The organism is Longispora urticae, from assembly GCF_053902585.1.
The window spans coordinates 1-56,647 of sequence record NZ_JAQZSH010000039.1; the positions used below are offsets into that span (position 1 = coordinate 1).

A 56,647-nucleotide genomic window follows, 5' to 3' on the forward strand; every position below is an offset into this window, starting at 1 on the left:
CCGGCCCCGCGACGGGTGGCTCCCGTCGCGGGCCGGTCCATCGAGGACGGTCAGCTCCAGCGGATGGAGCGGGCGTTGTCGTTCATGTTGGTGCCGCCGATGACCGGCATGGTCGCCGACGAGCCGAGGTACCCGGTGTGCACGCCGGCGAAGTTGGCCAGGTAGTAGTGGTCGGCGATGCAGTTGTTGTAGGTCCGGAACGAGGACACCTTGTCGTTCCAGCCGATCACGTCGAGGTCGGCGATCTGCTTGTCGACGTCGTTGGTGGGCCCGGTGCAGGCGGCGGTGCGGAACACCGAGAAGGTGTTGCCGCCGAAGTTCGTCGCGTCGTACTCGATCCCGATCAGCACGTTCGCCGCGCGGGTCGCCGGGTGTTCCACCTCCGCCTGGAACCCCGGGTCGGTCGCGGCGGCCGTGGCGTCGGGCGCGCTGGTGATCGCCCCGTCGGTGCCGAACGCGATGGCCTGCCGGAACGTGCCGAAGCACTGGTGCCGCGGTCCGTCCTGGGTGAGCTGCACGGCGCAGTGCCGGCCGGTACCGGGTTCGGCGTGCGCCGTGACCGGAAAGACGGCCAGCGCGGCGAGCGCCGCGCCGATCGCGATGAGGATTCTTCGCATCTCTGCCTCCTGAATCTCGACAGTGGTTCAGGGCAAAGTATTGAATTACTGACATCTCAAAATTGGGGATTTCGCTAAATTGGGACTATTCATTCATGCTGACGGGCGGCGGGTCGGGTTGCCCCAGCCCGTACAGCCGGCGGGCGTTGTCCGCGCCGACCCGGGTGCCGATCGCGGCCGCGTCGGCGGGCGACAGCGCCCCGTCGGCCAGCCAGCCGTCCACCAGGAGCCGCCAGGAGTGCCGGAACTGGGCCGCCCCGACCACGTAGAGCTCCGCGAGCCCGAAGGCGTCCGTGGAGAACAGCAGCCGGTCGAACGGGGCCAGCTCGCAGAACTCGCCCAGCACCGCCGTGGCCCGGGTGCCGAGCTGGCCGACCGTGAGGCCCACGTCCGCGTACACGTTGCCGAACACCTGGGCCAGCCAGCCGGCCTGCCGGTGGAACGGGTAGCAGTGCAGCAGGACCACCGGCACGCCCGAGGGCTCGACCGCCGCGAGCCACGGCTGGAGCAGGGCCGGATCGGCGCGCGCCAGCGGCACGTCGTCGTCCCCGAACCCGGTGTGCAGCTGGATCGGCAGCCCCAGGTCCACGGCCAGCCACAACAGGTGCCGGACCAGAACCGGATCGGTCAGCCGGCCCGCGTGCCCGGCGAGGGCCCGCCGCACGTCACCCGCCGAGGGCCGCCGGGGATCGAGATCGAGCCCGCACCGGTACGCGGCGATGGACTTCACTGCCACCGCGTTCCTCGTCGCGGCGTGCAGGGCCTCGGACCAGTCCCCGGTCGCGCGTTCCGCCACGTGCTCCAGCCGGACCACCTCCCGGACCGGGGCCAGCCGGCCGAACTCCGCGAGCGGCAGCAGCCCCGGGGTGTCCAGCCCGGTGTCCACGAGCAGGGTGTCGAGCCGGGCGGCGGCCAGCATCCGCCGGTTCACCTCGGCGCCGCCCAGCTCCCGGCGCCGGGCGGCGTAGACGGCCAGCGGGGCGTGCGGCTCCAGGTCCAGGACCGGGGCGCACCACCGGCGCAGGGCCAGGCCGAGCTGGCTGTCGAGGGTGCTGTGCGCGGCCTCGGTGGCCCACCGGCCCAGGTCCACGTCGTCGTCGGCGAGGACGGAATGGCAGTGCTGGTCGATCAGTACGTCCACCGGACCGCCTCCGTGATCTCCGCGCGGGTCCGGCCGTCGAACAGTTCCGCCTCGGCGCGGTGCACGGCGACGAACGCCCCGGACAGCTCGGGGCCCAGGGCCGCCGGGAGGACGTCGTCGGCGGCGAGCGCGTCGAGGGCGGCGGCCACGGAGGCGGGCAGCCGGGGCGGGGGCTCGGCCAGGGTCGCCGGGTCGACGGTCACCTCGGGCGGCAGCGTGCCCCAGCCCGCGTCCCCGGCCGCGGCCGCGCCGGCACCCGCCTCGCCCCCGAGCGCCGCCGCGATCACCGCCCCCACCACCAGATACGGATTCGCCGCCCCGTCCACGCACTTCAGCTCCGCGTTCGCGGCCGTCTCCCGCGCGCCCACCGGCCCGGTCACGAACCGCAGCACCGCCTCCCGGTTCTCCCGGCCCCAGCACTGGTACGCGCCGGCCCAGCGCTGCGGGACCAGCCGGAGCTGACTGGCCACCCCGGGCGCGCCGATCGCGACCAGCGCCGGCACCCGGGCCAGGACCGACGCGAGCAGCCCCTCGCCGCGCGCGGTCATCCCGTGCGGCCCCGGGCCCCCGGCGAACAGGTTGCGCCCGTCGGCGTGCGCGGAGAAGTGCAGGTGCGCGCCGTTGCCGACCTGGTCGGGCACCACGACGGGCGCGAACGACGCCCCGAACCCGTGCCGCGCAGACACCGCGCGGATCGTCTGCCGGACGAGCACCGTCAGGTCGGCGGCCGCCACGGGACCGGTCGCGGCCACGGACAGCTCGAACTGGCCGGGGGAGTACTCGGGGTGCAGTTGCTCCACCGGTATCCCCTGGAGGTCGAGGGTTTCGAGCAGGTCGGCGAGGTAGTCGGAAACGGCGATCAGCCGGTTCATCCCGTAGGCCGAGCCCGCGCACGCTGGGGTGCCGTCGGGCGCGCCGACGAACCACTCCACCTCGAACGCCATGCTGAACGTCAGCCCGCGCTCGGCGGCCCGCGCGACCATCCGCCGGGCGAAGCCGCGCTGGCACGACGCGGCCGGCACGCCCTCCTGGGTCCACTTGTCGGCCGGCGCCCACGCCCAGCCGGGCTGCGCGCCGAGCGGGGTGAGCTGGTCGAGGTCGGGGTGCAGCCGCAGGTCCCCGACGGGGCCGCCGATGTGCGCGCTCGTCGTGGTGGCGTCGTCGACTCCGAACACGTCGAACACGGGCGACGCCCCCACCCCCCAGGCGGCCGCGTGCGCGAGCCGGGCGGTCGGCACGCCCTTGACCCGGGTCACGCCGGCATTGTCCACCCAGGTCAGCGCCACGGCGCGGACGTCGCGGGCCGACAGTTCCGCCGCGCACCGCACGCCCCGCAGTCGTTCCTCTTCTCTGTCCACGGTGTCATTATTCAGGACAAAGCGTGATCAGGTACCGTCGGCGGCGCGGCGCACCGACTCCTCGTAGACCGAGTGCGCGACCCCCGCGACCTTCGACTCGACCGCCTCGAGTTCGTCGATCAGCGTCATCTCGCCGGGCCGGACCCCGGGCAGCGCGGCGTGCCAGCGCGGCTGGTTCAGGTACGCCCCCACGGCCAGCGGCAGGTCCACCTGGATCACGGTGTGCGCGGTGAACCAGTTCTCCGGGTTCGCCGCCAGGTCCACGGGTACCTTCAGCAGCGCGTCGAGCATGGCGACGGTGCGGCGGAAGTGTTCCAGGGCGCTGAGCGGCAGCCGCTGCTCGTGCTCCTCGACGGTGGCGGCGAGCCGGGCGAGGCTGGTCCGCAGTTCCTCCGCCGGCTCCGGGGCCAGGGCCACCCGGCGGTCCGGGGGCGTGGCCAGGACCCCGGCGAGGTAGGAGCCGGCGACGACCAGGGGCCAGTACCGGCCGGCGACCGACAGCGCGTGCAGGCCGAGCGCGACCAGCCCGAGGGCCGAGCCGACCAGGTTGCGGGTGGACTGCAGGTACCTACTGATACCCACGGATCTCCTTGAACACCGCCGACAGGGTGCCGGTCCGGCCGTCGAAGGTCCGCCCGCCGGTCAGCGCGGCCAGGGCCCGCATCTCCTCCACGGCGCTCTCCCCGAACAGCACCGGGAACACGGGCACGGCCTTCGTGGCGGCGGGCAGTTTCTGGTACTGCTCCGTGAAGCCCTTCAGGCTCGCCCCCGCCGTGACCTCCCCGTCGGTGAGCAGCACGATCGTGGTGACCCGCCCGGGATCGGCCTCCTGCTGGGCCTGCGCGATCCGGTACGCCTCGCGCATCGCGTCGTAGATCGCCGTGGAACCGTTGGCCTGGAAGCCGTTCACCGCCCCCTTGATCTGGTCGAGGACCGGGCCGGGCGCGTCGGGCGGCACCGTGAACGTGCTCGGCGGCCGCGGCGCGCTGGAGAACGGCAGCAGGGTCACCTGTTCGCGCTGGTGGAAGCCCGAGAACCGGCCGGACAGGCTCGTGTCGGCCCCGGTGAGGCCCAGGAGCGCGGTCTTCGGCCCGGCGAGCCGGTTATCCTCGTTCATGGAGCCCGACAGGTCCAGCACGTAGATCGTGTTCGACGGCCGGCGGGCCACGTTGTTGTAGGCGTCGATCAGCGCGTTCGCGGTGTCCAGCTTCACCGGGAACGGCAGCTCGAACAGCGTGCCGCCGCCGAACCGCTCGGCCAGCGCCACCCCGGGCACCACGGGCCGGCGCGACGTGCGCTCCATCAGGGTCTTCTGGGTCTCCGGCCGGCGCAGGTAGTCCACGACGGCCTGGTAGCGGTCCTTCACCTCGGCGTCGGCCCCGGACAGCAGGGTCAGCGGGTAGTCGGCGGTGACGACCCCGTCCGCCGGGTACACCATGGTGAGGGGTTCGGGCAGTTTGCCGCCCGCGTTGAGGGAGAGCAGCACCGACTCGTAGTTGACGAGGCCGTCCACGCCGCCCTTCCGGGTGAACGTGTCGGCCAGCCAGCCCGAGGAGCCCGAGGTCAGCGCCTGCGCGTCGAAGAACTGCCGCAGCTTCGGCGTGACCGGCCCGACCTGCTCGGCGGTGAGCGCGGTGCCCTTGCCGGACAGGGCGGTGGCGAGCGCGACGAGGGCGGAGAACCCGGAGTTCGACGCGGCCGGGTTGGTCATCCCGTAGCTGAACCTCTTCGCCGCCGCCGCGTCGGCGATCTCCTGCCAGCTGGGCCGCTTGGCGTCCCAGCCCAGGGACTTCGCCACGGACTGCTTGATCCCGAGCACGACGGGGGAGGACATCACCTTGGTCTGGGTACCGATCCGGCCCGGCGCCCCGGACTGCAGCTCCAGGTACCGGTTGGAGGAGAACCACACCGCCTGGTGGTCCTTGCCGGCCGTCCCGGACGTGACCTGTTCGACCCCGTCGAGGGTGCCGGTGTAGTCGAGGGTGACCTTGACCCCGGTGGCCTTGTTCAGGTCCTCCAGGATCGGCTCCAGGTCGGCCAGTTCGCTGCCGGCCAGCACGCGCAGGGTGCCGGCGGCGGCCTTGTGCGTGTCGTCCTTGACGGCGGGCTCGTCGGCCGTGCAGCCGGCGAGCAGCGCCATGGCGGAGAGCAGGGCGAGGGTGCGTCGCATGGTCGGTCCTCAGTGTTGCAGGGCGTCGAGGAGTGCTTCGAGCACGTCGTAGGACGGCGGCGGCACCGTCTGGGTGAGCGCGGGCAGCGCGGCACCGGTGTCGGGGGTGCGGAACCCGTGCCGGGCGGCCAGCTTCCGCAGCTCCGGATCGTTGACGAGCAGGTTGCCGACCTTGTCGCCGCCGTCGGTGCGGGGCACGACCGTGTGCTGGGACAGGATGGTCGGCGACGGGTACATCAGGGCCATCTCGGGCCTCACCTTCGCCCCGACGTACTGCGCCTCGTAGATCCACACCATCGGCGAGTAGCCCATGCCCTGGGAGAGGTAGCTCTCGAACGGGTAGCCGCTCGACGTCTCCAGGTAGCCCTGGTCCCGGAACAGCGGACCGACCCGGTCGAGCACCGCCCTGGCCTCGGCCTCGTCGCCGAGGACCCGTTCGTTGTTGGCGAGGTAGCCGGCGACCGCCGCGTACATGGCCGCCGAGTTCGAGGCGCGCGGCGCGGTGGTCGTGACGAGCACGTGCCGGGACGGCAGCGCGACGGCCGAGCTGTTCGGGATGTCCCCCCAGCGCAGCCCGTCGCGGGCCGCCGCCAGGTACGCCTTCATGTCCAGGGTCCAGTGTCCCGCCGGGTCCTTGGCGGCGAGTTTGCGGCTGGCGAGCAGCTCGGCGACCGGCGCGAACGTGGCCACGGCCATCGGGGACGAGAACGGCGTGTAGTGCCGGCCGGTGCCGATCTGGCGTTCGATCCGCTCGGCGGTGGGGGCGCTGGACGGGAACGCGAAGTCGTACGTCTTCGGGTCGCGGTTCGCCATCTCCCGCGAGCCCAGCGGGTCGACCTTCACGGTCAGGCCGTGCCTCGCGAACGCCACCACCACGTCGGGGTCGGCGAAGAACGGCAGCTTCTCCGAGCCGATCACCCCGTGCACGGTCGTCGTGCCGGACGCCCCGTCACCGTCGCGGCCCAGCAGCACCGCGGTGACCACCCCGCCGATCAGCACCACCGCCAGCAGCACGCTCAGAGCACGCCGCACGCCGCACCCAGCCCCGTAGATGTCATGACGACAGGATGGGACTCCATAGTGGCCGGTTCGTGAACTCGGGGTGAACCGGCCACGGCACGTGCGCTCAGGTCAGGTCGGACGGGTCCGTGTTCGCCCCGCACAGCAGCACCGCGACCCGCTCGCCGTCCGCCGGCACGTACCCGCCCGTGGCCACCGCCGCCAGCGCCGCCGCCGTACCGTGCTCGACCACCACCCGGCAGCGGTCCCACAGCAGCCGGCGCGCGTCGACGATCGCCTGGTCGGACACGAGGATACTGGTCACCTCCGTCCGGGTGGCCACGTCGAACGCGATGTCCCCGATCCGGCGCGCGCCGAGGGAGTCCACCGCGACGCCGCCCACCGCGACGTCGACCGGGCGGCCGGCGGCGAGGGCGTCGTGCAGGGTCGGGATGCCCTCGGGCTCCACCGCCACCACCCGGGCGCGGCCCTCCAGCGCGGCGGCCACCCCGGCGAGCAGCCCGCCGCCGCCGACCGCGACCAGGACGGTGTCCAGTTCGCCGCCGAGCTGGTCGAGGAGTTCCAGGCCGAGGGTGCCCTGGCCGGCGCAGATCTCCGGCTGGTCGTACGCGTGGCAGAACAGCGCGCCGGTGTCCGCCGCGTACCCGACGGCCGCCCCGTAGGCCTCCGCGTACTCCGCGCCGACCTGGCGGACCGTCGCGCCCAGCTTGTGCAGCTTGGCGACCTTGACCTGGGGGGCGGTGGTGGGCACGTACACGACGGCGGGCACGCCCACGGTCGACGCCGCGTAGGCCACGGCCAGCCCCGCGTTGCCCCCGGACGCCGCGACGACCCCCGCGTCCGGCAGGGTGCCCGCCCCGGCGGCCGCCAGGATCCGGTTGAACGCGCCCCGGGCCTTGAACGAGCCGGTGTGCTGGAGGAACTCCAACTTCAGCCACAGCTCGGGTGCCGGCCCGAACGCGCCCGCCCCGACCCGGGCGACGGGGGTGGTGCGGACCCGGCCGGCGATCCGGGTGGCGGCGGCCTCGACGTCGGTACGGCTGATCATGTTGTGGTTCCTCCCGTGATCGTCTGCCGCGAACGCTACGCCCACCGGGCGTGCGGCTCCGGGTCACCCCAGGTGGTCCAGCACCGCCGTGTACACCGCCCGCCGGTCCGGTCGGGCCCGCCCCGCCGCGTACCGGAGCGCGGGCACCGCCGCCGGCCCGACCAGCACCAACGCGGCGGCCGACGCGCGCCGTACCGCCGGATGCGGGTGGGTCAGCAGCTCGACCAGCACCGGGACCGCCGGCCGGTGCCCCGCGTGCCCGAGGGCCGTGACCGCCGAGCGCACGATCGCCGGCTGCGGGTCGCGCAACAACAGCTCGGTGTGCCCGAGGAATGTGTCCCGGTCCAGCAGCCGCCGCGACAACCGGTGCGCGTGCAGCCGGACCCGGGGCTCGCCGTGCCCGAGCAGCCGGGCCAGCAGGTCCGGCAGCCCCTCGCCGCCCCGGCCGTCCTCGTGCGCCTCGCCGAGCAGGGTGAGCGCCCGGCGGACCTCCCCGGGGTCGCCGGTCCCGGCCCGGTCGAGCAGTTCCGCCCAGGTGGGTTCGCGCCGGGTCGCCGGGTGCGGGGGCTCGCGCAACGCCGCGAGCGCCGCCCCGTCGCGCGCGCCGTCCGCCGGGGAGCGCAGCGGCCCCTCCACCAGCGTGAACGTGTCAGCCAACCCCGCCACCCGGCGTCGCAGCGCGGCCCGCTCCGGGGTGTACGGCACCCGCAGGCCGGCGACCGCCGCCGCCAGTCCGACCTCGCCGGCCGAGATCCGGGGGCCGACCAGATCGAAGAGCACCTCGTCGGGTACCTGTCGAAGGTCCGTTCCGGAGATCCGCCCCTGTTCCCACCAGGCGAGCAGCAGCGGGGCGTGCGCCGCCCGGCCCGGACCGTCGAGGCACCGGACGGCGTCGACCACCCGGTCCGGCCGGGCGGCCTCCACCTCGGCCCCGGGCACGGCGCGCAACAGCTCGGCGACCGCCCGGCCGATCGGCACGTCGACCCGCCCGGCCAGGTACTCCCGCAGCACCGCCAGCCGCTCCGCCGGCTCCGGCCAGCCAGCCAACTCCTCGGCGGCCGCCCGCCGCGCACCGGGATCCGCCCCGGTCAACGCCGCCCGCAGCTGCTCCCGCCGCGCCCCGGACCGGCGCGCGACCCGCGGCCCGGCCACTCCCTGTCCGCCGTCGGCCCAGGGCCCGCCGGTCGCTCGACGCCGGCCCTCCCCTCCACGGTCGCCCTCCGACCGGGGCCCGCCGGCTGACGCCGACCCGTCGGACAGCTCGGCCCGCTCGCCCAGGGTCCACGGGGCCGCGCCGAGCGGTTGGAGGTCGAGCATCCAGTCGAGCAACGGCTCCCGCACGGCGCGGTCGGCGGTCGGATACATCCTGATCAGAGCATCGAGCCGGTCCCGTGAACTGGCCCGCCCGTCGCCGGACGGCCGCCGTGCCCCGGGACGGTCGGCCACTGTGGCCTTCGACGTCGCGCCGGGCCGCGGAGAGCCGTCGGTGGCCGCTCCGGAGCCGTGCCGGAACTCCCGGAGCGCCGCCGGAGTCGCAGCGGCCGCCGCCAGTGCGGAGTTCCAGTCGGGGGCGCGACCGGGGATGGGCGGCTGGTCGAAGGCATCGCGCAGGGTGCGCTCGACGCCCCGCCACGGATCGGGCCCGAGGAGGGCATCGGCGAGGGCGCGGTCCAGGTCGGCCCTGGTGAGCACCGCGCCCGCCGCCCGCAGCAGCGTCACCGTGCCCCGCACACCGCCGGCGGTCGGAGGTCGTTCCCGGACCGCGCGGACGAGATCCGTCGCCTCGTCGGGGCGCAGCCGGGGCGCGAGGTCTTCGAGCACCGCGAGCAGCAGGTCCCGGTCGGACCCGTCGATCGTGCCCAGGCACGCCAGCAGCATCGGGAACCCCCGCAGGAGTTCCGCCGACTCCTCCGCCGACCAGGGCCCGGGCGCGGTCCGCAACGCGACCCGTACCACGTCGGAACCTCCGGGCGACCGGCTTCCGCCCGCCTCGCGGCCAGACCGCTCCACTTCCGGGCCCGGTCGGCGCCCGGCCGGATCCACCAGCCGCCGGACCTCCGCCGCCGACCGGCGCCCGGCGAACCGGAGCCAGTCGGGGAGCAGGGGACGGAGCCTCGCCAGCTCCTCCGCTGTCAGCTCGGCGGCCAGGACCAGGTCGGCGGTCGCGTCCCGCCAGCCGTCCCGGAGCAGAGCGTCCACAGCGGACTGTCCCGTCGGGTCCGCCCCGGGCCCGCCGTCGAGCACCGCCCCGAGCAGCTCCCGGGAACGCTCGTCGGCGGCGTGGTCGCGGGCGGCGCGGACCGTCGCGGCGAACGCGGGACCCAGGATCGCCCGCAGCGCCTCCACCAGTGCGGTACGCAGCCCGGGGTTGTCGTGCCGACCCAACCAGAACAGCAGCCGGGGGACGACCTCCGGCGTGCCCGCCACCGCGAGGGTCGCCGCCGCCGTCTTCTTCACGGCCATGGCCGGGTGTTCGAGGCACGCGGCGACGGCGGTGGCCGCCCAGGTGGCCCGGGCGGTGCCGAGCGCGAGGAGCGCCTCGCGGACGGTACCCGGATCGCGGTCCGTGGTCAGGGGTACCAGGCTCGCCGACAGGGTCCGGGCGTCCGCCGCGAGCAGCCCGATCACCCGTTGCCGGACGCGCCGGTCGCGGTCCCGGAGCAGCGGGTACACCCGGCGCCGGGTGTCGGGGTGCGGCGCGTCGGCCAGGACCTCCAGGAGGGTGGCCCGTTCCGCCGCGGCCAGGTCGGGCCGGTCGAGCAGGTCCAGGCACAGTCCGGCGAGGAACGCGTCCCCGGCGGCCCGGGCGTCCCGCGCGCCGAGCAGGCCCACCGGCCGGATCCGGCCCCGGTCGTGCAGCCGCCCGCCGAGCGCCCGCAGCGCGTCGGTCACCTCGACCGGCAGCGCGGGTTCCCGACCTGCCGGAGGTCCGGCTTTGCCCGCCCCGTCGCCTGCGGTGTCGACCCGGGCGGAACCCGTGCCCGCCCGGGTCCCGGTGAGACGCCGTGGGTGGAGGTAGTCGTGGTCGCGCGGGATCGGGACCGGTTCCGCGGACACGACCCGCCGGAGCAGGTCCGTCAGCGCGGGTAAGGCGCGCGCCCCGCCCACCTTCGCCAGCGCGACCAGCGCCTGATCCGGCCGGTCCGGTGCGAAGTCGGCGGCCAGCAGGGCCAGTTCGGACCCGTCCGGGGCGCCGAGGTCGCGGGCGATCTCCCGGGGCAGGTCGCGCGGGTCGAGCCGGCGGACCAGCCCGGCCCGGTCGGCGGGCTCGTCGGTGAGGTGCCAGAGGAGTTCGAGGGCGCGGTACCGGACCGGGCGGAGGTGCGGGGCGACCGTCGGCCCGAGCAGCCCGTCCCGCAGTGCCGCGACGGTACGGGCGCCGGCGATCGGGGCGAGCGCCTCCAGGGCCGGGCCGGCCGCGCGGGGGAGCGCGTCGAGGAGGGCGGGTTCGGCGGGCGGGTGCCGCAGTACCCGGAGAGCGTGCAGGAACGGTGCGGGGTCGGTGACCCCGGGCAGCACGGCCGCGATCGCGTCGCCGACCGCCGGCGTTCCCGCGCCCTGGTCGGCGAGCGCCACCAGCAGGTCGAGGCGGCGCGGCCAGCTCGGATCGTCGGGGGCGACGTCGGCGAGCGCGGCGAGGGCGGCGTGCCGGCACGTGTACAGCACGGCGGCGATCTCCGTGGCGGCCGTCCCGTGGTCGGCCAGCGCCAGGTCCAGGGTCGCGGTGGGGTCGGCGGGGAAGTGTCCGCGCTGGTGGGCCGCGCGCAGGGCGGCCAGGGCCGGGCCGCCGAACAGCAGCGGGTCGGTGGCGGCCACCGCGAGCAGCGCGTCGAGGTCGGAGCGGTCCACGAGCCCGCCGAGCGCCTCCAGTGCCCGGCACCGGGCGTCCTCGGGGGCGGCCTCGTCGGTCGCCACCTCCCACAGCAGGTCGGTGTGACCGTGCCGGGCCGCGACGTCGACGGCCTCCGGGTGGTCGAGGAGGGGACGGAGCGCGGCGGCGGGCAGGCCGACCATCACCGCCCACGGCTGGGCCCACTCCCGCAACACGGCCGCCACCAGCCACGAGTCGGGCTCCCCGGGTGGCACGGTCCGCGGCGGGGCCTGTCCGGGCCCGTCGCTCCCACCCGGGGGAACGGCACACCGACCGAGGAGGCGGGCGAGCAGCGCGCCGGCCCGGTCCGGGGCGAGGGGTCCGGCGTGCAGGGCCTCCCGCGCCAGCCGGACGGCCTCACCCCACAGGACCAGATCCCGACGGGTCCCCGTCAGCTCGGTCAGGAACGCCTCCGGCGCCGGCAGGTCGGCTCCGGTGAGCCCGTGCACCGCCTGGTAGAGCGGTTCGCCGGCCGGTTCGGCGCGCAGGGCGTCCGGCCGGTGCGCGATCTCGGCCCGGAGCCACGCCACCCGGACCGGGACGGGCAGGTCCCCGGCCCGCCAGTCCGGCCAGTGCTCCGCGCCGCGCCGGAGGTAGTGCCCGGCGAGTTCCAGCGCGGCCTCGGGGGAGCCGGGCAGCTCGGTCGGCAACGGGTCCTCGGTGCTCCGGGCTGCCCCCGGCACGGTGATCACGGGTGCAGCCTAGTTCCCCCGTGCCCACCCGGGCCGCCGAGTTTCCGGCGCGCGGCGCCGGGAGCCACGGACCCCGCTGGTCCGGCCGTGGCGGTCACGCGACCCGCAGTGCCCCGTCCAGGTCGGAGGGCGTGATGCCGAACGTCCGCTCGGTCAGGGACGCGTCGAGGACGAAGGGCTTCTCGAACTGGTACAGCGTCGTGCGCAGCTCCCGCGCCATCGTGTTGAACACCCCCATGGTCCACAGCACCGGGTACGGCAGCGCGCTCACCGTCGGCTCCGGCGCCCCGACCACCGTGGCGAACCGGTTCGTCAGGTCGCGGACGGTCATCGGCGGGTTCGAGGGCACGAGCCACGCCCGGCCCCAGCCCCGCTCGTCGCCGGCCGCCGCGATCAGGGTGCGCGCCACGTCGGTGATCGACGTCCAGCTGTGCGGCACGTCGACCGGCACCGGGGACTGGACCCGCTTGCCCGCCCGGACCGGCCCCGCCAGGTACGTGAAGATCGAGTTGGCTTCGAGGTAGTCGCTGCCCCGGACCTCGGTGGCCCGGATCCGGCCGGCCTCGTGCAGGGCGAGCGCGTCGCGCCACATCTGGGCGCGCAGGTGCAGCTTCGGGTGGGTGGCGGCGAGCGGGGTCTCCGGCGTGATCGGGCCGGTCACGGGCCCGTACCCGTAGAGGTTGCCGGTGGTGGCGAGCACGGCCCCGCTGCGCTCGGCGGCGGTGAGCAGCGCGGCGGCGATCGGGGGCCAGTCGGTGAGCCAGCGGTGGTACTCGGGGTTGGCGCAGTTGTAGAGCACGGTCGCGTCCGCGGTGAGCGCGTTGAGCCGGGCGGTGTCGGTGGCGTCGGCCGCGACCCGTTCGACCGCCGGGTGCTCGGGGCCCGCGCCGCGCCGGCTGAGGACCCGGACCTGCTCGCCGCGTGCTGCCAGCTGGGTGGCGACGGCGGTGCCGACGGCGCCGGCGCCGAGGATGACGTGCATCGTGGTGCTCCTTCGGGAGGGTCGTCGAGAGCAGTGCTCTCCAACAAGAGTCATGCTCTCCCGGGCGGGTGCTCGCTGTCAAGAGCAGTGCTCTCGAAACTGTGCGATACTCCTGGCATGGCAGAGCAGAAAGCGGCCTCCATCCGGGCCCGGATCCGCGCCGAGATGGTCGACGAGATCAAACGGGTCGCGCGCCGGCACCTCGCCGTCGACGGGGCGAACCTCTCCCTGCGCGCCGTCGCCCGAGACCTCGGCATGGTCTCCTCGGCCGTCTACCGGTACTTCGCGAGCCGCGACGACCTGCTCACCGCGCTGATCCTCGACGCGTACAACGCGATGGGCGACGCGGCCGAGCGCGCCGAGGCGGCCGTGCCCCGGGGTGACCTGCTCGGCCGGTGGCTCGCCGTGGCGGACGGCCTGCGGGGCTGGGCGCTGGCCCACCCGGAGGAGTACGCGCTGATCTACGGCAGCCCCGTGCCCGGGTACGCGGCCCCGATGGACACCGTCGAGCCGTCCACCCGGCCCGTCGTCCTGCTCGGCGGGATCCTGGCCGACGCCTGGCGCGCGGGCCTGCTGGTCGACCACGGGGACGACCCGCTGCCGCCCGCGCTCGCCGCCGAGGTGCGCCGGATCGCGGAGTTCACCGGGGCCGACGTGCCGGAGTACGCGATGGTCCGGGGGCTGCTCGCCTGGACGGAACTGTTCGGGGCGATCAGCTTCGAACTGTTCGGCCGGATCAACAACACGATCCTCGAACGGGACGCGTGGTTCGCGCACCAGGTGCGGGCGATGGCGGCATACACGGGGCTGCGGTGAACCGGGCCCACCGGTGAACGTCCGGTGAACTCCGCCGCGCACCCCTGGAAGCTTGTATAGCCAAGTGGCAACATGGCTGCCATGTCAGCCAGATTCCGCGACCTCGCGGCCGAACTCCGGGCCGCGATCACCGACGGCACCTACCCGCCCGGCTCCCGCCTGCCCTCCGAGAGCGAACTCGCCGAACGTCACGACGTGTCCCGGGGCACGGTCCGCCAGACGTTCGCCCTGCTGCGCGCCGACGGCCTGATCGCCTCCCACCAGGGCGCCCGGCGCACGGTGCTCGCCGCGCCCCGGGTGCAGAGCTTCGCCGAGCTGCGCAGCTTCTCGCTGTGGGCCCGCTCGCTCGGCGAGACGCCGGCCGGCCGGAAGATCGCGCTGGTCCGCCGCGAGGCCAGCCCGGGGGAGCGCGACGCGCTCGGCGAGGACCGGATCCACCACCTCACCCGGGTCCGGCTGCTGTCCGGCCGGCCCGTGATGATCGAACGCACGGCCTACGTGGACCGGGTCGGCGCGCTGGTCGCCGGGATCGACACCGACACCGAGTCCATCTGCGAGCGGCTCGGCGAACTCGGCATCGTGTTCGCGCACGCCGAACACACCCTCGACGCGGTACCCGCCGACGAGGAGGACGCCGCCCTGCTCGGCTGCGCCCCCGGCACTCCGCTGCTGCGGGAACGCCGCCGCACCACCGATCCCGACGGCCGGCCCCTGGAGTGGTCCGAGGACCGCTACCTGGGCGACGCCGTCGCCGTGACCGTGCACAACTCCGTCGCCGCCAGCGTGCTCGAGAGGCAGAAGTCGTGACCGTGTCCGTGGACCACCTCACCCTCCCCGCCGTCTGGCTCCGCGACAACTGCGGCTGTCCCGAGTGCGCCGACCCGCGCAGCGGCCAGAAACTGTTCGGCATCGCGGACCTGCCCGCCGACCTGGCCGTGGCCGAGGCGCACGACGACGGGACGACGGTGACCGTCACGTTCGCCCCCGACGGGCACGTGTCGACCTTCGCCCGGGACTGGCTGCTCGCCCCGGCCGCCCCCGACGAGCGGACCGAGGACGGCAAGGAGTTCGGCGCGGACCTCGCGTCCGTGTCCTGGCCGGAGTTCCGGGCCGACCGGACCGCCGCCCTCGACGCGCTGCTGCGCCGCGGCGGGGTGCTGCTGCGCGGCGTGCCCACCGCCGACCGGACGGTCCTCGACGTCGCCCGGGGCTTCGGGTACGTCCGGGAGACCAACTACGGCACGCTCTTCGAGGTCAGGGTGGCGGAGAACCCGACCAACCTGGCGTTCACCGGCCGGGAGATCGCCCCGCACACCGACAACCCGTACCGCGACCCGGTGCCGACCGTCCAGCTCCTGCACTGCCTGGTCGCCGCGCCGGAGGGTACCGGGGGCGACTCCGGGCTGGTCGACGGGTTCGCGGCGGCGGCGCTGCTCCGCGCGGAGGACCCGGCGGCGTTCGCGGTGCTGGCCGGCACCCCGGTGACCTTCCGCTACGCCGACCCGGACACCGACCTGTCCGCGAGCCGGCCGCTGATCGGGCTCGACCCGCGCGGCCGGATCCGGGAGGTCCGGTTCAACAACCGCTCGGCCCGGCCGCTGCGCGCCCCGCACGCCGAGCTGGTGGCCTTCTACGCGGCGTACCGGACGTTCGCCGGGATCATCGCCCGGCCGGACCTGAGGCTGGACTTCCGGCTCGTACCGGGCGACTGCCTGGTCTTCGACAACACCCGGATGCTGCACGCCCGCACGGCGTTCACGGAGAGCGCGGCCCGGCACCTGCAGGGCTGCTACGCCGACCTCGACGCCGTGGCCAGCGACCTGGCCGTGCTGCGCCGCCGGTCCCCGGTGGACACGCTCGCGGACCTGTTCGCCGGGGCGGGCGCCGCCGACTACCTGGGTGAGGACGTCACCCAGGCCGTCCACATGCTCCAGGCGGCGACCCTGGCCGAGGCCGCCGGCGCCCCCGACACCCTGGTCGCCGCCGCGCTGCTGCACGACGTCGGGCACTTCACCGGCGAGGTGACCGGGGCCGACCTGATGGCCGGCACCGACAACCGGCACAGCCACGCCGGGGCGGACTGGCTCGCGCGGTGGTTCCCGGTCGCGGTCACCGACCCGGTCCGGCTGCACGTGGCCGCGAAGCGCTACCTGTGCGCCGTCGAGCCCGACTACCACGCCCGGCTGTCGGCCGCCTCGGTGTACACGCTGGGCGTGCAGGGCGGCCCGATGAGCCCCGAGGAGATCGCGTCCTTCGAGGCGGAGCCCCACGCCGGGGCGGCCGTCGCGGTGCGCCGCTGGGACGACGCGGCCAAGGACCCGGCGGCCCCGACCCGGGACTTCGCGCACTTCCGGCCGGTCCTGGAGCGGGTGCTGCGCTTCTAGTACACCTGCATGGTGGTCTTGCAAGATCTGCCGCCACCTGTACGATACAAATCCATGACAGGTCCACGGTTCTCCCGGCTCGCCGCCGAACTGCGCGAACGCATCTCCCTCGGCGACTACGCCACCTCCGGCGCGCTGGAGAGCGAGGCGGAACTCGGCCGCCGGCACGACGTGAGCCGGGTGACCGTGCGCCGGGCCCTCGAACAGCTCCGCGACGAGGGCCTGATCGGCGCGCGCCGGGGCTCCGGCTGGTTCGTCCTGTCGGGGACCTCGTTCGGCCAGTCCATCGCGCTCGGCAGCTTCCAGCACGCCGGCTCCGCCGTGTCGGAGGCCGGCGTGCCGCTGGTCCGCCGGGTCACCGGCTACGAGTACCGGCCGGCCCCGGCCGACGTCGCCCGGCTCCTCGGGCTCGCCGGCGAGGTGGAGACGCTGCGGGTGCAGGCCGTCCGGTTCGCCGGCGCGCACCCGCTCGACGTCGTCACCGAGTGGGTGCCGCTGGAGTTCGCCGCCCCCGTGAGCCGGGCCGACGCGCAGGACCCCGGCGTCTGGGAGACGTTGCGGCGCAACGGGCACGCCGTCGACGTCGTCCGGCAGTCCATCGCCGCCACGGCCGCCAGCACCACGATCGCGCCCCTGCTCGACGTGGCCGAGGGCACCCCGGTGCTCCTGGTCCGCCGGCTGGCGATCCTGGGCGACGCCCGGCCGCTGGCCCTGTCCGAGCACCGCTACCTGGGCCACCGGTTCCGGCTGGACGTGGAGTTCCGCGGCTGGCCCGGCACCGCGGCCACCGAACCGCCCGGCGTGACCCCCATCCCCTGAGGAGTGAGATGAACATCCTGATCACCGGCGCGGCCGGCTTCATCGGCACCAATTTCGTCCGGTACTGGCACCGCGAGCACCCCGCCGACCGGATCGTCGCCCTCGACGCCCTGACCTACGCCGGCACCGCCGCGAACCTCGACGGCCTGCCGGTCACCTTCGCGCACACCGACATCGCGGACCTGCCCGCCGTCGAGGCCCTGCTCCGCGAACACCGGGTGGACGTGGTCGTCAACTTCGCCGCCGAGTCGCACAACAGCCTCGCCGTCCTCGACCCCGAACTGTTCTTCCGCACCAACGTGCTCGGCACCCAGCGCCTGCTGGAGGCCTGCCGGCGTGCGGGCGTGGCCCGGTTCCACCACGTCTCCACCTGCGAGGTGTACGGCGACCTGGCGCTCGACGACCCCGGCGCGTTCACCGAGGACTCGCCCTACCGGCCGCGCACGCCCTACAACGCCAGCAAGGCCGGGGCCGACCACGCGGTGCGCGCCTACCACGAGACGTTCGGGCTGCCCGTGACGATCTCCAACTGCGCCAACAACTACGGCCCGTACCAGTTCCCGGAGAAGGTCATCCCGCTGTTCGTCAGCCGGGCGCTGGCCGGCCTGCCGCTGCCCGTCTACGCGTCCAGCGCGAACCGCCGCGAATGGCTGCACGTGGACGACCACTGCTCCGCCATCGACCGGGTGCTCACCGACGGCCGGGTGGGGGAGACGTACAACATCGGGTCGGGGGTGGAGGCCAGCGTCGCCGAGCTGGCCGACCGGATCCTCGACCAGCTCGGGCTGCCCCGCACCCAGGTCGAGACGGTGCCCGACCGGCCCGGGCACGACCGCCGCTACCTGCTGGACTCCACCCGGTTGCGCACGGAGCTGGGCTGGGCGCCGGCCGTCGGCTTCGACCGGGGCCTGGCGGAGACCGTCACGTGGTACGCCGAGCACCGCGACTGGTGGCAGCCGCTGCTGGAGCGGGCGGCCGTGAACGAGAACGCCTGGGCCTAGCGCCTCGCGGGCGGGGCCGGCACGCGCGGCGGCCCGCTCCGCCCCGGCCCGCCGGCCCGTCCGTCGCCGTTCAGGGCTGGCGGGTCAGCGTCTTCCCGTCCACGTCCAGCCGACGCCGGTCGGGCGCGAGCCGCCCGGTGAACGTCGGGCACGCCGCCGTCGTACTGCGGAACACGAACGCGTTCCCGTCGGTGTCCACCTCGCCGGAGCACTCGACCGTCGTCCCGGACACCCCGACCCCGCCCTGGCCGGTGAGCCCGGCGGACCCGACCGCCGCCCGGTACCGGAACCGGTGGTCGGGGTCCACCGTCAACCGCACCGAGTGCGCCTCGACCCCGATGCCCGTCCCCGCGGTCACCGAGCCGCCGTCGGCCGCCCACGTGCCCTCCAGCGGGCGGAGCGCCGCGGACTTGGCCGTCGTGCCGTACACGATCGCGCCGAGCGCCATCAGCACCACCGCCAGCACGGCGCAGACCATCGTGGCCACGGCACCCCGGGTGACCTGCGGCATCCTGGCCCGCACCCCGTCGACCGGCAGGCCCAGCGCCCGGCGCACGTCGGTGGCGAAGCCGGGGTCGGCCGCCAGCTCGGCCGCGATCGTGGTCCGGGCCAGCGCGCGGATATCGGTGTTGTCGGGGTCGGCGACCAGCGCGGACAGCGCGCCCCGTCCGGTCGCGCCCGCCGTGAGCCGGGTCCGGACGACGACCGCCGGCCAGCTCCGGCCCGTACCGTCCGGGTCGGACAGCACCGCCAGCAGTGCCGCGCCCGCGAGTTCGTCGATGCCCATGCCTCGAAGCTAACCCGGCTGTGCCACAGCTCACAGGTTCCGGCCGTCAGGTACATCGAGCTGTGACTATGTCAGGTTCCCGACGGCGGCGTCGCGCCCTCCGGGGGCTCCACCGCGGCGGGCGGCTCCGTCACCCCGAGATCCGCCGTCGTCCGCTCGGCCCGCGACCGCAGCACGAACGGCACCGCCAGCGCCGACACGACCCCGCCGAGCACGAACGACGTCGGGTACCCCCACACGTCCGCCGCCCGCCCGAGTGCCGGTTGCGCGACGATCCCGCCGGTCGACCCCATCAGCGAGTCGAACGACAGGATCGTGGCCCGCTGCCGCGACGGGATCAGCCCGTTGAGGTACGCCTGCCGGACCGGTGTCGCCGCGGTGAAGACCAGCCCCCAGCACACGATCAACCCGAGTACCACCCAGAAGTTCGCGATCGAGCCGATCAGCACCACGGCCACCGCGCCGACCCCCTCGGCGAGCAGCAGCACCGACGTGCGCAGCCGGAACCGGGTGCGGATCCAGGGCGCGAGCAGGCCGCCGAGGATCTGGGCCCCGGCGACGATCGCGGCGACCAGGCCGGCGACGCCGTACGCGCGCGGGTCGCCGTACAGGTTCAGCAGGTGCGGCTGGAGCGCGTAGAACACGTAGATGGACGCGCCGCCGGTGAAGGGCGCGGCGAGCATCAGGTACTTCACGGCCGGGATCCGCCAGCCGTACCGGGTCGAGTCCGCCACCAGCCGGCGCATCTCCGCGAGCGGCCGGCCGTCGCGGCGGGGCGTGAACCCGATGTCGCGCATCAGCACGGCGGCCAGCACGAACATCACGACCAGCACCCCGGCCCGGACCAGGAAGGGCACGCCGAGGTCGGTGACCTGCGCCAGGTACCCGCCGGCGATCGAGCCGCCCAGCATCCCCACCCCGCCGAGCACCTGGGCCCGGGCGAACACCGCCTCCAGCGCGCCCGTGTAGCCGGTCGCGGTGAGCGCGTCGACCAGCCACGCCTCCGTCGCGCCGGAGAAGAACGTGAACCCGAGGCCGAGGAGGAGCGAGACGACGGCCCACTGCCAGAAGGGGGCGCGCAGCTGCCAGAGGAGCACGTACAGGCCGGTGGTCGCGGCCAGGGTGACCGTGCCCAGCAGGAACGAGATCCGCCGGCCCCACATGTCGGCGACGATGCCGGTCGGCACCTCGAAGAGCACCATGCCGGCGGTGAAGAACGCGTTGGCGGCGAACGCCTCCAGGTTGGACAGCCCCGCGTCGAGCAGGAAGATCGTGTTGATGCCCCAGATCAGGGACGCGGCGAGCGTGGTGCCGAGCGCCAGGACGTAGTAGGTCCGGGTGACCGTGGCGGGGGTGTTGGTCACGGGTCCTCCCTCTCGAACTCCGCGCGCACCCCCAGCAGCCGCACGGGGCGCTGTTCGGTGAACGCGGCCAGGGCGGCCAGGGCCGCGTCCGCGATCGGCGCGGGTTCCCGGGTGGGGGCGGGCAGAGCGTACCCGTGGGTGTGGGTCAGGAACGGCGCGTACCGCACCTTGACGATGACCCGCGCGACCGCCCGCCCGTCGTCGGCGACGTCGTCGGCCACCCGCCGGGCCAGCACCGACACCTCGCGGCGCACCTCGTCCCAGTCGTCGAGGTCCTGCTGGAACGTGGTCTCCCGGCTCCGGGACCGGGGCACGTAGGGCGCGTCGTCCACCGGGGAGTGGTCCTCCCCGCGCCCGAGCCGCACCAGCCACGGCCCCGTCGCCGGCCCGAACCGCGCCGCGAGTTCCGCCGGATCCGCGGCGGCCAGCTCGCCGACCGTGCGCACGCCTTCGGCGAGGAGCTTCTTCGCGGTACGCGACCCGATGCCCCACAGCGCGTCCGTCGGCCGGTCGCCGAGCACCTCGAACCACGTGTCCCCGGTCAGCCGGAACACCCCGGCCGGCTTGCCGAACCCGGTGGCCAGCTTCGCCCGCAGCTTGTTGTCCCCGATCCCCACGGTGCAGTCCAGCCGGGTCGCGGCGAGCACCCTGACCTGGATCTCGCGGGCCACCGCCTCGGGGTCCTCGGTGTCGACGCCCAGGAACGCCTCGTCCCAGCCGAGCACCTCCACCACGGCGTCGAACCCGCGCAGGGTGGCCATCACGTCGTCCGACGCCGCCTCGTACGCGTCGCGGTCCACGGCCAGGAACACCGCCTCCGGGATCTTGCGGGCCGCGATCCGCAACGGCAGCCCCGAGTGCACGCCGAGCTCCCGGGCCTCGTACGACGCCGTGCTGACCACGCCGCGCTTCGTCGGGTCCCCGTCCCCGCCGACCACGACCGGCCGGCCGCGCAGCTCGGGCCGGCGCAGCACCTCGACGGCCGCCACGAACTGGTCGAGATCGACGTGCAGCACCCAACGGGTCACACCCCAGTCTCACCCCGGGCGGGGCACCGGCGCTGCGGAACGCGGCGCCCCGCCACCGTGAGCGCCCCCTCCCCGGGTCCACCGGCCGGCACTCCGCCCACGCGGCCGCCCACGCGGTCCCTGGGGCCTGGGCGGCCCCGGCGCTCCGCACCCTCGCGCTGCTCAGATCTCCTTCACGAAGACGATGGCGTCCAACTGCTCGACGGTCCCCGGGTCGAGCGCCATGTACGTGTGGTCGGCCGGCACCCGCTGCGTCAACGTCCCGCCGAGCGCCGCGAGCGAGCCGGGGTCGACGACGGCCCTGGCGTGGGGAAGAGCCGACAACCGACCTTCGAGCGTGTCGGCACCCGCGACATCGGCGCCCCGGCCGCCGAACGTGCTCGCCGCGAACGCGTACCCGTCGCCGAGGTTCGCCCCCACGATCGCCCCCGCACTCCACCACTCCAGCGACTCGCCCCCGAACCGCATGCTGCTCCGCTCGCGCTGCAGGTGACTGTTGTGGGCGAAAGCCAGCGTGGGGCCCCGACGCGCTTCTCGGCGGACGATCGCGTCCAGGTTGTCGGCCATCATCCCGTCGCGCAGCCGCACGATCGTGCCGAGCCGGCCGGGCGCCGGATCGGCCAACCCGGCGTGGTACCGCAACAGCCCGGCCGCGGTCCGTGCGTGCAGCTCGGCGTGCCACCGGTCCTCGGCGGAGCTGGCCGCCACCAGCCGCGGGGCGTGCATGGTGAGCAGCGCACGCAGGTCGTCGGCGAGCAGCCGCAGCTCCCGGGCCTCGGGGGTGCGCCCGACCGACCTGGCCGGATCCATCAGCGACTCAGGGTCGGACCAGCGCGCCTCGGAGCCGAGCAACCCGTCGAGGTGTTCGCGGCTCCAGGGCAGGTCGACATGGCCGGCGAGGTAGTCGTACAGGGCGGTCAGGGCCGGGCCGGGGCTGGCCGCGCCGGTCATCTCCAGCGGCCCGTCGAAGCCGTAGAAGCGGACCCGCTCGTGGGCGGGACGCCCCTCGTTGTAGGCGCGCATCCAGCTCAGCAGCTCCCGGTTGGCCGGATCCGCGCCGAACCCGTGGCTGAATCCCCGGCCCATCGCGTCGTCGAGGGTCCCGACGCCGCCGGCCACGTACGCGTCGGCCGTCAGCGCCGCCAGGCAGTCGCTCTCGATCGCGATCGACCGGTAGCCCTCGTGCTCGACGAGGTGGCGGAAGACCTCGTTGCGCAGCTCGGGGAAGGCCCCGACGCCGTGGGTGGGCTCGCCGAGGCCGAGCAGCCGGGTGGCGGGGGACAGCAGCGCGGTGAGGGCCTCACCGGTGAAGGGAACGGCGGTGATCGTCATACCTTCCACCGTATCGTTGAACCCTCGATGTAAACTTTGACGCCACAACAGGCGCGGTACAGGCGAGCAACGAGGACGTACCTTCAAAATGCGGTTGCGACCGATCGACCTGGCGCGCGAGCACGGCCTGTCCACCCAGGCGGTCCGCAACTACGAGGAGTCCGGGATCCTGCCCCCGGCCGACCGCTCGCCGACCGGCTACCGCGCCTACACCACCCGCCACGCCGCGGCCCTGCGCACGTTCCTGGCGTTGATCCCCGCGCACGGCCACCCGACGGCGGCGGCGATCATGCGCGCGGTGCACACCGGCGCGGTTCCCGAGGCGCTCCGGCTGATCGACGAGAGCCACGCGCAGCTCGCCGACGACCGGCACACGCTGGAGGCCGTGGAACGGGCGCTGTCCGACCTGACGCCGCCCCGCGAGCCGCGACCGGGCGCGACGTTCATCGGCCCCCTGGCGCGCAGGCTCGGCGTCCGGCCCGCCACGCTGCGGAAATGGGAACGGGCCGGGCTGATCGTCCCCGGCCGCGACCCGCGCACCGGCTACCGCGTCTACTCCGCCGCCGACGGCCGCGACGTGCTGCTGGCCCACCAGCTGCGGCGCGGCGGGCACGGGCTCGACCAGATCGCGCGGGTGCTGGAGCGGGTGCGCGCGGCGGGCGGACCGGAGCCGCTCCAGGCGACGCTGCGGGGGTGGCGGGACCGGCTGACGGCCCGCGGCCTGTCGATGCTGACCGCCGCCGCCACCCTCGCCACCTACCTGGAGCCGCCGGCCGACCCCGACAACCCTCCGACGGGTACGCGGGGCGCGGCGACCTGACGGCTCCGCGGGCTAGGGCTCCAGGACCGTGTGCCCCACGTACCGGCCGGGCTCGACGCCGGGCGGCACCGCGTACACCCCCGACCCGATCGGCGTCGTCCACTCGTTGAGCAGGTCCGCCTCGGCCAGCCGGCGCTGGATCGGCAGGAACTGCCCGGCCACGTCCCGCTGGTAGGAGGCGAACAGCAGCCCGCTGTCCGGCCGCCCGTCGGGCCCGGCCGCCCCGTCGTAGTTGTACGGCCGCCGGTGGATCCGCGCGCCCGGCTCGGCCACGTGCGCGCGCCGGATGTGCGCGGCGTCGTCGATCACCGGGAAGCCCAGGGCGTTGCGTGCGGCCAGGTCGGGGAGGTCGTGCTCGGCGGTACCCGTCAGCGGGGCGCCCGTGTCCAGCCTGCGCCCCACGGCGAACTCCTTGCCGGCCCGGTCCACGGCGTCCCAGGTCTCCAGCTCGGCCCGGATCCGGCGCAGCACCAGGGTCGTGCCGCCCCGCAGCGGGCCCTCGGTGATCCACACGGCGGCGGCGAGGTCGGCGGAGTCCGGGGCGGGGTTGGCGGTGCCGTCGAGCTGCCCCATGACGTTGCGCTGGGTGGCCCCCGCCGGCTGGGTGCCGGCCCCGCGCCGGAACCCGTGCTGCCCGAACCGGACCCGCCCGAACGGCCGCGCGTCCTTGACCAGCATCCGGTGCGCGTGCGCCACGGTCAGCGGGTCGTCGGCGCACACCTGCACGAGCAGGTCCCCGCCCGACCACCGCTCCTCCAGCCGGTCGATCCCGAACGGCGGCAGCGGCGCGACCGGACTCGGCAGCCCGGCGGCCCGGAACAGCCCCGGCCCGAACCCGAACGTGACCGTCAGCCGGGCGGGATCCCCGGCCAGCTCGGGTTCGGTGTCCCCGAGCGCGGCCCGGCCCTGGGTGAGCCGCGCCGCGTCGTCGGTGAGCAGCCGCATCAGCCGCACGACCGCCGCCCGGTCCACGCCGGGGCCCAGGTCGAGGGCGAGGAACACGGCGTGCGCCTGCGGCGGGGTGGCGATCCCGGCCTGGTGCGCACCCCAGAACGGCACCACGACGGGTACGGCCGGGGCCGCGGGTGCCGACGGGGCCGGCGGTGTGCCCCACGCCGACCCGGCCGCCGCCCCGGTCAATGCCGCCCCGCCCACCGCGAGCGCCCCGCCGGCGAGCATCCGCCGCCGACTGAGCCGGCCCAGGTCCGCGGGGTGCGTCGCGGCGGCGGGCCGCTCCGGCCGTTGCGGGGCCGGCTCGCCGTCCTCGGCGGCGCCGGGGCCGCCCGTCGCCGCCCGGTCCGGGGTGACTCCGTCAGCCATGGGTCATGGGCGAGGGCGAACCGCTCGGGACGTACGTCTCGTTGCCGCCCGCGAACGGCTTCGCCGGGGCCGTGAACGCCACCGTCCGGCCGTCCTTCAGCATCAAGGTGACGGTGACCTGCTCGCCGGCCCTGATCGGCGCCTTGAGGTCCATCAGCATCAGGTGGTCGGCCCCGGGCTTGAGCTCGTGGGTGCCGCGGGCCGGGATGACGAACCCGCCCGGCTTCGGGCGCATCGCCATCTTGCCGCCGTCCATGACCACCTCGTGCAGTTCCATCGGCGACACCGTCGAGGCGGCCGACACGACGGTCACCTCGTTGTCGGAATCGTTGCGCAGGGTACCGAAGGCGGCGCTCATCCCCGCGTCGGCCGTCTTCACCCACGGGTCCACGACCGTCAGTACCGGCCCGACCGTCGCGGAGCCCGTGGGCGTGCCGGCCTTCGCGGCGGGGGCGTCCGTACCGCCACAGCCGGCGAGACCGACCGCCACGGCGAGCGCGCCGGCGGCGGCCAGGACCCGGACGGACCGGCGGAGGATGGACTGGGGGCGCATGGCGACTCCTGTGTGGTCGGCGGACTGTCGCACGGGTAGTCGGCACCGGGCCGCCGCCGGTTCCCGGGCCCGCGTGTGGCCTGAACCACGCCCGGGAACTGAACGGCCGCGCCGGTCGACTAGCGACGTATGACGAATCTCGGTACCGCCCGCCGGCTGCTCCTGGCCCTGGCGGTCGGCCTGGTCGCGGCGGCCTCGGTGGCCACGCCCGCGTGGGCGCACGCCCGGCTGCTGTCCAGCACCCCGACCGACGGGGCGGCGGTGACCGGGACCGTCGAGGCGGTGACGCTGACCTTCTCCGACCCGCTGAAGGAGCAGTTCACCACGGTCGTGGTGACCGGGGCCGGGGGAGCGTCGCACGCGGAGGACGCGCCCCAGGTGCGAGGGACGACCGTGACCCAGCGGGTCCGGGCGCTGCCCACCGGCCAGGTCCGGGTCGCCTGGCGCACGGTGTCGAAGGACGGCCACCCGGTGGAGGGCGCGTTCACGTTCACGGTGACCGACGGCGGCGCCACACCCTCCGGGCCCGTGTCGCCGGGCGCGACCGCGTCCCCGTCCGGCGCCGGCACCGGTGTGTCCCCGGGCACGGGAACCGCGGCTTCCGCCGGGGCGGGTGCCGGAACCTCGACCGTGCCCGTGGCCGACTCCGCCGGGGGAGGCGCCCGCTGGCCCTGGCTCCTGGGCGGCGGCGCGCTCCTGCTCGTCGCGGCGGCCGGCACCCTGTTCTGGACCCGCCCTGGCAAGGCCTGACCCCGCCGCCGGGACAGGCCACCCAGCTCAGCGGGACCCGCTGACCCTCTCACCGTCCTGGGCGGGGAACGTCACGCGGGCGTCACACCCGCCCAGTCCCCCCGGAGCAGCTCGTACTCCACCTCCCCGTGTTCCGTGCCCGGGATCGGGTCGTCGAACTCCAGGTGGAACGTCCGCACGTACCGCAACCCCGCCTTCGCCATCACCCGGCGCGACGCGAGGTTCACCGCCATGGTCTGCGCCCACACCCGCCGGCTGCCCAGCTCCGTGAACGCCGCGCGCACCAACGCCCGGGAGCCCTCGGTGGCGTACCCCCGCCCCCAGGAGTCCGCGCGCAGCCGGTAGCCGAGCTCGACCTCCGCCGCGTCCCCGTCCGCCCCGGGGGCGAGCGCGAACCAGCCGAGGAACTCTCCCGTGGCCCGCTCCACGGCCGCCCACCGCCCGGCGGGCCCGCGCTCGTAGGTCCGCAGGATGGCCGGCAGCACCTCGTCCTCGACCGTGGCGCGGGGCGTGGGCCGGCCGTTGGTCAGGAACCGCATCACGGCCGGATCGCCGTCGAGGGCGACGAGGTGGTCCACGTCGGACGGGGCGAACCGGCGCAGCGTCAACCGGTCGGTCTCCAGGAATACTCGCATCCATCCATCCTGACCAGCTCGTTCGCCGACTGTCCATCGGGTTTCGCCACCCGGCGTTGAGCGGCCTTTGACCGGTCCCGGGGACGCTGGCGCCAGAAGCCGGGGTGCCGTCCCGCACGGCGCACACCGGTCGGCCTGACCAGAGGAGTACCCCGTGCATCGACGTTCTGGAACTCTCGCCGCCGTGGCGGTGCTGCCCTTCGCCCTGCTCGGCTGCACCCCGACGACCACCACCTCGGGCCCGGCCGCGAACCCGGCCGCCAGCCCGGCGGGAGCCTCCCGGGCGGCCCCCGCCGGGGGAGGGGCCTCCGCCTTCTGCGCCCGGTTCGGCGACGGGATGGTCCTCAACAGCTTCGCCACCGCCATCGCCACCGGGCACCTCGACCGTGCGCAGGCAGCCAGGGACCTGCGGGAACTCGGCGCCGCCGCCCCGGCCGACATCAAGCCGGACCTGATGTTCGTGATCGACGCGGACCTGGCCCTGATCAACGGCGAGTCGGACGGCCCGGCCCGGATGACCAGCCCGGAGTACGAGGCCGCCCTGGCGCGGTTCACGGCGTGGTGGACCTCCCACTGCGGGGCTGACCCGACAAAACCAGCCTCCTAGGATGCTCTAGCGGGTGTACCACCCGACACAGGAACATCCCTGTTCACCAAAAACCAGGGGCGGCCCAGCCGGGGGACATTGACGTTCATCGGTAGCCTGTCGCCATGTTCCCCGTGCGGCTGGTCGGTCGGCGCGTGACCCTGCGCGAGGTCACCGCCGCCGACGCCGAGGCGGTGGGCCGGCTGCTGGGCCATCCGCTGGTGGCCGTGCGGCTCAGCTGTCAGGAGGTGGAGGGACCCGTCGACCCGGGGCCGGGGGAGCGCACGGCGTACCACCTGGTGGTCGAGAAGGACGCCGAGGTGGTCGGCGGCGGCGGCCTGCGGATCACCAGCGCCGCCCACGGCCGGGCCGAGATCGGCTACGTGCTGCACCCCGACTGGTGGGGACAGGGCCTGGCGACGGAGACGGCCCGGCTGCTCGTGGATCTCGGCCTGCGCGATCTGGGCCTGCGCCGGATCGAGGCCACGGTGGGGCACGACAACGGGGGAGCACAGCGGGTGTGCGAGAAGATCGGCATGCGTTACGAGGGTCGTACCCGGAGGAATCTGCTGGTGGACGGGGTGTGGCGCGACTCCGTGCGGTTCGCGACCCTGGCCGGGGATGGGGGTTAACCCTGAGACCGGGTCAGGTGACCCCCGACCCGGAAATCGGTGCCCCGGTCATACCCACGGTGGACTCGCCGGAGACATCCGGGACCGACGATGTGAGGCATGACCACTCAAGCAGTGATGCGGACCACGGGGATCGCGGCGAAAGCCGACGCGGTGTGGAAGGTGTACGGCAAGGGCGAGGCGCAGGTGATCGCCCTCGGCGGGGTGAGCGTGGATCTGGCGCGGGGCGAGTTCACCGCGATCATGGGCCCGTCGGGCTCGGGCAAGTCGACGCTGATGCACTGCCTGGCGGGCCTGGACACGGTGACCCGGGGCGAGGTGAGCATCGGGGACACGAAGGTCACCGGGCTGTCCGACCGGGGCCTGACGGCGCTGCGCCGGGAGAAGGTCGGCTTCATCTTCCAGCAGTTCAACCTGCTGCCGACGTTGACGGCGGAGGAGAACATCCTGCTGCCGTTGTCGATCGCGGGCCGCAAGCCGGACCCGACCTGGTACAAGACGGTGATCCGGACCGTGGGCCTGGCCGACCGGCTCAAGCACAAGCCGACCGAGTTGTCGGGTGGCCAGCAGCAGCGGGTGGCCTGCGCGCGGGCCCTGGTGTCGCGGCCGGACGTCATCTTCGCCGACGAGCCGACCGGTAACCTCGACTCGCGCTCCGGCGCCGAGGTGCTCAACTTCCTGCGCAGCTCGGTGCGGGAGTACGGGCAGACGATCGTGATGGTCACGCACGACCCGAACGCGGCCTCGTACGCCGACCGGGTCATCTTCCTCGCCGACGGCAAGGTCGTCTCGGAGCTGCGCGAGCCGACCGCCGACGCGGTGCTGGACACGATGAAGCGGCTCGACGGGCAGGGTGCCCGGTAATGTTCAGAGCCACCTGGAAGTCCCTGCTGTCCCGGAAGCTGCGGTTGCTGCTGTCGGGGATGGCCGTGGTGCTGGGCGTGATGGCCGTGTCCAGCGCCCTGATTCTCACCGACTCGTTGAGCGCGTCGTTCGACGACATGTTCCGCACGGTGAACAAGAACGTGGACGTGCAGGTCAGCGGGGCCTCGACGAGCCCCGGCAGCGAGGAGGACCGGCGCGCGGAGCCCCTGGCGGCCTCGGCCGTGGACAAGGTCCGGGGTGTGGCGGGGGTCCGCGAGGCGGTCGGGGTGGTCAGCTCCGACGGTGCCCGGGTCGTGGGGAAGAACGGCAAGGTCATCGTGACGCAGGGTCCGCCGCGGTTGGGTGTGGGCTGGCGGGACGGCGACGGGGTGACCGACCTGCGGGAGGGTACGGGGCCGAAGGCCGCCGACCAGGTCGCGATCAACGTGACGTTGGCGAAGGCGGGCCCGTTCAAGGTCGGGGACCGGATCGACGTGCTGACGTTGGCGGCGAAGAAGTCGTTCACGGTCAGTGGCGTGTTCGGGATGACGGGGAACCGTGACTCGCTCGGCGGCGAGACGGTCGTGGCGTTCACGGAGCCGGTGGCGCAGCAGCTGATGCTGGGCAAGCCGGGGGTGTACAGCTCGATCACGGTCCGCGCGGCGGACGGGGTGTCGGCGGAGGCCGTGAAGGCGAATCTGGTGGCGGCGTTCGGGGCGACGGCCGTGGTGCGGACCAGCGCGGAGGTCGCCAAGGCCCAGGCGGCGGACGTGCAGGAGTTCCTGACGATCTTCCAGAACTTCCTGCTCGGGTTCGCGGCGGTGACGCTGTTCGTGGGCATCTTCCTGATCCTGAACACGTTCTCGATCCTGGTGGCCCAGCGGACCCGGGAGCTGGCGCTGTTGCGGTCCCTCGGCGCGGGCCGGGGGCAGGTGATCCGGTCGGTGCTGGTGGAGGCGCTGGTCGTGGGGATCGTGGCCTCGACCCTGGGCCTGTTCGCGGGGTACGGCGTCGCGGTACTCCTCAAGCAGTTGTTGTTCAGTTCTTTGAAGGACGCCACGCTGGGCTTCACGACGTCGGCGGTGGTCGCGTCGTACCTGGTGGGTGTCCTGGTGACCCTGGTCGCGGCGGTCGTGCCGGCGCTGCGGGCCTCGCGGGTGGCGCCGATCGCGGCCCTGCGTGACGCGGCGACGGCGGACAAGTCCCTGGTGAAGGTGACCGTCACGGGTGCGGTGCTCGGTGCGCTCGGCGTGGGCGGGGTGGGCTGGGCGTTGTTCGGCTCGTTGAAAGGGTCCTCGATCTGGCTGGTCCTGCTCGGCGGGGTCCTGCTCAGCTTCATCGGGGTCGCGCTGCTCACCCCGAGCATCGCGCGTCCGACGGTCGGGGTCATCGGCCGGCTGTTCTCGTGGTCGCTCCCGGGGAAGCTGGGTCGGCGCAACTCGGCCCGCAACCCGCGGCGTACCGCGAACACGGCGGCGGCGCTGATGATCGGCCTGGCGTTGATCACGGGGGTGAGTGTGCTGGCCGCGTCCATCAACTCGAGCATGTCGAAGGTGTTCACGCAGGACCTGCGGGCGGACCTGGTCATCGACCGGGACTCCGGGGACGCGACCTATGACCCGTCGGTGATCGACAAGACGCGGCAGATGGCGGGGGTGGCGTCGGCGGTCGGGCTGTACGGGGACGTGACGACGGATGTGACGGGCAAGGCCGTCTACCTGTCGGGTACGGACGTGGCGGCGGCCAGGGACATCTTCAACCTGAAGGTGAAGTCGGGCGAGCTGCGGGACCTGCGGCACAACGAGGTGGTGATCGGTGAGGAGTTCGCGACCAAGCGCGGGCTGGGCACCGGTTCGTCGCTGAGGTTGAAGACGTCGCGGGGCGGCGAGCAGACGTTCGTGGTGGTCGGCGTGTACGGCAAGCAGCAGTTGCTGAACGAGCCGCTGGTGTCGGTGGCCGACGCGCAGGAGTACTTCCACACCCAGGCGCCGATGATCGGTGCGGTGAAGCTGGAGCCGGGCGCGGACGCGGCCGGGGTGAAGCGGCAGATCGAGGCGCTGCTGGTGGACTCGCCGGAGATCAGCGTCGCGAGCCAGGCGGACTTCATCAAGCAGCAGACCGGTCAGGTCGACACCCTGCTGAACATGTTGTACGCGCTGCTGGCCCTCGCGGTGATCATCGCGATCCTGGGCATCGTGAACACGCTGGCGTTGTCGGTGCTGGAGCGGACCCGGGAGCTGGGGATGCTGCGGGCGGTGGGGATGAGCCGCTGGTCGGCGATGCGCATGATCACTGTGGAGTCGGTGGTGATCTCGGTGTTCGGGGCGCTGCTGGGCCTGGTCGTGGGTACGGGGCTGGGCGTGGCGGTGGTGCGCGCCCTGAAGGACCAGGGCTTCGATGTGTTGACGGTGCCGTGGACGCGGATGCTGGTGTTCCTGGGGCTGGCGGTGGTGGTCGGGTTGTTCGCGGCGATCCTGCCGGCGATCCGGGCGGCGCGGGTGAACGTGTTGCAGGCGATCTCGTACGAGTGAGTGGTGGGGGAAGGCCCCGTCCTCGGGTGAGGGCGGGGCCTTCCCGTGCGCGCGGCGGGTGGTGCGGCCGGGCGGTACCCGTCGGGTGGTTTCACATCTCCTTGAAGGGCACGGGGTAGCTGACCTTGCCCTGGGGTTCTCCGGTGTAGGAGGGCAGGAGGAGGACCTGGAAGGCGTCGGTGACTCCGGGCCAGGGTGCGGTGAGGTTGTAGTCGGCGGCGGGTTCGAAGCCGAAGCGTCGGTAGTAGGCGGGGTCGCCGAGGACGACGACGAGGGGGAGTCCGGTGGCGCGGGCGGCGTCGAGGGCGGCGGAGATGACGGCGGTGCCGTGGCCGTGGCGTTGGTGGTCGGGGTGCACGGAGACGGGGGCGAGGCTGAGGGCGGGGGCTTCGTCGATCTCGACCCGGCTGATGAGGGCGTGGGCGATGACGAGTCCGTGGTCGTCGGCTACCCAGGACAGTCCGTCGATCCAGGCGTCGCTGGCGCGGAGGGTGTCGACGAGGTCTGCTTCGTCGGTGCGGCCGAAGGCTGCGACGTGTACCCGGTGGACGGCGCCGCCGTCGCGCGGCGACTCGGGTCGTACGTTCATCTGTCTACGCTAGCGAGTCCCTGACCAGCGCGAAGGCCTGATCGACAAGCTCGGTGAGGGGTTGGGCCCCGTCGAGGTCGGCCCATTGCCGGACGGCGGTCTCGTAGGCGGCGTAGGCGACGGCGGCGGTGACGGCGGCGCGGGGTCGGGGCAGGCCGCGGGTGTGCAGGGTGGCGGCGATGTCGTCCTGGGCCTGGAGTTGGCGGTCGAGGGCGCGGCGCAGGGAGGTGCCGGGGTGTTCGTCGGCGGGGCTGGCGGCGAGGGCGTCGCGGGCGAGGGTGCCGAGTTCGGTGACGAGGTCGAGGATGACGCCTACCTTGGCGGGGAAGTACCGGAAGAACGTCCGTCTGGAGACGCCGGCCGCTGCGGCGATCTGTTCGATGGTGGGCTCCTCGAAGCCCTGGTGGGCGAGGAGTTTGAGGGCTGCCTCGGCCAGTTCGTCCCGGACGAGTTGGCGTTTGCGGTCGGCGAGGTTTCTCACGTCCGGGGAGTACCAGCTGCCATTATTGACACTCGGTGTCATCAAGGGCATGCTATGTCAATGATGGCTCGTTGGAACGTCGCACACATCCCCCACCAGGCCGGCCGGACCATCGTCGTCACCGGCGCCAACAGCGGACTGGGCTACGCCACCACCCGCGAACTCGCCCGCCGCGGCGGACACCTCATCATGGCCGTCCGCAACGTGGCCGCCGGACAGGCCGCGCGCGCCGCCCTGCTCGCGGAGGTCCCCGACGCGGCCGTCGAGGTGCGTCACCTGGACCTGGCCGACCTGGACTCGGTGCGCGCGTTCGCGGGGGCGGTGGAGCGGGTGGACACGTTGGTGAACAACGCGGGGATTATGATGCCGCCGCGCACCCTGACCCGGCAGGGCCACGAGTTGCAGTTCGGCACGAACCACCTGGGGCATTTCGCGTTGACGGGTCTGTTGCTGGACCGGTTGCGGGCGGGTGGTGACGGCCGGGTGGTGACGGTGAGTTCGTCGTTGCACCGGCGGGGCGCGATCCACTGGGACGACCTGACGGGTGAGCGCCGTTACTCGCCGGCGGGGTACTACGCGCAGTCGAAGTTCGCGAACGTCCTGTTCGGTCTGGAGTTGGACCGTCGGTTGCGTGCGGCGGGGGACGGGGTGCGCAGTGTGTTGGCGCATCCGGGGTACACGGACACGAATCTGCACTCGACGGGTCCGACGGGGGTGTTGAACGTGGTGGCGCGGATCGGTTCGGGGTTGTTCGCGCAGGACGCGGCGGCGGGTGCGTTGAGTCAGTTGTACGCGGCGAGTGATCCGGGTGCGGTGGGTGGGGAGTTCATCGGGCCGGGTGGGCCGGGGGAGATGCGCGGGTATCCGAAGGTGGTGCGGCCGGTGTCGTCGGCGCTGGACGAGGGGGCGGCGCGGCGGTTGTGGGCCCTGTCGGAGGAGTTGACGGGTGTGACGGCCTGACCTGTTGCGGCGTCTGGCCCTGGAGCCCCGCCCCCGGTGGCTCGGCGATGTTCACGGGTCGTGCCGCGCTGGCCGTGCCGGGAGCGATCGCCGGGCCGCAGGCGCGCTGTGTGTCGGATGTCGTTTCGCGTCGTGGTGGGGAGGCGACTGATCGGCCGGGTTCGGGGCGCCCGTCGCCGGTGCGCGCCTGAACCCCGGTCGGCGGGGCGATGTGGTGGTGCCGTGCCGGGCGGGGAGCCCCGTAGACTCCCCGCCCGGCACGGTGTTCCCGGGCTCGTTCAGCCCGTGGGTCGGGTCCGCGGGGCTGGTCGTCGCGGACCGGCCCCGCGGCCGTGGTGGGTCAGTGGCGCAGGTTCTGGGCGCCGATGATGCGGAGGCTGGGGCTGAGGTCGCCGGGGCCGGTGGGGGCGAGTTCGACGGCGAGGACCTTTTCCGGGCCGGTGTCGAAGTGGGGGCAGTAGACCTGTTCGCCGCGGCCGGGCTGGTGGTGGGTCCAGCCGTGGTCGGCGGAGAAGTGCACGGGTTGGGCGCAGTCGGCGCAGATGTAGTTGCGCAGGGTGCCGGGGGCGACGGGGTAGCGCTCGTCGGGTCCGGGGCGGCGGCCGCCGGGGAGCTGGCCGGCGGACATGCCGGGGCCGAGGACGGGGCCGTCGACGCCGCCGCCGGGGGTGCGGGAGGCGATCCGCCAGGGGAGGCGGCGGTCGGGGTCGACGCGGTTGAGGGTGGCGCGGGCCTCTTCGACGCTGCCGTGCACGGACACGTGCCAGCCCCGCGGGGTGTCGACGACGAGGGTGTGCAGGGTGACGGCGCGGTCGTCGCGGGCGATGCGGTAGCGGGCCTCGACGCTGCCGCCGGGGGCGCAGCCGAGCTGGTCGACGACGGTGATGAGGTCGTCGGCGAGGTGCAGGGTGACGAGGCGGCGGGCGACGAGCATCTCGGAGGCGCGGACGGCGAGGGCGAGGCGGGGCAGGGGGGTGCGGCGTTGCCAGCCGTCGCGGAGGACGTCGTCGTCGCCGACGGTCCAGTACTGGCGGCCTTCGGCCGCGTACCGGTTGAGGATGACGCTGCGCCAGTCGTAGTCGGGTTCGTCGGCGAGGCGTTCGCGGAGCCATTCCTCGGCGGCGGCGGTGCGTCGGATGTCGAGGTGCAGTGGGGTGAGCTGCTTGAGCTGGGCCTCGACGGCGGTCACGGACCGGCCGAGGTCGACGGCGATCTGGTCGAGGGACGCGCCGGTGCGCAGTTCGGCGACGAGTTCTGCGTGGTGGTGCTCGGTCCACACCTCGCCGTTGTTGGCGGGGTTGGTCGCGGTCTCAGTGGACAGGGTTTCGGACACGGGCACAGTGACCTCCGCTGTAGGGAAAGCATCGGTTGTCGAGGTTGACGCTACGCGGGGGGTACGACATTTTCTGCGGCCCGCGCGCGCCCGTGGTCGAAGCCCGGCCCGGGGCGCGGGGCAGCGAGGTGCTCCGCTTCGGCCGGCCGGTCCGGGGCGCAGCTGCGGGCCGCCGGCGTGCGCGTCAGGCCAGTGTCACCGTCGCCTTGTGGGTCCGCCCGGCACTGCCCGCCGTGGTGACCCTGAGCACGAGCGAGGACCCGGTCGACACCACGGTCACCGTCGGGTCCTTGCTGGTCACCGCGGAGACCGCCCTGCTCCAGGTGAGGGTGACCTCGGCGACGTTCTGTTGCGGGTCGGCCAGGCACACGGTGGCGGTGGTCCCGGTGACCCGGACCAGGACCGCGCACGGCTGGTCGACCAGGACGCCGCCGATCGGACCGAGCGGCACCGACCAGTAGTTGACCGCCGTCACCCCCTTCGAGGGGATCTGGACCGCCTGCTGCCAGCGGGTGTTGTTGAGGATCGTCATCCAGCCCGGGTCGGCGGCGCGCGCCTGGGTCGCCGCGCTGGTCGCGAACGGCAGCAGCTGGTAGGCGTAGGTGCTGTTGGTGGGGTTGTTCCCGTGGTCGATCCACAGGGTCAGGTACTTGCGGCTCAGGGCCGTGGTGGAGCTGAAGCCGTTGATGTCGTGCCAGGACCCGGTCCGGTTCTCCCGCACCGCCCTGAGCGTCGCGCCACCCGGGAAGACGTACCCGGAGAACGGGTTGTGGGCCCAGGTCGTCGCGGCGAAGGTTCCGCTCGACCCGACGGTCGGCACCTTCGCGGTGCCGTTGACCAGGAAGGTCTGGGTCCCGGTACCGGCGCCGAGGTTCCTGTTGTCCACGGTCGACTCCACGGTGTACCCGTCGGTGGAGGTGATCCCCGCGCCCAGGCACACCACGGTGTCGTCCACGCAGATCCAGGTCTTGCGGGACTGCAGGGTGGACTGGATGCCCTGGCCCGCCTGCCCCGCCACGGAGAACTCGCCGTCGGTGGCCCCGCCGGCCCACGGGTTGGTGGGCCTGAGCGTGCCCCAGGCCGGGCCGGCCGCGTCCGCCAGCGGCTTGCGGGACACCGTGGTGCCGGGGAGGCGGTACGGGTCGACGGTGGGCCAGAAGGCGTCGCTGAACTGGCCGTTGCCGGCCGTGGCGCCCCAGACGTAGGTCATGCCGCTGTTGGTGTGCCAGCCCCGGACGTTCTCCCCGTTGCCGTGTTCGTAGAAGCCGGTGCGGGTCGAGCACATGCTGATCGACAGCGCCCATCCGGGCCGCCGGTGCGTGACGCGGTCCATGCCGCCGAAGATCCGGCTGGCCACCGGTTCGGCGACCGGGGTCACGGAGGTGTCGTCCAGCAGCGTCTTGACGCGGGCCAGGGCCGGGACCAGCAGCGACATGTCCGACAGCGGCGGGCTCCAGTAGTCGCGCTGGAACCAGCCCTTGGCCAGGCCCCGCCACCGGGCCCGTTCCGTGGCGGAGGCGCCCTCGCCGAGCAGGAGAATCGCGTTGATGATGCCGTGGCCCCGACGGTGGTCGTCGTGCTGGAGTCCGAGCGGGTCGAGGGCGCCGATGCCGCGGCTGATGCCCCGGCCGCTGACCCCGTCCATGACGAGCCCGTTGAACAGGAACGGTGCGAAGGACTTCTCGACGGTGTCGAGGATGTTCTGCCGTTTCGGGTCGGTGACCGCCCAGGTCGAGCCGCCCAGCAGCGCGAACAGCCCGGCCAGGGCGTTCAACAGCACCGCGCCGTAGGTACCGGCGTAGGGGATCGTCGTGTGCTGGACGAACGATCCGTCCGCGTAGAACCCGTCGCCCGTGGTGACGTACGGGAACACGGGGGAGAGCGCGTCGCGGGCGAGGGAGATCTTGGTGGCGTTCCTCCCCAGGACGCCCCGCAGCGCGGTACTCAGGCACAGGTCCACGCGGTTCGCGCCGGTGGAGGTGCCCGAGTAGCTGGCGTAGCGGGTGTCCGGGATGTTGTGGTCCACCGCCGCCAGCCACGCGGAGACCTGCGCGCCGCTCAGGTGGTCGTACAGCAGGCACATCATGCCCAGCAGGAGCTGCGGTGAGCCGATCTCCCAGTCCCACCAGTTGCCGTACCGGGTCCTGCCGGCGGCGTACACGTGGGTGCCCATGTGGTCGAGTCCGGTCAGGATGTCCGCGCGCAGCCCGGCGTCCCCGGTCAGCGCAGTGCCCGGCATCGCCCACGCCCGGGTCATGGTGGCCAGCCGGGAGTAGCAGGAGGTCACGTTCGCCGCGGACGAGCCGAACGGCAGGTCCGGCCACAGCGAGGACGCGCCCTGCGGGGCCATGTCGGCGCGGAACGTCGCGGCCGACTGGGCCTGCAGGGACAGCTGGGTGGCGAAAGGCTCGACCGCCGGGTCGTAGCCGGTCCCGACCAGGAGGGCCGCCCAGCGCTGGCGCAGGGTGTCGTACTCGTCGGCGGCCGCCCACGCGGGGGAGCCGGGGAACCCGGTCACGGCTGCCGCCGCCGTTGTTCCCCCGATGGCGACCAGAAAGCTACGTCGAGAGAACCCCATCGCTGACACTCCCTGAGGATAGAAACCGGTTACTCTCTCGCAACGTAGACAAGTGGCAGCCATCACACAAGACTCCGGAGGTCAGCGTTCGGTATCTGTGCAGCTCGGAGAGGGAATACATCGACATGGGGCGTGGTACACCTTGCGTCGAAAAGTCCTGGTGAGTAGCCAGTGTGAGTAACCGTTTGCTGACCACGCGCGAGCCGCGGCCGCAGGTCGTCCGTGACGCGCGCGAACCCTCCGCGAGGGATACTATGAACGTAGTAGTCCTTCGCTGGAAGGGGGCGCCATGCCCACGCCCGAGCCCCACAGCACCCGTTCCATCGACGCCTCGACCTGGTCGCCGCCGCTCCCGGAGGCCCCCGGATTCGACCACCTCGTCGTCGAGACGCCCGGCCTGCGCACCCACGTCGCCGCCATCGGCGAGGGCGACCCGGTCGTGCTGCTGCACGGATTCCCCGAACACTGGTGGCAGTGGCACGCGGTGGCCCCGGTCATCGCCGCGGGCGGCTACCGGGTCCTCTGCCCCGACCTGCGCGGGGCCGGCTGGACCGTGGCCGACGACCCGCGCGTCGAACGCGAGACCCGGCTCCGCGACCTGCTCGCCCTCCTCGACGCCCTGCACATCGAGCGGGCCCACATCGTCTCCCACGACATGGGCGCCATCACCGCGATGCAGCTGACGTACGAGCACCCCGGGCGGGTCCGAACGGCGGTGCAGCTGTCCGTGCCGCCGGGCTTCTTCACGTTGAGCCCGAGACTCGCCCCGGGTTTCCGGCACCTGCCCCGGTTCATCTGGCACCGCCCCGGCGCCTCGCTGCGCGGCATCTTCTCCGAGGCCTACGTCGCCCGCCCGATGTCCCCGGAAACCGTCGAAGCCCACCTCGCCCCGATGGTCCGGCCCGACATCGACGGCGCGGTGCGACCCCTCACGCGCGGCATGATCCTGCCCGAGGCCATGCGCATGACGCGCGGCGTCTACCGCCGGCGGCGCCTCACCGTGCCGACCCTCGTGGTGTTCGGCCGCCGCGACCGCCCCTGGAGCGAGGAACTCATGGGCCGCGTCTGCCGCGCCCCGGAGCGGTACGCCGACCGCGTCGAGTTCGCCTACGTCGACGACGCGGCGCACTTCCTCACCGACGACGCCCCGGACACGGTCGCCGACCTCGCGCTCGACTGGTTCGAACGAGCGGCCTGACGCACGGCCGGCGATCCCGGGCGGCGCCACCGGCGTCCCGCGCGCGGTCCCGCGCGGGGCTGTGGATCTTCGCGCCTGTCGATACAGTGTGGACCATGTTCCTGGACGCGTCGGCGGCGCTGGAAGATCTGGACGTGTTGGCGCGGCAGCTGCGCGACGCCCATCCGCACCCGTACCCCGAGGGGATGCAGGCGTTCTACGCCGCGGTCGCCGAGTGCGTGGCGGCGATCCCGGCGGCCGGCCTGCCGGAGTCGCAGTTCCGCCGTCTGCTGCGCCCGGTGCTCGCCGCCGTGCGGGACGGTCACACGAAGCTGGACGAGCCGGTCACCGGACCGCGCCGGTACCCGGTGGGCTGGGACGTCGTCGAGGACGTGTTGTACGTGGCCAGGGTCGGGGCCGCCGGGCACCGGGGCCTGCTGGGCGGCCGCCTCGTGACCGTCAACGGCCGATCCGTGGCCGAACTGCGGGCGCAGTACACCCGGATCAGGGGTTGTGAGAACAGGTCGCACGAGCTGACCGGCGTGGCCCGGGCGCTGGGTGACCCGGACCTGGCCGCGGACCTGGCGGGCCCGTCCGACGGCCTGGAGCTGGTGGTGCGGGCCGCCGACGGCGCCGACGTCACGGTCGAGACGACCGCCACGGACGGGGACCCGGAGTGGATCGCCCCGCCGAGCGCCCTGGAGGTCCCGCCGGCGGACGCCTCTGGTCTGGGCTGGGGCTTCCTGTCCGCCGACACGGTCTACCTGCGGGTGGCCGATCTCGTCGGCTACCGGGAGTACCGGGAGATGATGGAGGCGTTCGCCGACGAGCCGATCGGCGGGCACCTGGACGCCACCTCCGCCACCGAACTGCTCCGCGAACTCGTCCTGGCCGCCAGGGCGGCCCGGGCCGGCCGGCTGATCGTGGACCTGCGCGGCAACGGCGGCGGGGGCGTGGCCCTGGCGTTCATCCTCGGCCACTTCCTCTACGGCCTGGAACGCACCCGGCGCGTCGACCTCGGACACGGCCTGACCCGCTACTCGGCGCTGTTCGCCGAGCACTACCCGGCCATGGTCACCGACGTCCCGGCCGAGGTGTGGGCCGCCGGGGGCTATGACTTCCGGGAGGAGAACGCCTGGCGGGCCGGCGAGCTGGTGGAGACGTTCAGGCTCGAGGACTACTCGCCGACCTTCGCCGCCGAGCTGACCCGCGGTGACCTGTCCGCCGCGTGGTCACCGCGGGTCACGGTGCTGATCGACGCGTGGACCTACAGTTCCGGGTTCCAGCTGGCCGTGTTCCTGCACCGGATGGGCGCGGACACGGTCGGCGTCCCCTCCGGCCAGGCCGGCAACAGCAGCGGGGACACGTTGGGCTTCACCCTGCCCCGTTCCCGGATCAGGGCCAGGCTGTCGGCCAAGCGGTTCGTCATGTTCCCCCACGACGCCGACCAGGGCAGGCTCTGGCGACCCGACCACGAACTGACCTACGCCCACCTCGCCGCGCACGACTTCGACCCGAACACCACCCTCGCCCTCGCCCTGGACGCGACGGCCGGCTGAAGCCCGCGCCCTGAAGTGACGGCGGGCCGCAGCGTCAGCGCAGCAGATCCAGTTCGGACCCCCACGAGTCGAGTACGTCGCCGTAGCCCCCGGCGCGCACCACCCGCTCCAGGTCGGCGAACAGCGTCGAGGGCTGAGAGGTCAGGCCGGCGATCACGTGGTCGGCCGTCCAGGGCGGCGGCAGGGGATGGGTCTCGAGTTCCCAGCGCAGGTACTTGTTGTACGGGCGGACCCGGCCGTGGAGGGCGAACAGGGTCCAGCCGAACCAGGACGCCGCTTCGATCTCCTCCAGGCGGGCCAGGTCGGGCCGGCCGTCGCGGCGGTTCTTGGCGGCGCGGTAGATGAAGTTGACGTACCCGTCGAGCTCCTCACGGACCCAGGCGTCGGTCTCCGCGGGGGTCAACGTGGCCTGGGCGTTCACCTGGGCGGCGACCCGGCCGTCCAGGCGGTCCAGGAGCACCCGGGCACCGCGGTAGGCGTAGCGGCCCCACCGGTCGGAGACGTCGGCCAGGTCCGCCAGCGAGGTCGGGATCGTGTCGAGGGCTGGGGTGCGGGTGGTTTCCGTCCAGGCGCCGCCGTACTCGGCGACGACGATGATGACGTCCGTGTCGGAGTGCCCGGTGGCCATGCCGTCGCGGGCCCGGGACCCGGTCAGCACGATGCCGAGCACGTCCGGGTCGGCCTCGGCGCGGGTCAGCAGGTCGGCGTAGGGGTCGCTCACCGGTTCAGTATCGATCCCGCCGCAATCGAATTCGCGAAGTGCCGGGCGCAGAGCCGGGACTCCCCCGGCCCCACGGGGAGTCCCGGCAGCCCCGGGAACGTGCGGCCACAGGTCGGCGAAGACCCCGCCCGCCGCTACGGCCGGTAGTCCGGGTCGGCCCTGATCACGGAGAACATCCCGCCCTGCGGGTCGACGAGCCCCGCCATCCGCCCGGCAGGGGAGTCCTGGCGGTACAGCTCGGTGGCGCCGAGGGAGACGGCCCGGTCGGCGGCGGCGTCGCAGTCGTCCACGAAGAAGTACACGCCCCAGCGGGAGTCGCCGTCGGGGCTGGTCATCGCGCCGGCCACGGCCAGGCCGTCCTGTTCGAGGAGCGTGTACGGCGGATCGCCGTCGAGGTCGCGGACGGTCACCCCCAGTACCCCCGGATAGAAGGGTTTGACCTTGTCGAGGTCGGAGGACAGCAGCTCGCTCCAGCAGACACTGCCCGGTTCGCCGGCGCTCTCCCAGCCGGTGTGCCGCCCGGGCTGCCAGGCGGAGAAGTAGGCGCCGGCGGGGTCGGTGAACACGGCCATCCGGCCCAGGTCCATGACGTCCATCGGGGCGACGACGACCGTGCCGCCGCCGGAGGTGACCGCCGCGGCGGTGGCGTCGGCGTCGTCGGTGGTGAAATACACCGCCCAGGAGGTGCCGCGCGCCGGGTCGGTCGCGGGGCCGAGGCCCGCGACCTGCTTCCCGTCGAGGCGCAGCAGGTGGTACCCGCCGGCTTCGGGGCCCATGTCCTGCGCCGTCCAGCCGAACAGGCCGGAGTAGAACGCGATGGCGCCGGGGACGTCGGTGCTGCCGAGGTCGGCCCAGTTCGGGGCGCCCGGCGCGGTGGTGTCAGCCATGCCCCCATCCTCGCCGGGGGCTACGACTTTTTCCGCCGAACTCCCCGGTAACGGCCGCCGGCTAGGGTGGACGGATGGGTGACGAGACGTTGTTGCTGGTAATGGGCGTGTCCGGGAGCGGGAAGACGACGGTGGGCGCGATGCTCGCGGGCCGGCTGCGCTGGCGGTACGCGGAGGCCGACGACTTCCACCCGGCGGCCAACGTGGAGAAGATGGCCGCGGGGGAGCCGCTGACGGACGCCGACCGGTGGCCGTGGCTGGAGGCCATCGCGGCGTGGATGGACGAGCGCCGCGCGGCCGGGGAACCGGCGGTGGTGACGTGCTCGGCGCTGAAACGCTCCTACCGGGACCTGCTGCGCGCCGGCCGGCCGGACGTGCGGCTGGTGTACCTGCGCGGGGACCGGGAGCTGATCGCGGGGCGCCTGCTGGCCCGGCACGGCCACTTCTTCCCGGACAAGCTGCTGGCCAGCCAGTTCGCGGACCTCGAGGAGCCCGGCGCGGACGAGGATCCGCTGGTGGTGCCGATCGAGGGCACCCCGGATGAGATCGTCGACCGGATCGTGGCGGGCCTCGACACCTGACCCGGGCAAACCCCGGACCTTGACGGGTACTGCGGTCCGCGGCGCCCCGGGACCTCGACGGGTCCGCCCTCAGCCCACCGGCGCGTTCCACCGCAGCAGCACCGGCGTGTCCCTCTCGTACCCCAGCACCGACAGCGTCGACGTGTCCAGCCGCAGCGACGCGCCCCCCGCCGGCGGCAGGTCGATCCACCGCGCCCCGCACACCCGCAGGCTGTGCCCGTGCGCGACGAACGCGACATCCCCCCGTTCCAGGAGCGGACGGGCCCGGCCCAGGACCCGGTCGAGGCGGGCTCCCACCTCCTTCGGGGACTCCCCGCCGGGGCAGCCGTCCCGCCACAGGTCCCAGCCGGGGCGCCCGAGGCGGATGTCGGCGGTGGTGACGCCCTCGTAGTCGCCGTAGTCCCATTCGGCGAGGTCCGGGTCCACGGCGGTGGGGGTGAGCCCGGCGAGTTCGGCGCTGCGCCGGGCCCGCAGCCGCGGGGACACCCACACCGCGACGAACGCGCGCGCGGCGAGGGCCGGGCGGACGAGCGCCGCCTGGTCCTCGCCGCGCGCCGTCAACGGCAGGTCCGTCGTCGACGTGTGCCGCCCGGCGAGGGACCAGTCGGTCTCGCCGTGGCGGAGGAGCACGATGTCACCCAAGCCAGGCCCTGCGCGTGGCGGGCATGCCGCTGAACCCACCGGCGGCGGGTCGGACGGCGACGACCTGGTGGACGCCGATCTGGCCGTACCGGAACGACAGGGCGGTGGCGGCCATGTACAGCCGCCAGACCCGGGCGCGGCCCTCGCTGGTGAGCTTGACGGCCCGGTCCCAGCCGGCCTCCAGGTTGGCCGACCAGGCGCGCAGGGTGGTGGTGTAGTGCTCGCGGAGCGCCTCGGTGTCGCGGACCTCGAAGCCGGCGTTCTCGATCAGGCCGACGGTGGTGCCGATGGGGGCCAGGTCCCCGTCGGGGAACACGAACGAGGCGATGAACGACGGGTCGCTGGGCGGGTGGCTCGGGTTGCGGGAGATCTGGTGGTTGAGGAGCCGACCGCCCGGGCGCAGGAGTTCGAAGAGGTGTTCGCAGTACTCGGTGTACATCTCGTCGCCGACGTGTTCGGCCATGCCGACGCTGGAGATGGCGTCGAACGGGCCGTCGGTGACGTCGCGGTAGTCCTGGAGGCGGAACTCGACCCGGTCGGTGAGGCCGGCCTCGGCGGCGCGGGCCCGGGCCAGTTCGAGCTGTTCGACGGACAGGGTCACGCCGACGACGCGGGTGCCGTGTTCGCGGGCGGCGTGCAGGGCCAGCGAGCCCCAGCCGCAGCCGACGTCGAGGAGCCGGGAGTCGGGGCCCAGCTCCAACTTCTTGCAGATCAGCTGGAGCTTGTCGCGCTGGGCCTCCTCGAGGGTGGCGTCGGGGCCGGCCCAGTAGGCGCACGAGTACACCATCGACGGGCCCAGCAGGAGCCGGTAGAACTCGTTGCCGACGTCGTAGTGGGAGCTGATGGCGGCGCGGTCGCGGTCGCGGCTGTGCTTGGCGCCGGCGAGGTGGATCTCCTCCGGCGGCGGGGCCGGTTCCTTGCCGATCGCGCCCAGGAGGGTGGCCTCCTTGAGGAGCTGGGCCTTGTCGAGGGTCCCGACCTGCCGGCCGGCGATGACCGACAGGGTGTCGAGGACCTCGTAGACGTCGCCCTCGACGTCGAGTTCGCCGGCGACGTAGGCGCGGCCCAGGCCGAGCTGGTTGGGTTCGTGGACGAGTCTTCGGATGGCCTGCCGGGACCGGATGTCGACGACGGGTGCGTCCGGGGGGCCGGCGGTCGAACCGTCCCACCCGCGGACCCGCAACGGCGGTCCCTCTCCCAGCAGTAGCGTGAACATGCGCAGCAGCCGGTCGGCAACAGTCACAGTCCGCCCCTCTCCGTGAGTCACACCCAGACTAGCGGGAATGAAGGCATGCGTCAGGATGATCCAATGCTGTTGACGACTGTGCACGACCGTGAGGACCTGGGCACCCGTTTTTCCGCCGACGCGGCCCTGCACGCCTACGAGCTGGGCGATCTCGACGACTTCTTCTGGCCCTACACCACCTGGTACCGGCTCAGGGGCGGGCAGTGTACGGCGCTGGTGTACACGGGGGCGGAGTTCGGGCCGATCCTGCTGGCGCTCAGCCGCCCCGACCGCGACGAGGAACTGCGCTCCCTCGTCACACACCTGCTCCCCGTCCTGCCGCGCCGCCTCTACGCGCACGTCACGGGCGGCGCGCAGCACATCCTGGCCAAGGAGTACGAGGTCACCGACCACGGCGTACACCGCAAGATGGCCCTGGTGAACTTCACGCCCGTCACCGGCGAGCCGACCGTGGTGCTGACGCCGGCGGACCTGGGGGAGCTGCGGGAACTCTACGACCGGGCGTACCCGGGCAACACCTTCGACGCCCGGATGCTCGACGGCGGCGACTACGTGGGGATCCGCCGGGCGGGCAGGCTCGTCGCCGTCGCCGGCCTGCACGTGCACTCCCCGGCCCGGCGGGTCGCGGCCCTGGGCAACGTCACCACCCTGCCCGAACTGCGCGGCCAGGGCCTGGCGGCCGTCGCCGTGTCCGCGCTGTGCGCACGGCTGCTGAAGACCGTCGACCACATCGGGCTCAACGTGAAGGCCGACAACGTCTCCGCCATCGGCCTCTACGAACGTCTCGGCTTCGTCGCCGCCTCCGACTACCAGGAGATCAGCGCCACGGCCCGGTGACCAGGGCCCCGGTGAGCACCGCGGACGGCTGCGCCCCCAACGACAGGTCGGCGGCGGGCGCGCCGGCCCGGACCACCAGGTCCCCGACGGCGGCGATCATGGCCCCGTTGTCGGTGCACAGCCGGATCGACGGCACCCGCAACGTCACCCCCGCCGCCTGGCACCGCTCCTCCGCGAGTGACCGGACCCGGCTGTTGGCCGCCACCCCGCCGACCAGCAGCAACGTGTCCGCACCGTGCTCGGCGCAGGCCCGCAGCGCCTTGCGGGTCAGCGTGTCGGCGACCGCCTCCTGGAAACTGGCCGCCACATCGGCCACCGGCAGCGGACCCTCGTGCCGTTCCACCCAGCGCGCCACGGCCGTCTTGAGCCCGGAGAAGGAGAACCCGTACGGCGGATCCTTCGGCCCCGTCATCGGCCGCGGGAAGTCGATCGCCTTCGGGTTCCCGTCGCGGGCGATGCGGTCGATGACCGGACCACCCGGGTACGGCAGGCCCAGCAGCCGGGCCACCTTGTCGAACGCCTCCCCGGCCGCGTCGTCGACGGTGTCCCCGAGGTGCACGATCGGATCGCGCGCCAGGTCACCCAGCAGCAGGATCGACGTGTGCCCACCGGACACGATCAGCGCCACGCACCGAGCCGGCAGCGGCCCGTGTTCCAGGACGTCGACCGCGGCGTGCCCGGCCAGGTGGTGCACCCCGTAGAGGGGCACCCCCAGCGCCAACGCGTACGCCTTGCCCGCCGCCAGGCCCACCTGCACCGCCGTCGCCAGCCCCGGGCCGGCCGTCACCGCCACCGCGTCGATGTCGGCGAAGCTCACCCCCGCCGCCTCCACCGCGCGCTGCACCATGGGCCGGACCGACTCCAGGTGCGCGCGGGCCGCGATCTCCGGCACCACCCCACCGAACCGGGCATGCTCGTCGACGCTGGAGGCCAGGGCGTCACCCAGGAGCACCCCGTCGCGGACCAGGCCCGCGCCCGTCTCGTCGCACGACGTCTCGATGCCCAGGATCAACGGCACGCTAGTTGCCCAGACCGGCGGCGACGAGGATCTCCTTGCGCTGCGCGGCCGGCAGCCGGTCCACGTACAGCGTGCCGTCGAGGTGGTCCACCTCGTGCTGCAGGCACCGGGCGAGCAGGCCCGTACCGACGATCGTGACCGGCTTGCCGTCCATGTCGAAACCCGTGACCGTCGCCACGCCGGGGCGGCCCAGTTCCGCGTACTGCCCCGGGACGGACAGGCAGCCCTCGCCCTCCGTGACCAGCTCGCGCGGCGGCGGGGGCAGCTCCAGGACGGGGTTGACGATGTGCGCGACGACGTGCTCCTCCGACGCGTCCGGGCAGTCGACGACGAACACGCGGGCGTCCACGCCGATCTGGTTGGCCGCCAGGCCCACGCCGTTCGCCTCGTACATACTGGCGAACATGTCCTCGATCAGGGCCTTGAGCTCGGCGTCGAACACGGTCACGGTCTGGCAGGGCTTGTGCAGGACGGCCTCGCCGTAATAGGTGATGCGCCGCGCCGTGCCCTCGGAGTTTGTCATGGTTGACAAATATAATCGGGGCTCCGGCGCCCCCCGTGTTCAGCCCTTGCGCGGCTGGTTGAACCGCAGCATGTTGCCCGCCGGATCCCGGAACGCGCAGTCGCGCACCCCGTACGGCTGGTCCATCGGCTCCTGCAGCACCTCCCCGCCGGCCGCCCGGATCCGCTCGAACGTCGCGTCCACGTCGTCGGTCCGGAAGATCACCCCGCGCAGCAGGCCCTTGGCCAGCAGCACCGCCGCGGCCTCCTTGTCGGCGTCGGAGGCGTTCGGGTCCCCGATGGGCGATTCCAGGACGATGTCCAGATCCGGCTGCGTCGGCGACCCGACGGTCACCCACCGCATCCCCTCGAACCCGACGTCGTTGCGCACCTGCAGGCCCAGGGCGTCCCGGTAGAAGGTCAGCGCCTTGTCGTGGTCGTCGACGGCGATGAAACACTGCGTCACGTTGATGTCCATGTTTCGCACGCTACCGGCGGTCGGCGGGCTTCGCTTCTCCGTTCCTGATCGGCCGGGTCGAAATCTTGGCGACGCACGCCGGGATGGCCTCCCCGGCGTCGTGGGCCCGGGCCCGGTACGCGCTCGGGGGCTCGCCGACCAGCTCCGTGAACCGGGAACTGAACGACCCCAGCGACGTACACCCCACCGCGAAGCAGACCTCCGTCACCGTCAGGTCTCCGCGCCGCAGCAGCGCCTTGGCCCGCTCGATCCGGCGGGTCATCAGGTAGCTGTAGGGCGTCTCCCCGTAGGCGGCGCGGAAACTGCGGGAGAAGTGGCCCGGCGACATCAGCGCGGCGCGCGCCAGGGCCGGGACGTCGAGCGGCCCGGCGTAGTCGCGGTCCATCCGGTCGCGCGCCCGACGCAGCCGCACGAGGTCCTCCAACAGCACCCGACCAGCATCCCACAGGGCCCCTGATCAGGGATGCGGCTGCGGGGACAGTACCCGTCCGGGTGTTTTATCCTGGAAGTAAAGATCAGGAAAATGTCGGAGGCCCCGGCTATCGTGGCCCGGTGCATGCCGCTGACAGTCACGACCTCATCCGCGTCCACGGAGCCCGCGAGAACAACCTGCGGGACGTGAGCCTGGCCATCCCGAAACGCCGGCTCACCGTCTTCACCGGGGTGTCGGGTTCCGGCAAGAGCTCCCTGGTGTTCGGCACGATCGCCGCCGAGTCCCAGCGCCTCATCAACGAGACCTACAGCGCCTTCGTGCAGGGCTTCATGCCCAGCCTGGGCCGGCCCGACGTCGACCTCCTCGAAGGCCTGACCACCGCCATCATCGTCGACCAGGAGCGGATGGGCACCAACTCCCGCTCCACGGTCGGCACCGCCACCGACGCGAACGCCATGCTGCGGATCGTGTTCAGCCGCCTCGGCACGCCGAGCGCCGGCCCGTCGTTCCACTACAGCTTCAACCTGCCCGCCGGCGCCTGCCCGGACTGCGAGGGCATGGGCAGCACCGCCGACATCGACCTCGACGAGCTGTTCGACCGGGACAAGTCCCTCGCCGACGGGGCGATCACGATCCCCGGGTACAACGTCGACGGCTGGCAGGTGCGGATCTTCACCGCCTCCGGGTTCATGGACCCCGACAAGCCGATCCGGGAGTACACCGAGCGGGAGCTCGACGACTTCCTGTACAAGGAGCCGGTCAAGGTCAAGGTCGAGAACATCAACATGACGTACGAGGGGCTCGTGCCCCGGGTGCAGAAGTCGTTCCTGCAGAAGGACAAGGAGGCGCTCCAGCCGCACATCCGCGCCTTCGTCGACCGCGCCGTCACGTTCGCCGCCTGCCCGGCGTGCGGCGGCACCCGGCTCAACAAGGCCGCCCTGGACTCCCGGATCGACGGCGTCAACATCGCCGAGGCGTGCGCTATGCAGATCAGCGACCTCGCCGACTGGGTCCGCGCCATCGACGACCCGACGGTCGCGCCGCTGCTGGTGACCCTGCGCCAGACCCTCGACTCGTTCGTGGAGATCGGCCTGGGCTACCTGAGCCTCGACCGCCCGTCCGGCACCCTGTCCGGCGGCGAGGCACAGCGCACCAAGATGATTCGGCACCTCGGCTCCAGCCTCACCGACGTGTCCTACATCTTCGACGAACCCACCGTGGGCCTGCACCCGCACGACATCCAGCGGATGAACGGCCTGCTGCTGCGGCTGCGCGACAAGGGCAACACGGTGCTCGTCGTGGAACACAAGCCGGAGACGATCGCCATCGCCGACCACGTCGTCGACCTGGGCCCCGGTGCGGGCAGCAGGGGCGGCACGATCTGCTTCGAGGGCACGGTCGCCGAACTGCGCGCCAGCGACTCCCTCACCGGCCGGCACCTCGACTACCGGGCCGTCCTCAAGGCGGAGCCCCGCACCGCGACCGACGTGCTCGCGATCCGCGACGCGACCCGGCACAACCTGCGCGGCGTGAGCGTCGACGTCCCCCTGGGCGTGCTGTGCGTCGTGACGGGCGTCGCCGGGTCCGGCAAGAGCTCCCTCATCCACGGCTCGATCCCCAAGGGCGCCGGCGTGGTGTCGGTCGACCAGGCCGCCATCCGGGGCTCCCGGCGCAGCAACCCCGCCACCTACAGCGGCCTGCTGGACCCGATCCGGGCCGCGTTCGCGAAGGCCAACGGCGTCAAGCCGGCCCTGTTCAGCTCCAACTCGGCCGGCGCGTGCCCGAACTGCAACGGCAACGGCGTCATCTACACCGACCTGGCGATGATGGCCGGCGTCGCCACCGTCTGCGAGGAGTGCGAGGGCAAGCGGTTCCAGGCCGCCGTCCTGGAGTACAAGCTCGGGGGCAGGAACATCAGCGAGGTCCTGGCCATGTCCGTCACCGAGGCGGGGGAGTTCTTCGCCACCGGTGAGGCGAAGACGAAGGCCGCGCACGCCATCCTCACCCGGATGGCCGACGTCGGCCTCGGGTACCTCAGCCTCGGCCAGCCCCTCACCACCCTGTCCGGCGGCGAGCGGCAGCGGCTCAAGCTGGCGATCCACATGGCCGAGAAGGGCGGCGTCTACGTCCTGGACGAGCCCACGACCGGCCTGCACCTCGCCGACGTCGAACAGCTCCTCGGGCTCCTCGACCGGCTCGTGGACTCCGGCAAGTCCGTCATCGTCATCGAACACCACCTCGCGGTGATGGCCCGCGCCGACTGGATCATCGACCTCGGGCCCGGGGCCGGCCACGACGGCGGAAAGATCGTCTTCGAGGGTACGCCGGCGGACCTCGTCGCCGACCGGTCCACCCTCACCGGACAGCACCTCGCGGAGTACGTGGGGGCGTAGCGCACGGGGGGTGGCGCGGCCCGGTCACCTGGGCCGCGCCACCCGATGGCCCGCGCGACGTGCTCCGGTGCCCCGGAGGCGTCGTCCCACTCGGCGACCAGGTGCTCCTCCATGATCACGGGCCGTGTGCCGTGGCATGATCGTGACCATGCCTTTCGTGTTCGCCCACGTCAGCGACACCCACCTCGACGGGGAGCCCCGGGCCTCGGCGCGCACGGCCGCCGTCATGGCCTACCTGCGGGACCTGCCCCTCGACGCGATCCTCGTCACCGGGGACATCGCCGACCACGGCGCGCCGGGGGAGTACGCCGAGGCCGCCGACCTGTTCACCGCGCCCGTGCCCGTCCTGGTGCTGCCGGGCAACCACGACGAGCGGGCCGCGTTCCGCAAGGGACTCCTCGACCACGCTCCCGGCGCGGGACCCGACGCCACCGGGTCCGACGTCGCGCCGATCAACCAGGTCCGCACCGTCGGCGGGGTCACCTTCGTCCTGTGCGACTCGACCATCCCCGGCCGCGACGACGGCCGCCTCGCCCCGGGCACCCTCGACTGGCTCGACGCCACCCTCGCCGCCGCCCCCGGCCCGGTGTTCGTGGCCCTGCACCACCCGCCGGTCCGGATGTACAACCCGATCCTCGACACGCTGCTGCTCACCGAACCCGACGGCTTCGAACGGGTCCTGCGCCGCCACCCGCACGTCGTCGCCGTCCTGTGCGGCCACGCGCACACCGCCGCCGCGAGTACCTTCGCGGGCCTGCCCCTGCTCGTCGGCCCCGGCGTCGTGTCGACCCTGATGCTGGAATGGGAGGGCCGCGGCCACCTCTCCTTCGAGGACCCGCCGGGGATCGCGTTCCACGTCCTCGACGACGGCCACCTCACCACCCACTACCGGACGGTGCACTGACCCACCCGTCGACGGGTACGCGGCGCACCCCGGAGCATCGGGGTTTCGAACATGGGAAACGCCACGCATCCTTCAGTGATCCGTAAATCAATTCACCGCGCCGGGCTCACATTTTCCCAGTTCACAGGCATCTTGGGTCGCGCACGGTTCACAGTCAGCGCAACGGCCGGTACCCGTCGATGGCAATGGGCTTGATCTGGGGGCTACCCTCGGGGCGTCGACGGACGCGGAGGAGGTCGTGATGCCGGGAGGCAGGCTCACCCAACAGGACCGCCAGCAGATCGCGCTGGGGCTGGCCGACGGCCTCGCCTACGCGGAGATCGCCCGGCGGGTCGACCGCCCGACGTCCACCGTCACGCGTGAGGTGCTGCGCAACGGCGGCCCCACCGCCTACCGGGCCGATGTGGCCCACCGCGCCACCGAGCGCCGCGCCCACCGGCGCCGACAGGTCACGCCCCGGGAGCCGGGCGCGACCCCGAGGGTCCACGGGCGCGACCCCGAGGCGGTGCGCGAGTTCGAGGAGGTGTTCACCACGGTCATGATGTCCTCGGGCATGCCCACGATGATGGCCCGGGTGCTGACCTGCCTCACCCTCGCCGACTCCGGCAGCCGCACCGCCGCCGAGCTCGTCGACCACCTGGGGGTCAGCCCGGCGTCGGTCTCCAAGGCCATCGCGTTCCTGGAGAGCCAGAGCCTCGTCCGCCGGGAACGCGACGACCGGCGCCGCGACCGCTACGTCGTGGACGACGACGTCTGGTACCAGTCGATGATGGCCAGCGCCCGCGCCACCGCGCATCTGGTGCAGACCGCCCGGCAGGGCGTGGGCGTCCTGGGCCCCGCCACCCCGGCCGGCGCCCGGATGGAGAACATCGCCCGCTTCCTCGACTTCGTCAGCGAGAGCATCGCCCGCGCCGCGCAGCAGGCCCGCGAGGTCCTGCACACGAGAGCCGAACCGGCCGCCGCGCCGGATCCGGAACGCGGATAGCCGGCCGGACAGGCGTCGGCGGGGTCCACGGGGCCCCTACGCCGGCAGCTCTCCGGTCAGGTACCGCTGCATCGTGGGCGCGTAGCACTCCACCAGGAACTCCCGGTCCGCGCTGGCCACCGGCTCGGCCCGCACCACGTACCGGGTCAGGATCAGCCCCACCGCCTGCGAGAAGCACAACGCGGCCCGCAGCTGCGGCCGGTCACTGCCCAGGTGCGTGGTGATCCGGGCGAACAACTGGTTCGTCAGGTACTCCCGCAGCATCGTCGCCGGCCCGTGATCGTCGGCGAGGGACCTCAGCAGCGCCGTGAGCCGGCCGCCCCCGGACGCCGCCTCCGCGTCCCACACACCCAGCGCGGTCCGCAGCATCCGCGCCGCCGTCTGTTCCGGATCGCCGTCGAGCACGTGCCGGAGCACCTCGCCGGGTACGGCGGGCAGGTCCACGGCGGCGGCGAACAGTTTGTCCTTGTTGCCGAAGTAGTAGTGCACGAGCGCCGCGTCGACCCCGGCGGAGGAGGCGATACCCCGCATCGTCGTCTTGGCGTACCCGCGGTCGGAGAACTCGCGGCGGGCGGCGGCCAGGATCTGCTCGCGGGTGTCGTCCCCCTCGGAACGCCGCGCGCGCTGCGGAATCTGTTGCGTCACGCCTACGGATGCTACGCTCGGGCCATCTTCAACACTTGATGATGAGCCGATACGGAGTCCGCCATGTGGGCGATGATCTTCAAAGAGTTCCTGGAGCTGCGCCGGGACCGGCGCACCATGGCCATGCTGATCGTGCTACCCCTGCTCCTGCTCGTGGTCTTCGGATACGCGGCCAGCTTCAACGTGTCGACCCTGACCACCGACGTCGTCGGCCCCGGCGCCACCCAGGCCGCCGCCGCGCTGCGCGCCCCCTTCGAGGTCGGCCGGGTCGACCCGGCGGCCGGGGACGCCGAGGCCCGCGACCGGCTGCGGACCGACCGCGCCGACGTCGTGCTCGTCACCGGCGGGGACACCGCCGTCGCCCTCGTGGACGGGTCCAACCTGTTCGGGGCGCAGGCCGCGAAAGCCGCGCTGGCGCGTACCCCCCTGAAGGTCGAGGTTCTCTACAACCCGGACCTCAAGACCTCCTGGGTGATGGTCCCGGCGCTGGTGGGGCTGATCCTGACCTTCATCGGGACGATCGTCACCGCCATCGGCCTGGTCCGCGAACGGCAGGCCGGCACCCTCGAACAGCTCGCCGTCATGCCGTTCCGGCCGTCCGACGTCATCCTCGGCAAGATCGTGCCCTACTACCTGCTCGCCGCCCTCGACCTGGTCGTGGTGACCCTGCTGGGCCGGCTGCTGTTCGGGGTGCCGTTCGCCGGGTCGGTGTTCACCTTCGGGCTCGGCGCGGGGCTGTTCCTGTTCGTCGTGCTCGGCGTGGGGGTGCTGATCTCCACCGTGTCGCAGAACCAGGGCCAGGCCATCCAGCTCGCCCTCATGATCATGATGCCGCAGATCCTGCTGTCGGGCATGATCTTCCCGCTCGACGCGATGGCCCCGGGCGTGCGCTGGATCGGGTACCTGCTGCCCCTGACCTACTTCACGAAACTGTCCCAGGGCGTCATGCTGCGCGGCGACGACCTGGCCTCCCTGTGGCTGCCCCTGGTCGTCCTCGCCGGCATGGCCGTCGTCGTGTTCACCGCCGCCGTGCTGCGCTTCCGCCGCGACCTGGCCCCGAGCCAGCCGTCGACCGGGGCGGCCACCGGGGGTGCGTCATGACCTGGGGCACCACCGACCTGACCGTGCGCTACCCGCGCGCCCTGGCCCTCGACGCGGTCACGTTCGCCGCCCCCGCCGGGCAGATCTCCGCCGTCGTCGGCGGCGACGGGGCCGGCAAGTCCACCCTGCTGCGCAGCCTCGTCGGCGGCGTGCGGCCCACCTCCGGGCGGATCGACGCCCCGGCGCTGCGCGAGATCGGTTTCATGCCGACGGGTACGGGCGTGTGGCGCGAACTCACCGTCGCCGAGAACCTCGACTTCGTGGCCGCCGCCTACGGGGTCCGCGACCGCGACCGCCGCGAGGCCCTGCTCGCCGCCGCCGGCCTGGAACAGGTCACCGGCCGCATCGCCGGGCAGCTGTCGGGCGGCATGCGGCAGAAACTGGCCTTCACCCTCGCCATGCTGCACGCCCCGCGCCTGCTGGTCCTCGACGAGCCCAGCACCGGCGTGGACCCGGTCAGCCGGGTCGAACTGTGGCGCCTGATCGCCCGCGCGGCCGTAGACGGGGCGGCCGTGGTGCTGTCCACCACGTACCTCGACGAGGCCGAACGGGCCGGCACCGTGTGCGTCCTGGACAACGGCCGGGTGCTGCGCTCCGGGCCACCGGAGGACGTGATGTCCTCGACCCCCGGCACGATCACCGTCACCGACGACCCGCCCGACCGGGAACTCGCCTGGCGGCGCGGGCGGCACTGGCACGCCTGGCATCCCGGACCGCCGCTGCCGGGGGAGACCCCGGTGGCCGCCGACATGGAGGACGCCGTGATCGCCGCGACCCTCGCGCTCCGGGAGCCGAACCCCCCGGGCCCGCCGGCCGCGACGGCGCCCACGGCTCCGGGCCCCGACTCCGCGCCCCAGGGCCCCACCCCGGGGAGCCCGTCATGACCCTCGTGACCGTCGACTCCGCCACCCGCCGCTTCGGCACCTTCACCGCCGTCGACGCCGTCTCCATGTCCGTCGGACCGGGCGAGATCGTCGGCCTGCTCGGCGCCAACGGGGCCGGCAAGACCACCCTGCTCAAGATGATCCTCGGCCTGACGGCGCCCACCAGCGGCCGGGTCCGGCTGTTCGGGGCCGCCCCGTCGCGGGCCACCCGCACCCGGCTCGGGTACGTCGCCCAGGGCCTCGGCCTCTACGCCACCCTCACGGTCGCCGAGAACCTGGCGTTCGTGACCGCCGCGTACGGGCAGAAGACAAAGCCCGTCCTCACCGGCGCCCTCGCCGCGGCCCGCGACCGCCTGGTGGGCGACATCGGCCTGGGCCTGCAACGCCAGCTCGCGTTCACCGCCGCCCTCGCGCACCGCCCGGAGCTGCTGATCCTCGACGAGCCGACCTCCGGCGTGGACGGCCTGGCCCGCGCCCGGCTGTGGGACACCATCCACGCGGAGGCCGAACGCGGTGTCGGCGTGCTCGTGACCACGCACTACATGCAGGAGGCCCAGCAGTGTGACCGGCTCGTGCTGATGGCCCGGGGCGCGGCCGTGGCGGCGGGTACGGAGGCCGACATCGTCGCCGGCACCACGGCCGTCGCGGCCCGGACCGACGACTGGGCGGCCGCGTTCGACGCCCTGCACCGGGCCGGGCTGGCCGTCACCCTGGCCGGCCGGAGCGTGCGGGTCGCCGACGCCGAACCGGACACCGTGGAGGCGGTACTGCACGCCGCCGGGGTCCCCGCCGACGTGCGCCAGGTGCCCGCGACCCTCGAGGAGAAGATGATCGGGATCTGTCGCATAGACCTATAAATTGGACTTTCCGTTGGTAGCGTCGGTCTCACGTGCCAAGGGAGGTCTCCGTGAGGATCCTGCGTCGTGGACCCATCGCCGTGCTGTCCGTGCTGCTCGCGGCGGCCGTGACGGCGACCCCGCCATCGGCCAGCGCCGAGCCCGATCCGGCGGGCCCGGAGACGGCGGCCGCGGGCCCGGAGGCGCGCACCGAGCGCCTCGCGCAGATCGTCGCGCACCCCGACGACGAGATCCTCTTCCTGAACCCCGACCTGCAACGCTCCGCCGAGGCCGGGTACGCCAACACCACGGTCTTCCTCACCGCCGGCGACGCCGACCGGGGCCCGGGGTACTCCCGGTCCCGCCAGGACGGCGCCATGGAGGCCCACCGGCACATGGCCGGCGCCCCGGCCTGCGCGACCCCGCGGGCCTGCTGGACCCAGGACGCGTGGGCCGTGGGCGCGGGCGTCGTGCAGCGGTTCACCCTCACGGCCCGCCCCACCGTCCAGTTGATCTTCCTGAACGTCCGCGACGGGTACGACTCCGGCGGCAGTTGCGACCTCATGCACCTGTGGACCGACGGCTCCTTCACCGCCGCCCCGGTGGTCCCCGACGACGCGACCGACCCGGCGGGCGTCGGCGCGACCCGCTACACCCACGACAGCCTGCGCGACACGGTCGTGGCGATCCTGCGCGCGGTCCGCCCGTCCCTCGTGCGCGGCCAGGACCCGCACCCCGACCACCGCTACCAGCCCGGTTACCGCTGCCTGGGCCGCACGTTCGACGACCACTACGACCACGTCGCCTCGGCCCTGTTCGCCGAGGAGATCACCGCCGCGTACGGGGGCCGCCTCGCCACGCAGTTCTACCGGCAGAACAACATCCAGACCGCCGTGCCGAACCTGACGGAGGGCGACCGGGCGCTCAAGGACGCGGTGTTCCGGCACTACATCCCCTACGACGACGCGACCCGCGACCCGGCCGGCAACCCCGCCCCGGTGTACGTCACCTACAGCCGGGTCATGTACGCCCGCTTCCCCCGGGGCACCGCCTGGGTCGGGCGCACCGGCGACGGCTGGCTGCAACCGTTCGTGGTCCTGGGCGGCCGGGTGCTGACCTGGCGGCAGACCGGAGACGGCACGTACGCGGGCCCGGTGGACCTGGGCGGCCCGGGCGTACCCGTCACCGGGGTCGTCTCCGTGGGGAACAACGCCGACGGCAGGCTGGAGATCTTCGTCGTGGGCGCGGACGACAGCGCCGCCGTGTACACCACCTACCAGCGGGCCGACGGCGAGTGGGTCGGGCACTGGGACAACTTCGGCAACCCCAACGACGTCGTCACCCCGCAGGTCCGCCGGGCGGTCAGCGGCGCGGCGGTCGGGTCCAACGCGGACGGCCGGCTGCAGATCTTCGTCACCAACGGCAACGGCGGCCTGGGTTCCAAGTGGCAGACCTCGGTCAACGGCCCGTGGACCCCGGACTGGCTGGACATGGGCGGCTCCGACATCCAGGGCGTGCCGGTCGCGGTCACCAACGACGACGGCCGCCTGGAGGTGTTCGCCGCGACCCGCACCGGCGTGGACCACCGCTACCAGGTCGCGCCGAACTCCCCGTTCGTGTCGCACACCCTGCCGGTCCGGGTCGCCGGCCCGGTGAACGTGGCGAAGAACGCCGACGGCCGCCTGGAACTCTTCTACCGGGGCCCCGACACCGGCGACGTGACGCACCTGTACCAGACCGCGGTGAACGGCGACTGG

At 73.5% G+C, this 56,647-nt stretch carries 52 protein-coding genes (1 of these 52 cut by a window edge); 23 read left to right on the forward strand and 29 right to left on the reverse strand.

Annotated features, from left to right (window positions below):
- Window positions 1–50 precede the first annotated feature (50 nt).
- The 9 genes from PT931_RS26300 to PT931_RS26340 all read right to left on the reverse strand — a co-directional run bounded on the left by PT931_RS26300 (window position 51) and on the right by PT931_RS26340 (window position 12,899).
- Window positions 51–617, reverse strand: a complete 567-nt coding sequence (locus PT931_RS26300; protein ID WP_456248379.1) for a hypothetical protein — start codon at window positions 615–617, stop codon at window positions 51–53.
- A gap of 85 nt (window positions 618–702) precedes the next feature.
- The gene (locus PT931_RS26305) at window positions 703–1,758 is read right to left on the reverse strand and encodes an amidohydrolase family protein (protein WP_456248380.1); all 1,056 of its coding nucleotides are present in this window, start codon (window positions 1,756–1,758) and stop codon (window positions 703–705) included.
- A complete protein-coding gene (locus tag PT931_RS26310) occupies window positions 1,746–3,116 on the reverse strand; it encodes a glutamine synthetase (RefSeq protein WP_456248381.1) in 1,371 nt (456 codons plus the stop codon). Before PT931_RS26310 ends, PT931_RS26305 begins: the two co-directional genes overlap by 13 nt.
- Window positions 3,117–3,143: 27 nt before the next feature.
- Window positions 3,144–3,698: a hypothetical protein gene (locus PT931_RS26315; protein WP_456248382.1), complete on the reverse strand. Its 555-nt coding sequence runs from the start codon at window positions 3,696–3,698 to the stop codon at window positions 3,144–3,146.
- Window positions 3,685–5,286: an extracellular solute-binding protein gene (locus tag PT931_RS26320; protein WP_456248383.1), complete on the reverse strand. Its 1,602-nt coding sequence runs from the start codon at window positions 5,284–5,286 to the stop codon at window positions 3,685–3,687. The genes PT931_RS26315 and PT931_RS26320 overlap by 14 nt, the downstream gene beginning before the upstream one ends.
- A gap of 9 nt (window positions 5,287–5,295) precedes the next feature.
- The gene (locus PT931_RS26325) at window positions 5,296–6,318 is read right to left on the reverse strand and encodes a hypothetical protein (protein WP_456248384.1); all 1,023 of its coding nucleotides are present in this window, start codon (window positions 6,316–6,318) and stop codon (window positions 5,296–5,298) included.
- A 94-nt stretch (window positions 6,319–6,412) separates the two neighbouring features.
- Window positions 6,413–7,354 (reverse strand): threonine/serine dehydratase, encoded by a 942-nt coding sequence (locus PT931_RS26330; protein ID WP_456248385.1) that lies wholly within the window; start codon window positions 7,352–7,354, stop codon window positions 6,413–6,415.
- A gap of 63 nt (window positions 7,355–7,417) precedes the next feature.
- Complete coding sequence (locus PT931_RS26335; RefSeq protein ID WP_456248386.1) at window positions 7,418–11,917, reverse strand: HEAT repeat domain-containing protein; 4,500 nt, start codon at window positions 11,915–11,917, stop codon at window positions 7,418–7,420.
- A 94-nt stretch (window positions 11,918–12,011) separates the two neighbouring features.
- Window positions 12,012–12,899: an NAD-dependent epimerase/dehydratase family protein gene (locus PT931_RS26340; protein WP_456248387.1), complete on the reverse strand. Its 888-nt coding sequence runs from the start codon at window positions 12,897–12,899 to the stop codon at window positions 12,012–12,014.
- A gap of 117 nt (window positions 12,900–13,016) precedes the next feature.
- On the opposite strand from PT931_RS26340, the gene PT931_RS26345 reads away from it, so the two are divergent.
- From PT931_RS26345 to rfbB, 5 genes are all read left to right on the forward strand, one after another.
- On the forward strand, window positions 13,017–13,715 hold the full coding sequence (locus PT931_RS26345; protein ID WP_456248388.1) for a TetR/AcrR family transcriptional regulator: 699 nt from the start codon (window positions 13,017–13,019) through the stop codon (window positions 13,713–13,715).
- 81 nt (window positions 13,716–13,796) lie between these two features.
- Complete coding sequence (locus PT931_RS26350) at window positions 13,797–14,522, forward strand: GntR family transcriptional regulator (protein ID WP_456248389.1); 726 nt, start codon at window positions 13,797–13,799, stop codon at window positions 14,520–14,522.
- Entirely contained in the window at window positions 14,519–16,099 is a 1,581-nt protein-coding gene (locus PT931_RS26355; RefSeq protein WP_456248390.1) for a phosphonate degradation HD-domain oxygenase, read from the forward strand. Before PT931_RS26350 ends, PT931_RS26355 begins: the two co-directional genes overlap by 4 nt.
- 54 nt (window positions 16,100–16,153) lie before the next feature.
- Window positions 16,154–16,918 carry a GntR family transcriptional regulator gene (locus PT931_RS26360; protein WP_456248391.1) on the forward strand — a complete coding sequence of 255 codons (765 nt, stop codon included), beginning with the start codon at window positions 16,154–16,156 and terminating at the stop codon, window positions 16,916–16,918.
- Window positions 16,919–16,926: 8 nt separating this feature from the next.
- Window positions 16,927–17,919, forward strand: a complete 993-nt coding sequence (rfbB, locus tag PT931_RS26365) for a dTDP-glucose 4,6-dehydratase (RefSeq protein ID WP_456248392.1) — start codon at window positions 16,927–16,929, stop codon at window positions 17,917–17,919.
- Window positions 17,920–17,989: 70 nt separating this feature from the next.
- Here rfbB and PT931_RS26370 read toward each other — a convergent pair whose 3' ends face one another.
- From PT931_RS26370 to PT931_RS26385, 4 genes are all read right to left on the reverse strand, one after another.
- A complete protein-coding gene (locus PT931_RS26370; RefSeq protein WP_456248393.1) occupies window positions 17,990–18,706 on the reverse strand; it encodes a hypothetical protein in 717 nt (238 codons plus the stop codon).
- A gap of 71 nt (window positions 18,707–18,777) precedes the next feature.
- Complete coding sequence (locus PT931_RS26375; protein ID WP_456248394.1) at window positions 18,778–20,070, reverse strand: MFS transporter; 1,293 nt, start codon at window positions 20,068–20,070, stop codon at window positions 18,778–18,780.
- The gene (locus PT931_RS26380; protein ID WP_456248395.1) at window positions 20,067–21,098 is read right to left on the reverse strand and encodes a DNA polymerase IV; all 1,032 of its coding nucleotides are present in this window, start codon (window positions 21,096–21,098) and stop codon (window positions 20,067–20,069) included. The genes PT931_RS26375 and PT931_RS26380 overlap by 4 nt, the downstream gene beginning before the upstream one ends.
- Before the next feature lie 162 nt (window positions 21,099–21,260).
- Window positions 21,261–22,430: an erythromycin esterase family protein gene (locus PT931_RS26385; protein WP_456248396.1), complete on the reverse strand. Its 1,170-nt coding sequence runs from the start codon at window positions 22,428–22,430 to the stop codon at window positions 21,261–21,263.
- 88 nt (window positions 22,431–22,518) lie between these two features.
- On the opposite strand from PT931_RS26385, the gene PT931_RS26390 reads away from it, so the two are divergent.
- Window positions 22,519–23,250 (forward strand): TioE family transcriptional regulator, encoded by a 732-nt coding sequence (locus tag PT931_RS26390; RefSeq protein WP_456248397.1) that lies wholly within the window; start codon window positions 22,519–22,521, stop codon window positions 23,248–23,250.
- Between the two features lie 12 nt (window positions 23,251–23,262).
- Here PT931_RS26390 and PT931_RS26395 read toward each other — a convergent pair whose 3' ends face one another.
- A complete protein-coding gene (locus PT931_RS26395; RefSeq protein ID WP_456248458.1) occupies window positions 23,263–24,429 on the reverse strand; it encodes a Dyp-type peroxidase in 1,167 nt (388 codons plus the stop codon).
- Window positions 24,430–24,562: 133 nt separating this feature from the next.
- Window positions 24,563–25,123, reverse strand: coding sequence for a copper chaperone PCu(A)C (locus PT931_RS26400; protein ID WP_456248398.1), 561 nt, complete (start codon window positions 25,121–25,123; stop codon window positions 24,563–24,565).
- A gap of 129 nt (window positions 25,124–25,252) precedes the next feature.
- Between PT931_RS26400 and PT931_RS26405 the strand changes: the two genes are divergently transcribed.
- Window positions 25,253–25,873 carry a copper resistance CopC family protein gene (locus PT931_RS26405; RefSeq protein ID WP_456248399.1) on the forward strand — a complete coding sequence of 207 codons (621 nt, stop codon included), beginning with the start codon at window positions 25,253–25,255 and terminating at the stop codon, window positions 25,871–25,873.
- Window positions 25,874–25,944: 71 nt separating this feature from the next.
- Here PT931_RS26405 and PT931_RS26410 read toward each other — a convergent pair whose 3' ends face one another.
- Complete coding sequence (locus tag PT931_RS26410; protein ID WP_456248400.1) at window positions 25,945–26,508, reverse strand: GNAT family N-acetyltransferase; 564 nt, start codon at window positions 26,506–26,508, stop codon at window positions 25,945–25,947.
- A gap of 154 nt (window positions 26,509–26,662) precedes the next feature.
- Between PT931_RS26410 and PT931_RS26415 the strand changes: the two genes are divergently transcribed.
- The 4 genes from PT931_RS26415 (at window position 26,663) to PT931_RS26430 (ending at window position 31,121) form a co-directional block, all read left to right on the forward strand.
- Complete coding sequence (locus PT931_RS26415; protein ID WP_456248401.1) at window positions 26,663–27,115, forward strand: hypothetical protein; 453 nt, start codon at window positions 26,663–26,665, stop codon at window positions 27,113–27,115.
- A gap of 104 nt (window positions 27,116–27,219) precedes the next feature.
- The gene (locus PT931_RS26420; protein WP_456248402.1) at window positions 27,220–27,726 is read left to right on the forward strand and encodes a GNAT family N-acetyltransferase; all 507 of its coding nucleotides are present in this window, start codon (window positions 27,220–27,222) and stop codon (window positions 27,724–27,726) included.
- Between the two features lie 117 nt (window positions 27,727–27,843).
- On the forward strand, window positions 27,844–28,590 hold the full coding sequence (locus PT931_RS26425; protein WP_363723313.1) for an ABC transporter ATP-binding protein: 747 nt from the start codon (window positions 27,844–27,846) through the stop codon (window positions 28,588–28,590).
- Window positions 28,590–31,121: an ABC transporter permease gene (locus PT931_RS26430; protein WP_456248403.1), complete on the forward strand. Its 2,532-nt coding sequence runs from the start codon at window positions 28,590–28,592 to the stop codon at window positions 31,119–31,121. Before PT931_RS26425 ends, PT931_RS26430 begins: the two co-directional genes overlap by 1 nt.
- 91 nt (window positions 31,122–31,212) lie before the next feature.
- On the opposite strand, the gene PT931_RS26435 is transcribed toward PT931_RS26430, so the two are convergent.
- A complete protein-coding gene (locus PT931_RS26435) occupies window positions 31,213–31,710 on the reverse strand; it encodes a GNAT family N-acetyltransferase (RefSeq protein WP_456248404.1) in 498 nt (165 codons plus the stop codon).
- A gap of 4 nt (window positions 31,711–31,714) precedes the next feature.
- Window positions 31,715–32,233: a TetR family transcriptional regulator gene (locus PT931_RS26440; protein ID WP_456248405.1), complete on the reverse strand. Its 519-nt coding sequence runs from the start codon at window positions 32,231–32,233 to the stop codon at window positions 31,715–31,717.
- An 18-nt stretch (window positions 32,234–32,251) separates the two neighbouring features.
- Here PT931_RS26440 and PT931_RS26445 point away from each other — a divergent pair, with 18 nt between their 5' ends.
- Window positions 32,252–33,151 carry an oxidoreductase gene (locus tag PT931_RS26445; RefSeq protein WP_456248406.1) on the forward strand — a complete coding sequence of 300 codons (900 nt, stop codon included), beginning with the start codon at window positions 32,252–32,254 and terminating at the stop codon, window positions 33,149–33,151.
- Window positions 33,152–33,491: 340 nt separating this feature from the next.
- Here PT931_RS26445 and PT931_RS26450 read toward each other — a convergent pair whose 3' ends face one another.
- Together PT931_RS26450 and PT931_RS26455 are read right to left on the reverse strand one after the other, a co-directional pair.
- Window positions 33,492–34,490, reverse strand: coding sequence for a hypothetical protein (locus tag PT931_RS26450; RefSeq protein ID WP_363722376.1), 999 nt, complete (start codon window positions 34,488–34,490; stop codon window positions 33,492–33,494).
- A 178-nt stretch (window positions 34,491–34,668) separates the two neighbouring features.
- Window positions 34,669–37,062 carry a polysaccharide lyase 8 family protein gene (locus PT931_RS26455; RefSeq protein ID WP_456248407.1) on the reverse strand — a complete coding sequence of 798 codons (2,394 nt, stop codon included), beginning with the start codon at window positions 37,060–37,062 and terminating at the stop codon, window positions 34,669–34,671.
- Window positions 37,063–37,351: 289 nt separating this feature from the next.
- Between PT931_RS26455 and PT931_RS26460 the strand changes: the two genes are divergently transcribed.
- Window positions 37,352–38,260 (forward strand): alpha/beta fold hydrolase, encoded by a 909-nt coding sequence (locus PT931_RS26460; RefSeq protein WP_456248408.1) that lies wholly within the window; start codon window positions 37,352–37,354, stop codon window positions 38,258–38,260.
- A gap of 95 nt (window positions 38,261–38,355) precedes the next feature.
- Entirely contained in the window at window positions 38,356–39,798 is a 1,443-nt protein-coding gene (locus tag PT931_RS26465) for a S41 family peptidase (RefSeq protein WP_456248409.1), read from the forward strand.
- Between the two features lie 34 nt (window positions 39,799–39,832).
- On the opposite strand, the gene PT931_RS26470 is transcribed toward PT931_RS26465, so the two are convergent.
- Together PT931_RS26470 and PT931_RS26475 are read right to left on the reverse strand one after the other, a co-directional pair.
- Entirely contained in the window at window positions 39,833–40,519 is a 687-nt protein-coding gene (locus tag PT931_RS26470) for a hypothetical protein (RefSeq protein WP_456248410.1), read from the reverse strand.
- Window positions 40,520–40,653: 134 nt separating this feature from the next.
- Window positions 40,654–41,406, reverse strand: coding sequence for a VOC family protein (locus PT931_RS26475; protein ID WP_456248411.1), 753 nt, complete (start codon window positions 41,404–41,406; stop codon window positions 40,654–40,656).
- 74 nt (window positions 41,407–41,480) lie between these two features.
- On the opposite strand from PT931_RS26475, the gene PT931_RS26480 reads away from it, so the two are divergent.
- Window positions 41,481–41,987 (forward strand): gluconokinase, encoded by a 507-nt coding sequence (locus tag PT931_RS26480; RefSeq protein ID WP_456248412.1) that lies wholly within the window; start codon window positions 41,481–41,483, stop codon window positions 41,985–41,987.
- Between the two features lie 69 nt (window positions 41,988–42,056).
- On the opposite strand, the gene PT931_RS26485 is transcribed toward PT931_RS26480, so the two are convergent.
- Together PT931_RS26485 and PT931_RS26490 are read right to left on the reverse strand one after the other, a co-directional pair.
- Entirely contained in the window at window positions 42,057–42,629 is a 573-nt protein-coding gene (locus PT931_RS26485; RefSeq protein ID WP_456248413.1) for a histidine phosphatase family protein, read from the reverse strand.
- The gene (locus PT931_RS26490; protein ID WP_456248414.1) at window positions 42,622–43,872 is read right to left on the reverse strand and encodes a class I SAM-dependent methyltransferase; all 1,251 of its coding nucleotides are present in this window, start codon (window positions 43,870–43,872) and stop codon (window positions 42,622–42,624) included. The genes PT931_RS26485 and PT931_RS26490 overlap by 8 nt, the downstream gene beginning before the upstream one ends.
- A 66-nt stretch (window positions 43,873–43,938) precedes the next feature.
- On the opposite strand from PT931_RS26490, the gene PT931_RS26495 reads away from it, so the two are divergent.
- On the forward strand, window positions 43,939–44,712 hold the full coding sequence (locus tag PT931_RS26495; RefSeq protein ID WP_456248415.1) for a GNAT family N-acetyltransferase: 774 nt from the start codon (window positions 43,939–43,941) through the stop codon (window positions 44,710–44,712).
- Here the strand turns inward: PT931_RS26495 and tsaD are convergent.
- From tsaD to PT931_RS26515, 4 genes are read right to left on the reverse strand one after another with little or no spacing between them, the layout of a single operon-like run.
- Window positions 44,693–45,730, reverse strand: a complete 1,038-nt coding sequence (gene tsaD / locus PT931_RS26500) for a tRNA (adenosine(37)-N6)-threonylcarbamoyltransferase complex transferase subunit TsaD (RefSeq protein WP_456248416.1) — start codon at window positions 45,728–45,730, stop codon at window positions 44,693–44,695. The genes PT931_RS26495 and tsaD overlap by 20 nt on opposite strands.
- Window position 45,731: 1 nt before the next feature.
- Window positions 45,732–46,253, reverse strand: coding sequence for a peptide deformylase (gene def / locus PT931_RS26505; RefSeq protein WP_456248417.1), 522 nt, complete (start codon window positions 46,251–46,253; stop codon window positions 45,732–45,734).
- 39 nt (window positions 46,254–46,292) lie between these two features.
- Window positions 46,293–46,709, reverse strand: a complete 417-nt coding sequence (locus PT931_RS26510; protein ID WP_456248418.1) for a VOC family protein — start codon at window positions 46,707–46,709, stop codon at window positions 46,293–46,295.
- Window positions 46,710–46,719: 10 nt separating this feature from the next.
- On the reverse strand, window positions 46,720–47,139 hold the full coding sequence (locus PT931_RS26515; RefSeq protein WP_456248419.1) for a helix-turn-helix transcriptional regulator: 420 nt from the start codon (window positions 47,137–47,139) through the stop codon (window positions 46,720–46,722).
- A 122-nt stretch (window positions 47,140–47,261) separates the two neighbouring features.
- Here PT931_RS26515 and PT931_RS26520 point away from each other — a divergent pair, with 122 nt between their 5' ends.
- The 3 genes from PT931_RS26520 to PT931_RS26530 all read left to right on the forward strand — a co-directional run bounded on the left by PT931_RS26520 (window position 47,262) and on the right by PT931_RS26530 (window position 51,424).
- The gene (locus tag PT931_RS26520) at window positions 47,262–49,535 is read left to right on the forward strand and encodes an ATP-binding cassette domain-containing protein (protein WP_456248420.1); all 2,274 of its coding nucleotides are present in this window, start codon (window positions 47,262–47,264) and stop codon (window positions 49,533–49,535) included.
- Window positions 49,536–49,683: 148 nt separating this feature from the next.
- On the forward strand, window positions 49,684–50,439 hold the full coding sequence (locus PT931_RS26525; RefSeq protein WP_456248421.1) for a metallophosphoesterase: 756 nt from the start codon (window positions 49,684–49,686) through the stop codon (window positions 50,437–50,439).
- 241 nt (window positions 50,440–50,680) lie between these two features.
- Window positions 50,681–51,424 carry a helix-turn-helix domain-containing protein gene (locus PT931_RS26530; RefSeq protein ID WP_456248422.1) on the forward strand — a complete coding sequence of 248 codons (744 nt, stop codon included), beginning with the start codon at window positions 50,681–50,683 and terminating at the stop codon, window positions 51,422–51,424.
- Between the two features lie 36 nt (window positions 51,425–51,460).
- Here PT931_RS26530 and PT931_RS26535 read toward each other — a convergent pair whose 3' ends face one another.
- A complete protein-coding gene (locus tag PT931_RS26535) occupies window positions 51,461–52,069 on the reverse strand; it encodes a TetR/AcrR family transcriptional regulator (RefSeq protein WP_456248423.1) in 609 nt (202 codons plus the stop codon).
- Window positions 52,070–52,132: 63 nt separating this feature from the next.
- On the opposite strand from PT931_RS26535, the gene PT931_RS26540 reads away from it, so the two are divergent.
- The 4 genes in view from PT931_RS26540 to PT931_RS26555 are tightly spaced (at most 50 nt apart) and all read left to right on the forward strand, a layout consistent with a single transcriptional unit that may run on beyond the window.
- On the forward strand, window positions 52,133–53,170 hold the full coding sequence (locus PT931_RS26540; RefSeq protein ID WP_456248424.1) for an ABC transporter permease: 1,038 nt from the start codon (window positions 52,133–52,135) through the stop codon (window positions 53,168–53,170).
- Entirely contained in the window at window positions 53,167–54,054 is an 888-nt protein-coding gene (locus PT931_RS26545) for an ABC transporter ATP-binding protein (RefSeq protein WP_456248425.1), read from the forward strand. Before PT931_RS26540 ends, PT931_RS26545 begins: the two co-directional genes overlap by 4 nt.
- Entirely contained in the window at window positions 54,051–54,911 is an 861-nt protein-coding gene (locus PT931_RS26550) for an ABC transporter ATP-binding protein (protein ID WP_456248426.1), read from the forward strand. Before PT931_RS26545 ends, PT931_RS26550 begins: the two co-directional genes overlap by 4 nt.
- Window positions 54,912–54,961: 50 nt before the next feature.
- A protein-coding gene (locus PT931_RS26555) for a PIG-L family deacetylase (RefSeq protein ID WP_456248427.1) crosses the window boundary here: on the forward strand, window positions 54,962–56,647 show its 5' portion. Its footprint extends 312 nt past the window's final position; only the first 1,686 of its 1,998 coding nucleotides appear in the window; it begins with the start codon at window positions 54,962–54,964; the stop codon falls past the right edge of the window.

Excerpts from the sequence above, each read along its gene's own strand:
- PT931_RS26300 (WP_456248379.1), bottom strand. The coding sequence starts at position 617 with ATGCGAAGAATCCTCATCGCGATCGGCGCGGCGCTCGCCGCGCTGGCC.
- PT931_RS26465 (WP_456248409.1), top strand. The coding sequence starts at position 38,356 with ATGTTCCTGGACGCGTCGGCGGCGCTGGAAGATCTGGACGTGTTGGCG.
- PT931_RS26385 (WP_456248396.1), bottom strand. The coding sequence starts at position 22,430 with ATGACGATCACCGCCGTTCCCTTCACCGGTGAGGCCCTCACCGCGCTG.
- PT931_RS26340 (WP_456248387.1), bottom strand. The coding sequence starts at position 12,899 with ATGCACGTCATCCTCGGCGCCGGCGCCGTCGGCACCGCCGTCGCCACC.
- PT931_RS26330 (WP_456248385.1), bottom strand. The coding sequence starts at position 7,354 with ATGATCAGCCGTACCGACGTCGAGGCCGCCGCCACCCGGATCGCCGGC.
- PT931_RS26360 (WP_456248391.1), top strand. The coding sequence starts at position 16,154 with ATGACAGGTCCACGGTTCTCCCGGCTCGCCGCCGAACTGCGCGAACGC.
- PT931_RS26545 (WP_456248425.1), top strand. The coding sequence starts at position 53,167 with ATGACCTGGGGCACCACCGACCTGACCGTGCGCTACCCGCGCGCCCTG.
- PT931_RS26420 (WP_456248402.1), top strand. The coding sequence starts at position 27,220 with ATGTTCCCCGTGCGGCTGGTCGGTCGGCGCGTGACCCTGCGCGAGGTC.
- PT931_RS26510 (WP_456248418.1), bottom strand. The coding sequence starts at position 46,709 with ATGGACATCAACGTGACGCAGTGTTTCATCGCCGTCGACGACCACGAC.
- PT931_RS26320 (WP_456248383.1), bottom strand. The coding sequence starts at position 5,286 with ATGCGACGCACCCTCGCCCTGCTCTCCGCCATGGCGCTGCTCGCCGGC.
- PT931_RS26550 (WP_456248426.1), top strand. The coding sequence starts at position 54,051 with ATGACCCTCGTGACCGTCGACTCCGCCACCCGCCGCTTCGGCACCTTC.
- def (WP_456248417.1), bottom strand. The coding sequence starts at position 46,253 with ATGACAAACTCCGAGGGCACGGCGCGGCGCATCACCTATTACGGCGAG.
- PT931_RS26540 (WP_456248424.1), top strand. The coding sequence starts at position 52,133 with ATGTGGGCGATGATCTTCAAAGAGTTCCTGGAGCTGCGCCGGGACCGG.
- PT931_RS26370 (WP_456248393.1), bottom strand. The coding sequence starts at position 18,706 with ATGGGCATCGACGAACTCGCGGGCGCGGCACTGCTGGCGGTGCTGTCC.
- PT931_RS26460 (WP_456248408.1), top strand. The coding sequence starts at position 37,352 with ATGCCCACGCCCGAGCCCCACAGCACCCGTTCCATCGACGCCTCGACC.
- PT931_RS26345 (WP_456248388.1), top strand. The coding sequence starts at position 13,017 with ATGGCAGAGCAGAAAGCGGCCTCCATCCGGGCCCGGATCCGCGCCGAG.
- PT931_RS26390 (WP_456248397.1), top strand. The coding sequence starts at position 22,519 with ATGCGGTTGCGACCGATCGACCTGGCGCGCGAGCACGGCCTGTCCACC.
- PT931_RS26405 (WP_456248399.1), top strand. The coding sequence starts at position 25,253 with ATGACGAATCTCGGTACCGCCCGCCGGCTGCTCCTGGCCCTGGCGGTC.
- PT931_RS26425 (WP_363723313.1), top strand. The coding sequence starts at position 27,844 with ATGCGGACCACGGGGATCGCGGCGAAAGCCGACGCGGTGTGGAAGGTG.
- PT931_RS26410 (WP_456248400.1), bottom strand. The coding sequence starts at position 26,508 with ATGCGAGTATTCCTGGAGACCGACCGGTTGACGCTGCGCCGGTTCGCC.
- PT931_RS26495 (WP_456248415.1), top strand. The coding sequence starts at position 43,939 with ATGCTGTTGACGACTGTGCACGACCGTGAGGACCTGGGCACCCGTTTT.
- PT931_RS26440 (WP_456248405.1), bottom strand. The coding sequence starts at position 32,233 with ATGACACCGAGTGTCAATAATGGCAGCTGGTACTCCCCGGACGTGAGA.
- rfbB (WP_456248392.1), top strand. The coding sequence starts at position 16,927 with ATGAACATCCTGATCACCGGCGCGGCCGGCTTCATCGGCACCAATTTC.
- PT931_RS26475 (WP_456248411.1), bottom strand. The coding sequence starts at position 41,406 with ATGGCTGACACCACCGCGCCGGGCGCCCCGAACTGGGCCGACCTCGGC.
- PT931_RS26445 (WP_456248406.1), top strand. The coding sequence starts at position 32,252 with ATGATGGCTCGTTGGAACGTCGCACACATCCCCCACCAGGCCGGCCGG.
- PT931_RS26350 (WP_456248389.1), top strand. The coding sequence starts at position 13,797 with ATGTCAGCCAGATTCCGCGACCTCGCGGCCGAACTCCGGGCCGCGATC.
- PT931_RS26480 (WP_456248412.1), top strand. The coding sequence starts at position 41,481 with ATGGGTGACGAGACGTTGTTGCTGGTAATGGGCGTGTCCGGGAGCGGG.
- PT931_RS26530 (WP_456248422.1), top strand. The coding sequence starts at position 50,681 with ATGCCGGGAGGCAGGCTCACCCAACAGGACCGCCAGCAGATCGCGCTG.
- PT931_RS26395 (WP_456248458.1), bottom strand. The coding sequence starts at position 24,429 with ATGCTCGCCGGCGGGGCGCTCGCGGTGGGCGGGGCGGCATTGACCGGG.
- PT931_RS26435 (WP_456248404.1), bottom strand. The coding sequence starts at position 31,710 with ATGAACGTACGACCCGAGTCGCCGCGCGACGGCGGCGCCGTCCACCGG.
- PT931_RS26525 (WP_456248421.1), top strand. The coding sequence starts at position 49,684 with ATGCCTTTCGTGTTCGCCCACGTCAGCGACACCCACCTCGACGGGGAG.
- PT931_RS26455 (WP_456248407.1), bottom strand. The coding sequence starts at position 37,062 with ATGGGGTTCTCTCGACGTAGCTTTCTGGTCGCCATCGGGGGAACAACG.
- PT931_RS26430 (WP_456248403.1), top strand. The coding sequence starts at position 28,590 with ATGTTCAGAGCCACCTGGAAGTCCCTGCTGTCCCGGAAGCTGCGGTTG.
- PT931_RS26400 (WP_456248398.1), bottom strand. The coding sequence starts at position 25,123 with ATGCGCCCCCAGTCCATCCTCCGCCGGTCCGTCCGGGTCCTGGCCGCC.